The sequence below is a fragment of the Anoxybacillus sp. P3H1B genome, assembly GCF_001560855.1.
Classification (GTDB): Bacteria; Bacillota; Bacilli; order Bacillales; family Anoxybacillaceae; genus Anoxybacteroides; species Anoxybacteroides rupiense.
Genome location: NZ_LPUG01000016.1, coordinates 57,672 through 114,126, shown reverse-complemented (window position 1 = coordinate 114,126; position 56,455 = coordinate 57,672). Strand labels below are relative to the sequence as shown.

Genomic DNA, 56,455 nt, shown 5'->3' with positions numbered 1-56,455 from the left:
GGAGATACAAAGAATGCAAAGGAGGGTAATAAATTCATGAGTGCGATTGGCGAGAACATCAAAATGTACCGAGAGAGGCGCAACATGAGTCAACAAGAGTTGGCGCTAAAAGTACGTGTGGGGACAGCCACAATTCAAAAATACGAATCTGGAGAGCAAATTCCTGACGTCCCAACCATTCTTAAGCTTTCTACCGTGCTGGATGTTCCAGCTTCAGAGCTCTTAGAAAAAGGGGCAAATAATACCGCTTCGGAAATGGATCCTGAAATTGAGCATTTGATCAAAGAAATAGGATTAAAGCGGGCAAAGCTGATTTTGCGCAAAGCAAAGGAGTTCAGCGAGGAAGACTTTCTCCGTGTCATGCAAATGCTTTATGAAATCAAATACGGAGACCCTCAATAAAAGAGGGCGTTTCCGCCACCTCAAACAGTGGCGGAAACAACAAGCTTCCCGCGTTTACAGCTGAAGCAAAAATCTTCTCATTCGCTTGGTCGCCTCTTGCAGTTGCTCAAGTGATGAGGCATAGGAACAGCGTACATATCCTTCTCCATTCTCCCCAAACACACTGCCAGGGACAACTGCCACTTTTTCCTTTAACAATAGCTGTTCGGCGAATTGCTCCGATGTAAGACCTGTTTCCCGAATGGAAGGGAATGCATAAAATGCTCCACCCGGCATATGACAGCGCAGGCCTATTTCATTTAATGATTGAACAAAATAATTGCGGCGGCGGCGATAGCTTTTGCGCATTTCCTCCACGTCATGTTCACCGTTTTTTAACGCTTCAATGGCTCCATATTGAGCCATTGTCGGTGCGCACATCATCGCATATTGGTGAATTTTCAGCATCGCTTGCATGATTTCCTCAGGAGCAGCTACAAAGCCGAGGCGCCATCCCGTCATCGCGAACCCTTTTGAAAATCCAGACACTAAAATCGTGCGCTCCCGCATCCCTCCCACTGCGGCAAAGCTCGTATAATTCTCGTCATATGTTAGCTCGGCATAAATTTCATCGGAAATGACTAGCAAATCATGCATGTTCGCAATGTGAGCAATCGCGGCCAGCTCTTCTTTGTTCAATACAGTACCAGTCGGATTATTGGGCGAACAAAGGAGGATCGCTTTCGTTCGTTCCGTTAATGCTTGCAAAATTTGTTGGGGACGAAGCTTAAATTCATCTGTTCCCTCTGTCCGAACCGGTATAGGAGTTCCTCCAGCCAACGTCACAAGCGGTCCATAGGAGACAAAGCTTGGTTCAACAATGATGACCTCATCACCCGGATTGATGATCGCCCGCAAAGCCAAGTCCAGCGCTTGGCTCGCTCCAACTGTCACAAGCACTTCACCCTCCGGGCAATATTTCACTTGAAACTTCCGCAGCAAATAAGAGGAAATTTCCTCCCGCAGTTCCATTAGTCCCGCATTGGCCGTATAAGATGTATGCCCTTGTTCCAGCGATAAAATGCACGCTTCTCGCACGTTCCATGAGGTGATGAAATCAGGTTCTCCCACCCCAAGCGAAATAACGCCATCCATGCTTGCAGCCAAGTCAAAAAAACGCCGAATGCCTGATGGCTTTAATCGGCTGACCGTTTCCGATACATATGTTTTGGTTGCCCGCGTCATGGTGACACCACGATACGCCGATCTTGTTCTCCTTGCTCAAACACCGTACCATCGTGTTTATATTTTTTCAAAATAAAATGTGTTGTCGTGGAAATGACTGATTCTAGAGTCGATAATTTCTCTGAAACAAAATGAGCCACCTCCGACATCGAGCGTCCCTCAATAACAACAGATAAATCGTACGCTCCTGACATTAAATACACCGACTTAACCTCTGGAAAGCGATAAATCCGTTCCGCAACTTCGTCGAATCCAACGCCGCGCTTCGGTGTCACTTTGACATCAATCATCGCCGTTACCCCCTCATGCCCATCAATTTTCCTCCAATCAACAATAGCGGCGTATTGAACAATGACTTTTTTCTCCTCAAGCTTTTCTAAAATCGCTGCTGCTTCTTCTGTTGTTAATGAGGCCATCTTTGCCAATGTCTCCAGCGGCAAACGGGCATTTTTTTCGAGTATTTCCACGATTTCCAGTTCTTTTTCCGTCAATTTCATCATGAATCCCCCCTATAGAGAATTTTCACACAATTCATGATCATTTGCACGAAAAATTTTTGATAGAAGCAGCAAAAATAAGCAAAGCGATCCGCAGCCGTTCATCTGCGCGATCGCTTTGCCCCATTGACGTTTTTCATGGCGCTCATCCATGTTTTTATCAGCCAAAAGCGAGAATCGATTATCATGACAGCGAGCATTCTGCTCCATGCTTGACCACTAATAAAGCTTCCGCTAATTTCATGCAGTTGCTGAAAGGAATTAGCTGTTCAAAAGAGAATTCATAAATGGATTGGATTTTTTTAGCAAGCGTATAAGCATCATGGCATTCATGAACAGCTTGAATCACATCTACCGCCTCCGTTTCATAGGCTTCTACTCCGTAGCCAAACGGGTCCCAGCGCTGAATCATCTCAAGCAATGTTTGATTGGTTTTCGCCGCATTCATCGCATGATCCGCCTTTCCTTATGAGATGATAAACCAATTATAATCGATCACACGGAGCAAAATAAAGCGGTGGATGGAGCCTTTCTTTTAGCGTGGGCATCGCGGCTTTTTTGGAGGCTCTTTCTCAATCAGAAAAAAATAAGCCATGATGGTCATCCTTCGCTCAGTGATTATTTTGTAAGAAAGGGGTTATTTACCATGTATTCATTTGACGATATGATCGAGCGGCGGCACACCCACTCGGTAAAATGGGATGAAGCAGAACAAATATTCGGGGTTCCAGACGTATTGCCAATGTGGGTAGCGGATATGGATTTTCAAGCTCCTCCTCCTGTCATCAAAGCGCTCACTGACCGTTTGGAGCATGGGGTATTTGGTTACACTGCCATCCCTCACTCGTTAAAAGAAGCACTCGCAGAATGGCTGAAAAACCGACATCAATGGACGATTGAGACAAATTGGATCTCATTTTCTGCTGGTGTTGTTCCGGCGCTAGCAACATGTATCGAAGCTTTCACTTCCCCAAATGATGCGATTGTGGTTTTCACGCCAGTATATCCTCCTTTATTTCAACTTGTACAAAAAAATGGGCGAAAACTGTTCAAAAGTCCCCTTCTTCTGACTGAGGGTGGATATCAAATCAACTGGGACGATATTAAGGAAAAGTTAAAAGGGGCCAAAATGCTGCTTTTATGCAGCCCTCATAATCCTGGGGGACGAGTATGGACCAGAAAAGAATTGGAGACTCTAGGATCTCTCTGCTTAGAAAATAACGTGATCGTTGTATCCGATGAAATTCATGCGGATTTAACATTTTCGCCATTTCGTCACACTCCGTTCGCTTCCATAAACGAAGCCTTCGCCAGCATAAGCGTGACATGCTTGGCACCGACGAAAACATTCAATTTGGCTGGCTTGCAATCAGCGAGTGTGATTATTCCAAATCGCGATTTAAAAAAACAATTCGATCAAGTTCAGCATCGGCGCGGCTTTTTTACACTTAACACATTCGCCACTGTTGGAGCGGAAGCCGCCTACCGTTATGGAGGTCCGTGGCTTGATGCACTATTGGAATATTTAAAAACCAATATAGACCGTACATGCACGTTTATTCACAATTCTTTCTCAGGCGTACAAGCCGTTCGTCCAGAAGCAACATACCTTATCTGGATCGATTGTCGCGGCCTTGGAATAACAGAAACGGAGCTTAAGCAGCGGCTTCTCCATAAAGGGAGAATTGCTGTGGAAATGGGCAGCAAATTCGGTGATGAAGGACGTGGATTTATCCGTCTTAACATCGCCTGCACAAAACAAACGCTTGAAAATGCCTTCGAACGACTTCGGGACGCTTTCGAGGGACTGTAAGCCTATTTTTCTGCTTTGAAACTCAAAAACCTTGACGAGCAATAGCTTGGATTGAAAGGATGGGATATAGATGAAAACGATTGTCATAACAGAGTTTGGTCCGCCGGAGGTCATGAAGTATACGGATATACAGAAGCCAGACATTTCACCTAGCTTTTAGCAACTGGACAGCTAAAAATGAAAATCGGAAAACCATTTATGCGGAAAGAAGCGATCGAAGCGCACCATTAGCTCGAAAGCAGAAGTAGCGTCGGAAAGATTTTATGGACGATTCGATAAACCTCCCCACCTCCACTTCGCTTAGAGGTGGGAGACTTCTCGATGGATGGTGTTAGAATGCGAAAAATATGAAAAGATTAAACATAACACTTGATTTCTATAACAATGAAAAAACTTGCAAAGAAATCCTCTAATTCTTTATCGTTTGATCTCGCCACAGGCAATTCGATCTCCCGCATCTCCCGCCGGCTGAGTCATTCCATCATCTTGGCCTGCATGAATCACTAGAGCGGTGCCTGCTTTGGTTAGTAATGTCTCCTTACCTTCCTTTAGTGTCACCTGCGGGGCCATCAATTCCGTTTTTACAGTTCCGTCCTCTTTCACAATAATGTTGGGCAAATCACCGGCATGCGCTCCTTCTGGATGAAGTAAACCGTGCTTTTTCTCATCAGGATTATAATGGCTGCCAGCTGACTGAAAGTCTGGTTTTTTACAGCTGGCTTTTTCATGAATATGAATTGCATGCGTCCCCGGAGGAAGCCCCTCCAAATCTAATGAAATTTTGACCCCTCTCGGCTGCTCGGATAGCTTCGCCGTCCCCAATACTTCGCCTGCACGATTCACCATTTTGACATTGAGCTTTGTTGGTGCAGACTGCTTGCAGCCGCTGGCAAGCACAAGTATAGCCAATAACACATATAATCTTTTAAACACAAAATCCCTCCCGCCTCTTTTTTCATGCAGTATTTCCAGACGAAAGGGAATTTAAACGATTATTTGTCATCTTGAATAATATTTTCTCTTCTGAGCTGCTCTTCAAATTGCTTCGCTTTTTCTTCCTGATATTTTGAAATTTTAATAATAAGCCGCATCGTTAAAAGAGCAGCGATTAAAAATAAAGTACACGTAATAGCCGCTGGAATGTATTCACGCTTGTCTTCTGGAAAATATAAAAATAAGTTAAGGATATATGGAATCATCATTTCGTCAGCCTCTCATTCGATAAAATCTTGGCAAGATTGATTATAACAAAAACAAACAAGCCAAACCACTGCACATGGTGACTTGGCCTATTATAACGCAAATTTTTTTAGCAGCTGGCTAAAGTCTACACGCTCGCCAATCGTTGGCTGCTCTGGCTTCGCTAAATATTTTTTATCCTTCTCTACTAAATTAAAAATATTATAGGTAGTAAACGCATCATCTAGCGCACAATGCGCCTTTCCGACTCCTTCTTTTCCATACTCTTGAACCGCTTTGCGCAGCCCAGTTTGATTGCGTTCTCCAAAAAACATTTTATATTCCATCGCTAAATCACGGTGTTCACCGGTAAACGGAAAAGGGAGATTGGCTTGCAAACAATTATGCCTTAGCACTTTCATATCCATGTTTCCCCAAGTAACAACGGTATTCGGGCATAAGCGGTCATATTCCTGCAACCAATGTACGAGCTCTTCAAAAGAAATTCCTTGATCAACTTGTTCCTGCGCAATGTTCAAAAATGACTTACATCGCTCCGTCAAAGTGGGAAAATGAACTGGCTTGACATAGGAAGAAAATTGGTCATAGACTTGGCCATTGATGACCGATACAAGGCCGGCTTCAATGATTTCTGGAAAAAAACCGCGCGGCTTTGTCTTGTTTTCAGGCATCGTGAATTCAAAATCAAGAAACAAATATTGATGGTCCTTCGCCTGCATGATTGTCCCTCCTTTCTCCACACTCGTTCGCCATGATTCATCACTCGGACGATGATCGTACTTTTATTATATCATGAGATTCCATTCTTTTACTTATTTTTTCAGAAAATAAACAAAAAAGGGCGAACGTACGCCTCTAAAAATTTTTTGAGTCCCTATAAAGAAAAAGCTATAATAAACATTGGGGAATATACTGTCAAAGAAAGGGGAACCATCGTTGAAAAATGTCGTCATTCATAAAATCGTGACCTTGATTTTTACGGAGGAACAATTGAAAGCATATTGGGAAAAGAAAAAAACGGGTGTGCCATTTGTTTCGTTGACAAATGAGCAATATATGAAATTGGCTGAGGAAATGCTTCAGCATTCGTCTCATAGCCAGCTGCAGCAGCATTTGATCGACCAGGGCTGGCGAACAAAAGAAGAAGCCGAAGGACTTGTCGTGGCGGAAGACGATTCGCGCGAAGCGATTCATGTAGAGATGGTTGATACATCCATTCCGCAGCGCCCATCGCATAAGCTATTTATTGATCGCTTGACGGAAGTGCAATGCTCGAATTGCCAGTTTATGTTTTACACAAGAGACATTGAGAACTTATCCCCTTTGCTTTGCCCTTCCTGTGGACAAACTATTCAATAAAGAGGTGAAAACCATTGCATGACACAGTAGCAGCAGAAGTTTCAAATGTGCAATATTATGCAGCAATCGCTATTTTTTTAGTCACCTATGCCATCATTATTTCAGAAAAAATCAATCGCGCGGTGATTGCCCTTCTTGGAGCCGCACTCATGGTGATTTTTGGAATTGTTGATTTGCATAAAGCCTTTACTCATCACATTGAGTGGGAAACCATTACATTATTAATCGGAATGATGATTCTTGTGAACATTACCAGCAAATCCGGCTTTTTTCAGTATGTAGCCATTAAGGCCGCTAAAGCCGCTAAAGGTAATCCCGGCCGCATTTTAGTGATGTTATCTTTGCTGACAGCTGTATTATCAGCTTTTCTTGATAATGTCACAACCGTCTTGCTTATCGTCCCGGTGACGTTCTCAATTACGCGTATCCTTCGCGTGAACCCAGTTCCTTATTTAATCTCTGAGGTGCTTTCCTCAAATATCGGCGGTACCGCTACTCTGATCGGCGATCCCCCCAACATTATGATTGGCTCAGCAAATAAACATCTAGATTTTAACGATTTTTTAACGAATTTGGCTCCCATCATCGTCATTATTATGCTTGTAACGGTGGCTATCTTATTTTTGATTTATCGACGCCAGTTAAAATCCGATCAAAAATTAATTGAGCAATTAATGGAACTGAATGAGAGCGATTACATTAAAGATAGCGTCTTGTTAAAAAAGTCCGTCACCGTCTTAGTGCTAACGATTTTGGGATTTATTCTCCACTCTTCTATTCATGTCGATGCAGCGGTGATTGCAATGACTGGCGCGACGATTCTCATGGTGATTGGAGTGCAAGAGCATGAGATGGAAGATATCTTTTCTTCAGTAGAATGGGTGACGATCTTTTTCTTTGCTGGGTTATTTACATTAGTAGGAGGGCTTGTCGATATCGGTTTGATTAAAAGTCTCGCTGAAAAAGCATTGGATGTGACAGGAGGCAATATTTCAGTCGCTGCCTATTTTATTCTTTGGGTTTCAGGAATCGCCTCAGCAACTATTGATAATATCCCGTTTGTCGCCACGATGATTCCGCTGATTAAAGATATGGCAACAGGAATGGGATTGTCGCCTGATGCTCCGCAAATTGATGTTTTATGGTGGGCGTTAGCGCTCGGAGCCTGCTTAGGAGGAAACGGCACTCTCATCGGTGCCTCGGCTAATGTTATTGTCGCTGGCATCGCTTCACGAGAAGGACATGGATTCAGCTATATGGATTTTTTGAAAATCGGTGCTCCTTTAACGCTGATCACTTTGCTTCTATCACATTTGTATTTATTTTTGCGCTATCTAATGTAGTAAAAAAGAGCGAGTTCATGCTAATGACTCGCTCTTTTCTGTTTCATGCTCATGATGTATAGTGAGCCTTCCCACATACACTCGGTTAAGAGGGGGAGAGGGTCGTCTAGCATGCCCTATTGCTGCCAACTAACCATCGGACTGCGTTGGAACGTATTTTAGTTTTTGAGATACTTGAAAAGCCAAACATCTCAGATTGTAAATAAAATCCATTTTTTCTTTAACCATCACTTTAAGCATCCATTCATTTCCCTCAGATTGTCTTGAAAACACTTGTCAGATAAGGAACAAAGCTAAGAATTGAATCAAGACGTTCATAAGCGGACGAACAAAACAAGTGATGCAACATGAAAGCATTTGTCAACAGTCTGATGTTTTATTCATGATCGAGTTGCTTTCGTCCAACCTCTTGTGCATCCCGTAAATCATAATCGCTTCCTTCATCATCTGAACTTACATGGATGAGATCCTCACGAGCACCTTGTTGGCTTGCCCTCTCAATATGGCTTCTATCTTTCTCCGGTTTCACCATCAATCCCCCCATATTCTCGCTATTGAAGCATTTATAGTAACCCATGGTAATGATACTGAATCAGCATCTATACAAAAGTAAGCAAACCATGATCTCGTTGCGGCGGCACGCTTTCACGCGAGTGAGGCAAGCCACCGATTTGCATCTAACCGGTAGACTGTACAGATACTATTTGTTCCATTTTTCATTTGTATTTATATATTTTCTAAAAACGACCGCATTATTCAAAAAATTAATTGACAGTCAAGCAATTGTTCGATACGATTTTGTTAACCAAATAAACAAGGAGGTTCACATATGACATCAAAACCGTCATTCCGTGCACTTGATATGACATTAATCGCCATGTTCGCAGCCTTAATGGCCATTGGAGCCAATATTACTTCTTGGGCACCATTTTTAGTCATTGGCGGAGTACCGATTACATTGCAAACGTTTTTTTGTTTGTTTGCCGGTGCTGTTTTAGGACGGCGCCTCGGCGCCTTTGCCATGATTGTATATATGCTCGTCGGTTTAGTCGGCGCACCTGTATTCGCCCAATTTTCTGGTGGATTCAGCATGGTTGTCCGTCCGACATTCGGCTTTATTCTATCCTATATTTTAGCAGCATATATCACTGGTTGGATCGTCGAAAAAGGCAACCCGTCTCCTTCTGTCGTTCGTTTTGTTGTCGCTGCACTCATCGGAATGATCATCAATTATGTAATCGGTACAAATTGGATGTTTTTAGCGTATAAATATTGGGGACAAGCTCCAGAAGGATTCTCTTATAGCATGGCATGGGCCTGGATGCTCGTACCTCTGCCAAAGGATATTATATTATCCATCGTCGCCGGCGTAATATCGCCTCGAATTTATGCCTCTCTTCGCAAGTCGTTCGCAGCCAATCGACATGCAGCATAATTGAAAAAACCGGGCGTTGATTTTACGCCCGGTTTTTCTTATAAGAATAATTTAAATAATTGATAAACAAATCCAGAAATCAGCGCTGAAACAGGCAGAGTGATAATCCATGTGAGCACAATGCGCTGTGCGACTCCCCATTTTACACCTTTCACACGCTGTGCCGCACCAACCCCCATAACAGCAGAAGAAATGACGTGAGTCGTACTCACCGGCAATTTAAATGTCGTTGCCGCAAAAATAATAAGGGCAGAAGAAAGGTCAGCTGCCGCCCCGTTGACAGGACGAATTTTCATAATCTTTCCGCCAACGGTTTTAATGATTTTCCAGCCGCCAACGGAGGTTCCAAGCCCCATGGCAATGGCTGCTGAGAAACGCACCCACTCTGGAATGTCAGTGGAGTGATGATAATTTCCAGCAATTAATGCCATCGTAATAATCCCCATCGCTTTTTGCGCATCATTCGTCCCATGTGTATAAGCCTGCATCGCTGCCGTCAACACTTGAAACATGCGAAATCCCTTGGTCGTTTTGGAGAGGTTGGCGTTTTTAAACGTTATTCGGAATAAATTCATCATAATAAATCCTACGCCAAATGCAAGAAACGGAGAAAGGATAAGGGATTGTAAAATTTTCAAAAATCCTTCGTAGTTCAAAACGTCAAAACCGGCTGCTGAGATAGCAGCTCCGGCAACAGCCCCAATAATCGCATGAGAAGAGCTGCTTGGAATTCCGTAATACCATGTAATTAAGTTCCAAGCAATCGCTGCTGTCAGCGCTGCTAAAATAACAACGGAACCATTCTCTAAGGCAAACGGGTCAACAATATCTTTCGTAATCGTTTTAGCAACCCCTGTAAAAGTTAAAGCACCGATTAGGTTCATCGTCGCTGCTAAAATAATCGCTTGACGCGGCGTCAGCGCTCTTGTCGAAACTGATGTTGCAATCGCATTCGCTGTGTCGTGAAAGCCATTAATAAAGTCAAAAGCTAACGCAAAGATGACAACTAAAGCTGTAAGTATGAACACCGTATCCATAAAAGAGCAATCTCCTTTTACGCGTTGCGCATAATGATGGTTTCAATGGTATTGGCAACATCCTCACAGCTGTCAGCGATCTCTTCTAGCATTTCATACAATTCTTTATATTGGATCAATTTAATTGGATCTTTTTGTGTCACAAATAAGTTTTTAATAGAGGCTCTTAAAATTTCATCACATTTTGTTTCATAATCTTTGATTTTTATGGCATGTACCCGCATATCAAGCAGTTTTTTGCTTGCTAACAGTTTCAACGCTTTAGCGATTTCAATGGTACTTTGATAAATATTTTCAAAAAATTTCGCCATATGGTCATCAATATCGGTAAACGAAAACATTTCAAAACGAGCAGAGCATTGCTCAAATCCATCTAATACATCATCCATTTTCATCGCTAATTGGTGAATATCTTCCCGTTCAATCGGCGTAATAAATGTCTTATTTAAAGCAACGACAAGCTCATGAATAAACGAATCGCCTTTCTTTTCATACTCTTTCATGACACGTGCAAACTCTTTGAGATCACTAATGTTATTGATTTTGTACTCAACAAAATACTGTGCTGCCTCTTTTACATTCTCTGAAATTGTAAACAATAAATCAAAAAAGACATCTTTTTTTGGTGCAAAAACCATAAAAAAACCCCCATTTTATGTAACTAATGTTGAGCCACCCTGTCTTATTTTATCAATAACCGTCGAATTTACAACAATTTTAAAAAAAATTAACACTAAATTTACATTATCTTTACATTTGGATGAACGATTCGCTCGTATTCGTCTTAGAGTTAACATATCTACTAAAAAGCCTCCCACCTCTAAATGAAATGGAGGTGGGAGTGGTTCAGCGTAGCAGCAGCAAGCTTAACAAAAAACTTTGTCTCATTTAATCATTTTGATTTTTTCCTTCGCCGATCTGAGACACGGAACACAGCCGAGTGCGGCAAACGATGCAGGATAAAAAGGTTCTCAACAGTCTGAAGAAGCCGCTGATGAACGGCTTCTTCTCCTTACTGGAAACGCTCGACGAAAGTAGCAAGAGTTCGCACCATCACACCGGTTGCACCGGCCGGCCCTAAATCATGGTCTTTCGATGTAACGGAGGTACCGGCAATATCTAAATGTACCCAAGGAGTGTTCTCGGCAAATTCAGCGAGAAAGGCGCCGCCCATAATCGCGTGGCCTTCGCGTCCTGGAGAGTTGTTGAGATCAGCGACCGGGCTATTGCGTACACGTTCCTTATCTTTTTCTGTAATTGGCAGGCGCCAAATACATTCACCGGTTTCCACTGATGCCTCTAAAAGCTGCTCAAACATTTCCTCATGATTCGTCAGCGCGCCTGTAGTATGGACACCAAGCGCAATAATGACACCCCCTGTTAAGGTAGCTACATCGATAATGTAGTTCGCACCATGATGCTTGGCATAAGTAATGGCATCCGCTAAAATCAAGCGCCCTTCTGCATCAGTATTCTTAATTTCAATCGTTTTACCGCTCATGGATGTAATCACATCGTCCGGTCTAAACGCATCCGCGCTAATTAAATTATCGGTAGCTGGAATGACGGCGATCACATTTTGCTCCGGCCGGAGTTCACCGATAATTTCCATCGCACCAAGGACAGCGGCTGCACCGGCCATATCGGTCTTCATACCGACAATTCCATCCTTTGTTTTAATGGAATAGCCGCCTGTATCAAAGGTTACTCCTTTTCCGACAAGCGCGATGACATTCTCCCACGCTTCCTTCCCTTGGTACTTCAAAACAATCATTTTCGGCGGTTCCGACGACCCTTTATTAACAGCCAACAGCGCGCCCATTCCGAGCTTTTCCATTTCCGCTTTTTCCAGCACCTCGTATTCAAACTTATATTTTCGCGCCAATTCTACTGCATAATCGGCCAAATCTGTCGCCGTTAATAAATTACTTGGTGTATTCACCAGCGTCCGAGCTGAATTGGTAGCCCTTCCATAAACAGAACCGACCAAAAGGCTCGCTTCCACTTCTTTAGGGTCCGCCGCTGTATAGACAGTCATCTCTTCCAGCTTCTTTTCTGGTTCATTTGATTTTTGTTTATATCCGACAAATTGATATGTCGACAGCGCAAACGCCTCAGCAAAAGCGTGAGCTGCCTCGCTAGCATCAAGATTTTCGGTAATAAACGTATCGAGAGCCACTGCTGCTTCTGTGAGCTTTTCTCCTTTTAACATTTTAAACAGCCGGCCAATCGCTTCTCGTAATCCATCAAATGTCAGGTCTGATTCCTTGCCTAATCCTACAAAATAAAGGCGCTTGATATTCAATTGCCCTAGCGTATGTATTTTAGCAATTTGCTTTCGCTTTGGAGAAAGATCTCCTTCTTTCAACAATGCTGTAAGTTGTCCATTTAACTGTTCATCCCAAGCAGCCAGCACACCACCCAATGCGCTCTGCCGCTCAAATATCCCAACAATACAAGCCTCATGCTTTGTTTCATTTAGAGACTCCTGAACCACTTTAAACATGATATGAATCCTCCTTTGTCTGATTTTTCCTCTATCATCATACAATGCATCATCCCATTTCGCTAGCCAGCTAATCTTGTAGCACTAATACAAGCTCAGGAAGAGAAGGCAGACGATGAATCTGAGAAAAATCCACTCGCTCAATATCTGCTGGAATCAAGTCAAGACAGCGTTCAATAAAGCTGTATACCGCTTCTACATCCAGCCCCCAATGGATGGGCCGATAAGGCTGCAAATAGTTTTGGGCAGCTTCCATCATCATCCGTGTTCCTTTCACATTGCCATAGCTATAATGATATAAAGCTACCGTCATTTGCAGCAATCCTTTAATGAAAAAATTGCTTTTATCCTCCATCCAAATTTCTTCCAATAAATCATGGCACGTATAAAAATCTCCCTCGTTAAATTTCACAAAAAACTCATAATACGCAAGCGGATACACGCTTCTCCCTCCCCTTTTTCAGCATATCACAAGGAAACCGCACAGCAGAAGAAGAATACACCATTATGGAATAAAAAAGAGGTGATAATCATGAGAATCATTTCCATATGCCCAAGCAATACAGAACTGCTCGCTTACCTAGGAGGCTTAGAGAATTTAATCGCCGTGGACGATTATTCGGATTGGCCAAGAGCAGTACATTCCCTTCCTAAAGTGGGGCCTGATCTAAAGATCGATATGGATGCAGTCGAAGCGATGAATCCAGATCTTGTGCTTGCTTCCTTAAGCGTGCCAGGAATGGAGAGAAACATTGCTGAGTTGCAAAAACGACGTATTCCTTATATCGTCTTCCAGCCAAATTCGTTGAATGATATTGCTTCCGATTTGCTTTTATTAGGAGAAGCAATGCACAAAAAAGAACAAGCACAAAAAATCGTCACTCGTTACCAAGCATTTATCCATCACTATAAGCAACTAGCTAAAAATATCGAGGCACCGATCTCTCTCTACTGGGAATGGTGGCCAAAACCTGTATTCACTCCTGGAGGAGCAAATTGGCTTACTGAAATAAGCGTGCTAGCGGGAGGAACGAATGTTTTTGCTGATATCGAGGCAGCCAATATCCAAACAGACTGGAATGAAGTAAAAAAACGAAACCCGGAACATATTTGCCTTGTTTGGGTTGGAGTGAGAACGGAAAAAATCGATCCAACCATCGTCAACAAGCGTCCCGGATGGAGCGAAATCCAAGCAGTAAAAGCAGGGCGCATTTCCGTCCTCGAAGAATCTTTATTTTGTCGTCCTTCACCAAGGCTACTGCTCGGATTAAAAAAGCTTGCTGCTTTGCTTCACCCTGACATATTTCCAGAATATGATCATATCGATCCTTTACTTCACGAAAAAAGACAAAGTCACTGTTGACTTTGTCTACAACCATTTTAACATTCTTCATTGATGATGGCGGTCTCACACCAGACTGGCTTAAAGCCACTTGGCAGACAAGAAACATGGCCGAGTGCTTGAGACGTACGAGAACAGTGACGCAGGATGGAAGCATTTATAAACAATCTGAAGGGCTGTCATGAACAGCCCTTCTCTATTTTCATTAACTTTCCGATTTCAAATATTGTTGCCGAAACACTTGCATGGCTTCATCCTCATTTAATTTAGTTAGCTCTTGCTCGGATAATGTCCCATTTCCTTTTTTCACAATATAAACTTTCACCGTTTTCTTGCCCCAATGTTTGTACACATCATCTACTGTATGGTAGTATAAATCAATGCGGTTCCCTTTAATAGCCGCTCCTTTATCTGCCACTACCCCATATCCATATCCCGGAATAAACAAAATCGTTCCAATAGGAAACACATTTAAATCAGCAGCAATCGTTGAAAAGAGATCTCGTTTGACTCGTACACCTGAATAAGTAATGCCGTATTCCGGATGGTTCGGCGATTTCCCTGTCGATTCCACGCCTGCTGTATAGCCAGTCGCAACAACAGTAGTGGAAGGGTATTGCGACCAATCGATCGCTTCCTCTAAGTTTAGCGAGTGATTCATCGTTTGTTCGGATGAAATTTGCGGCTGCACCCGCTCTTCATATCGAGTCCATTGCTCATTTGCTAATGCATGGTTGTCTATCTCGAAGTTATCAAAAAAAGAATAACTGCGTTGAAAAAATGAAACGGATGAATTATAAAGTGAGTGAACAATTGTCTTCGCTTCTACTCCAGAAACAGATTGAAATGTAGTAAAAAGCGCGCCGATAAATAAAAGCGTCATACTCATTCTTCTAATTATATTCATTTCCTCACTCCTCCCATGGTTCTATTTATTTCCACAGGGAAAACGAAATATTCACCGGGGGAAGAATGAGAAAATAAAAAAGACTCTCGCTTATTCAGCGAAAGTCTTAAAACATTTGATATCCTTTAGCACGCAGCGCCCGAATCGCAATTCCGGCAAAAATGGCGCCGACAAGCCCGCTGCTAAGGATCATAACATCAGCAGGCGCCAGCGATAATATTTTGTGTTTGAGCGCAGTAAATGAAGCGCCTGGATGAGTAAAATATTCTGTCCATCTCACATCATCAATAATAAAAATAAAGACAATCGGACTTAAAATAGCCATAATCCATGACATTCTTAAAATCATATTCAATAAAAAGCCAATCCCAAAAAATAACACAAAAAACAATAACATGGATATTAATAAAACGGGTACGCTCATTTCCATCCCCATCACCTCCAGTACATCCTTCTTAAGTGTACTGAAACGTAGAATGGGAGTCAATGAAAGCATTCATATAAGCGCTTTTGCGTAGCAAAATGATAGAGGCAAGCATATAAACTTGCCCCTCAGTTATCATTTATTTATGATTTTTGCTATCGGTTCCTTTTCCGGAGCAGCAATAGCATGTTTCTGAACCGCCTAACAACAATTGAACGTAACCATTTCCTTCACAATATGGGCATACCGTTGATTCTGTCTTTTTCATTATGTCATCCCTCTTCCCTTTTCTTAATTTTCTGATAATATATCAAAGATCTATACAAAAAGAAAAGGAGCATTTCGGACGATTTCCCCCGATGTAAACGGATACATTGGCAAAATCCTTTCATTTCCTCTGTTTTTCTTAATTTTTTGAATTTTTGAAATAAACTCGGTATGTTGTATATCCAAATGGTTCACCCGGATCCAATCCGTTATGAAAATGGAAATAGGATAAAGGCCATGCTTTCAGCAGATGCTGCAGCAAAGTCGACGCACTTGAATCACTCAAAAGAGACTCTTTCGATAAAAACGCCGCTGTCCATAGTTCATCTTGTTGGATGACCATTTTTTTGGATAAAGCCTTCAACAAAAAAATCATCATATTGTCGCTGATTTCATCATCTATGACTCCTGTGCGCAATCCAATCAATCCGATCACTTCGGCTTGGATTCCTGTTTCTTCCTCCACTTCCCGGATCACCGCTTCATCTGCTGTTTCTCCACGCTGCACGAATCCTGCCGGCAATGACCATTGTCCTTGCAATCCGCCATACTTCTTCTTGACAACAAGCCAATCCCCTGCATCATTTAGTACGATCCCTGCTGCCGCCAGCCACACATGCCCACGCTTCTTTTTCATATAGCTCCAACCTCTTTTTCCTTCAATTTTAAAAAAAGGGCAAACAAAAGCTTGTTTGCCCATACAATTTCTTTATTAGAAGAACTTAAATTTTCCTTTTTTCATAACGAGAGATGGACCGCCGATCAAGTAGAGGGCACGATTGTCAACCATTTTTTTCATAAAGCTTGCTTTTGCCCCCCACATCTTTTTACCAAACACAACGCCAATAGCGTCGTCATGCCCAAGCGAACATACCGTTCCTTTAATGTCTGGCTTAAATGGCTGCAGTTCGCCCTGTTCGCGAATTAAAACGGCAAGGTTTTTCGCGCATAACTCGCCTTGCTGCATCGCAATTTGTGCTGTAGGCGGATATGGGCGATTCGTTTCTTCATTAATCATTAGTGAACAGTCGCCGACAATGAATACGTTATCATAACCAGGAGCGCGCAAGAACGGATCCACTTTTACACGGCCCCGCATTGCTTCAAAGCCAGATTCATCAATGACATAGCTTCCACGCACACCCGCGGCCCAAACGACTGTGCCTGCTTTGATTTCTTCAACTTCGTCACCTTTCGCAACCACAATGCCCTCTGGTGTACATTCTTTAATGGCTGTTCCGATTTTAAACTCTACTCCTTTGCGCTCCAACAAGCTAACCGCATATTCCACAAGCTCTGGATCAAAGCCAGGAAGAGCTGTCGGAGCAGCCTCAACGCAAATGATGCGCACTTTTTTCGGATCCACATCATATTCACGGCAAAGCTCTGGAATGCGGTTTGCCAGCTCGCCAAGAAATTCGATACCCGTAAATCCAGCACCGCCAACAACAATCGTTAAACGCTCATCGCGCTTTTCTTCTTCTGTATGATAGGTCGCAAATTGATATTCGATATGCTCGCGAATTTGGCGGGCGGCATTCACGTTAGCAATAGAAAATGCGTACTCTTTTAGCCCTTTAATGCCAAATGTTTCAGATTCGAAACCGAGCGCAATGACTAAATAATCGTAAGTTAATTCGCCGTTTTGTAAAATCACTCGCTTCTCTTGCGGAACTACTTTAACAACCGTATCTTGCACAAATTGCACTTTGCTGCGATCAATCACATCAGCGATTGGATAGCGCACGCGATCATGATGCAGCGTTCCAGCTGAGGCCTCATGCAACCACGTAGTTTCGTAGTGATAATTGTTTTTGTTGACAAGAGTAATGTTCGCTTCATTCACTCCAACAAACTTTTGCAAGCGCACCGCGGTCATCAAACCGCCATAGCCTGCCCCTAAAATTACAACATTTGGCTTTTTCAACTCAATCACTTCCACCTTTTTATTTTTTATTTGCAGCATTTACCACTAGCGTGCGCTTTCATGCTGCATTTTATTGAAAAAAAGTTTGTGAATAAATTCACGATAAGGGACAAAAAAATGTCGAATAATTGTCAAAAAATCTTAACAATCCACCCAAAAACATATTAGTCTTTTTTCGTATCGTTTTCAAGTGATTTTTTTCTTTTTTATAAAAGTAATGAATATGTTATGATGTAAGTGTCTGCATTTTTCATTGAGTAGGGGGGAGAAGGGGTCATGAAGGAAGACCAGAAGGTATATGATATTACGATTATTGGCGGCGGACCAACAGGGCTGTTTACAGCGTTTTATGGAGGAATGCGCCAAGCAAGCGTAAAAATTATTGAAAGCCTTCCACAATTGGGAGGACAGTTATCTGCTCTTTATCCAGAAAAATACATATACGACGTCGCTGGGTTTCCTAAAATTCGCGCACAAGAACTGATTGATAATTTAAAGGAGCAAATGGCCAAATTTAATCCGACCGTTTGCTTAGAACAATCCGTTGAAAAACTGGAAAAGCAGGATGATGGTATTTTTAAACTGACAACAAACAAAGAAATCCATTATTCGAAAGCTGTCATCATTACAGCTGGAAACGGCGCCTTCCAGCCACGACGCCTTGAGTTGGCAGATGCCGCTCAATATGAAGGGAAAAACCTGCATTACTTTATTGATGATTTAAATAAATTTGCGGGACAAAAAGTGCTTGTTTGCGGCGGCGGCGACTCGGCTGTCGATTGGGCGCTTATGCTTGAGCCAATTGCTGAAAAAGTGACCATTGTCCATCGCCGCGATAAATTCCGGGCTCATGAGCATAGTGTAGAGAATTTAATGAATTCCAAAGTTGTTGTCAAAACACCATTTGTGCCCGTTGATTTAGTCGGTGACGATGGGGGCATTCGCCAAGTGATTCTCGAAAATGCAAAAGACGGCTCAAAAGAAACGATTGATGTGGATGCCGTAGTGGTCAACTATGGATTCGTATCATCCCTTGGACCGATTAAAGAATGGGGACTTGAAATTGAAAAAAACTCCATTAAAGTAAACTCCAAAATGGAAACAAATATTCCAGGCATTTATGCAGCTGGCGATATTTGCACATATGAAGGAAAAGTAAAATTAATTGCCTGCGGCTTCGGTGAAGCGCCAACGGCAGTCAATAACGCGAAAGCCTATATTGATCCAAAAGCCAAAATACAGCCAATGCATTCTTCTTCTATGTTCTAAACCATCTGCGGCAAGGCGGTCGATTCCTAGACCTCCCTGCCGTGTTTTATTTTCTTCACAAATATGGAGCACAATGTTTATGGCAAATAGCACAAAAGAGCGCCCTTAGCATAAGGACGCCCTTTTTATAAAGAAGTTCGTCGCTAAATAGCCTTAGCACTCCTCCGGTGTTCCAGCGTTTGCCGCCGTACGGAACGACGATCCGCAGCCGCATGTGGCGATCGCGTTCGGGTTGTTGATTGTAAAACCTCCACCCATTAACGACTGTTTGTAATCGATAATCGTGCCTTTTAAAATTGGCGCGCTTTCTTTATCAATTAATATTTTAATACCATGCTGCTCCAGCTCATGATCATCTTCATGGCGGTCATGTTCAAACCCCATGCCATATGATAATCCGCTGCAGCCGCCGCCCTTTACTCCTACGCGGAGATAAGCGTTCTCTTCTCCATGCTCTTTCATCATATCTTTAATTTGAAACGCCGCTGCTTCCGTCAACTGAATGACGTCGCTCATATCATTCCCTCCTTTTTCATTAGTATATCTGTTTTCCTATCACTTGTTCAAACGATTCAAATCGTCAGCCTCCATTTTGCTACAGCTTTAGCTTTCTTTGGACAACTAACGATCATTTGGGCCAAAGATCCATTTACCGATTGAGATCAACACTTGGTCTTAGTACTCATACACACCTGTACAAATCGTTTCGGCAGGCCCTGTCATCAGCACATTTCCTTCCTCTGTCCAGGTAATAAATAAATCGCCACCTAACAGATGAACAACTGTTTCACGATTACGGGCCGTCCAACCATTCAGTACGGAGGCTACCACCGCTGCACATGCCCCTGTTCCGCACGCCTGTGTGACTCCTGAACCGCGCTCCCATACACGAAAGTGCAGTTCATGATCACTGACAACTTCTACAAATTCCACATTAACCCCCTCTGGAAACCGTTTGTCTTTTTCAACAATAGGACCAAGCGAGGTCACAGGAGCCTGGTGAATATCATTTACATAAAAAATGACATGTGGGTTCCCCATGGAAACAGCGGTCATCGTATATGTTTGATCAGCGATTCGAATCGGTTCTGCGACCACCTGCTCTGCTTCCTCTCCGATCATCGGAATTTCACTCCGCTTAAGGCGAGGGTGACCCATATCAATAGTTACGTTAGTCACAAGGCCATTTTCCACAGAAACTTCGGCTTTCACCAGCCCTGACAATGTTTCAATAAAAAATGAGCGCTCCTTCACCAACTGATGCTCATAAGCATATTTCGCTACACAGCGAAGGCCGTTGCCGCAATTTTTTCCTTCGGAGCCGTCACTATTAAAAATCCTCATGCGCACAGGAGCGACGTTTGACGGACAAATTAAAATCAGTCCATCCGATCCAATCCCTGTGTGAACATTGGATACTTTGATCGCTAGCTCTGGCAAAAGCTCTTCTGGGATCGTCTCTTCAAACAAATTGACATATATATAACTGTTTCCTAAGCCGTGCATTTTCGCAAACGAAAAATTGCCCATTGTGCATCCTCCTAAAAATTTTGTACATATAAGTATAAACGCGATATTGTTGGGAAACAATGAAAATATCCCCCGTTTTTTCATATACACCTTTAAAAGAAGATGCTCTGGCATCTTCTTTTTTTGTGCTCTTATCTGTATAATAAATTTGTAATAGGCCTTTATCCTTAAATCAATCGCGGGGGAAGCATCATGGAAATAAATGAGTTATATGATCGAAAGATTTCTTGCCTTGTTTGTCATCAGCCATACACCACGAAAAAGATTCGCTCCCGCTTTCTTCGGCCAATAAAACACGACAGCGATTTTTGTTCATACTACCAGTCTGAAGACCTAAATCCGCTGCTTTATTATGTGAGTGTTTGTCCTCATTGCGGATTTTCGGTGACAGAAGATTTTTCTGCTTATTTCCCTCCTCAAACATTTGAAGCGATTCAGCAACATATTTGTCAGCTTTGGAGCGGACACAATTATAGTGGAAAGCGAACGTTTCAAGAAGCGGTTAGCACGTATAAGCTCGGGATTTATTCAGCTACGCTGAAGCACGAAAAACACATTGTTCTTGCTGGCTTGTATATGCGTCTTGCTTGGCTTTATCGCACATACAAAGTTCCTGAACAAGAAAAGCGTTTTATGCGTCTCGCTTTACAGGAATACATGGCATCCTATAGCAACGACGATTTTCTTGGAACCCATATGTCTGAGGTGCGTATTCTTTATCTCATAGGTGAACTGCATCGAAGATTAGGTGAAACAAAACAGGCGATTTTATATTTTTCAAAAGTGATTGCGAAAAAGAAGGAAACCATTGAAACAGGGATTATTGCTATGGCTCATGAACGATGGCAGGAAATTCGCAGCGGCGAAAACTCTAACCATCAACACGGCGATGAACGGCTAAAATAAGCGCAAGTGGTCGATTTCTAGCACCAATGGCTCCCAAAAATCGATATGCATGCATTTATAAAGATTGAACGAATAAATCTTAGATTCAGAGCTTCTTGTGACTGATCTTTTCTTCATGCATTCGCATGGCAAAAATCTGACGAACTCTATGCTAACATATCAAGCGGCAACCATATAAAGAAGGATATTCAAAAAGCGGCTGTCTGCAGCCGCTTTTTTCTAAAACATTGGATTTTCCTCAAGAAATTTATAAATGTTTTCTACCAAATGCTCCGGCGTTTCCCCTGTTACTACTTCGCCGTTTACTAACGCAAAAAGCGACTGGCCGCATTTCCCGCAATAGCTTAGGCATCCATATTCAATGATATCTAGGTTCGGATCTTTTTCCAATTTTTCCAGCGCTTTTTGTGAACCATTCGCTAAGTTGCTTATACAAAATTCAATAATTGGCTGAATCAACGCTTGTCACCTCACTACCTGCTTTAAATGGTAACGATTTTTATCGTCGCCGTCAATTTATGACACTTTATTTCTTGATTCCGCCATCCTGAATAAAGAAAGTCCTTTATATATTTATCATTTTTTTCGAAAAATTATTGTGATTTTGTCACAATTTCGCTATACTTTTAATGTCATTTGGTCAACGTTTTGCGTGAAAAGACAACTACAAAAGGGGAATTCTAGCATGAGAAACCTCGTTCTGCTTGGTGGGGGCTATGGAAATATGCGAATTTTGCTTCGCCTTCTCCCAAACCATTTACCTGAGAACGTTCACATTACGCTGATTGACCGTGTTCCGTATCACTGTTTAAAAACGGAATACTATGCATTAGCTGCTGGTACCGTCAGCGACCACGATATTCGTGTACCTTTTCCAGAACACCCTCGCCTCACATATTGCTTTGGAGAAGTTGTTCGTATTGATTTGGATGCCTGTACGGTCTTATTGCATGATGGGACGACTGTAGCATATGATGATTTAGTCATCGGATTAGGCTGTGAGGATAAGTATCATAACGTCCCTGGGGCGGAACAGTTTACACATAGCATCCAGTCGATTGAAAAATCCCGTGTCACATATCAAACATTAAGCAATTTACCTCCGCAATCCACTGTCGGTATCGTTGGAGCAGGATTAAGCGGTGTCGAATTGGCAAGTGAGCTGGCCGAAAGCCGTCCTGATCTTCACGTGATGCTATTTGACCGCGGAGAACGAATTTTACCTATGTTTCCAGAGCGGCTCAGTCAATATGTCGAAAGCTGGTTTCATGAGCATGGCATCAGCATTGTCCGCCATTCCAATATCACAAAAGTTGAAGAAGGCATATTATATAATCACGATGAGCCTATTCACTGTGACGCCATTGTATGGACAGCAGGAATCCAGCCAAGCCGGGTCGTTCGTGAGTTAAATGTGGAGAAAGACGGGCAAGGCCGCGTGGTCTTAACCAACCAGCACCATATCCCTGAATATGAAAATGTCTATGTTGTCGGCGACTGTGCGAGCCTTCCTCATTCCCCAAGCGCACAGCTTGCGGAAGGACAGGCAGAGCAAATTGTTCAAGTGCTGCAAAGCCGCTGGCGCGGAGAAGAACCGCCAAACGAATTTCCGCCGATTAAGCTAAAAGGCATTCTCGGTTCTCTCGGCAAAAAGCATGGATTTGGCCTTGTCGCTGACCGTCCTTTAACCGGCAGAGTGCCGCGTCTGTTAAAATCTGGCGTTCTTTGGATGTACAAATATCATAATGGATATTGATGCAAAACGGCTCAAAATATCTCCAAACCCTTTGATCAATCAGTATTTGCTTATAAAAAATCAAAACTTGGACGGTTTTTTGATGTAAAAAAAGGCGGAGTCATTTCCGCCTTTTTGATTGAAAAAAGATATGCAACAATAATAAATCTAGCAAACGACCACTGGATTTCCCCGACTTTATTTTTTCTTCCATCCAGTACGTACTACATGGAAACTTGAAATGCCCCTTAGAAAATCGTCTCTCACTTCATAAGTGCTGAGTCGTTCACAGGTTTACAAATACGATGTTCCTCATCTAACGCGGTTCTGACACCATCTCATATGGGTGGTCAAAAGAAAGGGCTTTCCATCTTCAAGCTTGTATTTATCGATACCCCTTCTCCTCCATCTCTGCTAAAATAAGTCATATACCCCGCCCAGATCTAGTGGGTTGATGCAAATAGTGAAAGCGAGGGAAACTATTTTATCCACATGTATGTTTTAGATCATTCAATCACATGTAAGAGGTGAGCTCATTGCGTCCGATTTTCTTAGGAATTTGTGCGGCCTTCTTCTTTGCCTCCACTTTTATCCTTAATCGATCAATGGAATTATCTGGAGGGGGTTGGGTGTGGAGCGCATCACTGCGATTTATTTTTATGGTACCGTTTCTTTTTCTTATTGTCGCTTCACGAAAAAACACGCGGGCTTTGTTTCAAGAAATGAGAAAGCAGCCTAGCTCTTGGTTCGTATGGAGCTTGGTCGGATTCGGGCTGTTTTACGCCCCGCTTTGCTTTGCTGCCATGTATGCTCCAGGCTGGCTGATTGCCGGGACGTGGCAATTTACGATTATATCCGGGTCGTTGCTCGCTCCTCTTTTTTTCGAGACCATCGAAACGCCACAAGGATTGAAAAAAGTTCGGGGAAAGATTCCTATTAAAGGGCTGGCGATCTCATTGATCATTTTTTTCGGCATTATTCTTATGCAGCTTGAGCAAGCCAACCATGTATCTTGGCGCACGGTTCTGCTCGGTGTTGCGCCAGTCATTGTCGCTTCCTTCGCTTATCCGCTTGGTAATCGTAAAATGATGGAAATTTGCGGCGGCCGTTTGGATAGCTATCAGCGAACGCTTGGAATGACGTTGGCCAGCCTGCCATTTTGGCTGCTCTTATCGCTATACGGGTTGCTGACAGCAGGCGCACCAAGCAAGGAACAAATCATCCAGTCACTGCTCGTCGCTATCTTTTCAGGAATTATTGCTACGATTCTTTTTTTTCAAGCTACCGACATGGTGCGCAAAGATATGCATAAGCTGGCGGCTGTTGAAGCAACACAATCAATGGAAGTGCTTTTCGCCGTGTTCGGAGAAATCCTCCTCTTGTCGGCTCCCATGCCTTCAGCCCTTTCATGGTTCGGCATGCTAGCCATTGTCATCGGTATGATTTTGCACAGCTACTTTTCCCGAAGGCTGCATGCTTCTGCTTCCAGTCAGCAAAGCCTAAATGCATAAAAATGTCAGGTGTGTGGATGCTCCAATAAAAACCCATTGACTGGCTTGATTTCTAGCCCAATCATTCCATATGTTTAGTAAAATAATGGTTCATCAACACTTGTGTAAAAATGTAAAACACGGCCGCCAAGTTTATAGGAAAAACTTTTGACGGCCGTGTTTTATTTTTACAGTTGCTCAACTGCTTGATAACCGTATTGCTCCATTTTTTCATAAATGTCCCTTAGCTTCGGATTTCCTTCTCCCACAATTTCCCCTTCCACAACCACAACCGGGTAAAATAAATCCTCTTCAATGACCTTTTCCGCAAACGCTTTCTTAACCTGGTCATCCGGCGGATTAAAAATATCGACATATGTGATAAGAAACGGCTGATCCGGATATTTCCGTTTAATGGCGGCTTCAAGCCACTCATACGTTTCTTTTGAAGAGGGCAAATTAACACACGAAGCACATATGACCTCTGCTCCATATACGCATATTTCCACTTGCTTCAACGACATAGGCGGCCACCTTTCCTCTCTATGACAAATAAAGTTATTAGATTTTTTTCTTTATACCGATTATAATAAAGTTAAGGAAAGGAGTCGATAAGAATGAGCGATTTGGAAATTAAAGAACAAGTACAAGAAGTGTTAGATAAGTTGCGCCCATTCCTTCTTCGCGATGGCGGTGACTGCGAGCTTGTCGACGTTGAGGACGGCGTAGTTAAATTGCGCTTGCTTGGTGCTTGCGGCAGCTGCCCAAGCTCAACCATCACTTTAAAAGCCGGAATTGAACGTGCTCTTTTAGAAGAAGTGCCAGGAGTCGTTGAAGTAGAGCAAGTATTCTAAACATAAATAGAAGGGTGTCCTAAGCGGGACGCCCTTCTTTTCTTTTACCTATCCATTTCATATGCTTCTAAGGTTGTTTTATACACTTGACTTCCTTTTGGCTCGACGGTTAACGTTTCAACCTGGCAATGCCGAAAATGAGGAGCCAATCGTTCTCTTACATGTTCTCCCTTTCCAGGCTCAACAAAACAAAGGATGGTTGGCCCTGCGCCGCTCAACGCTACACCAAACGCTCCATATTCCTTCGCAAACGGCAGGACAAGCGGTAATTCTGGAATCAGCTCTTGACGATACGGCTGATGAAATAAATCGCATTCCATCATCTTTCCGGCCAGCTCCCAGTTTTTCATGAGCAGTGCAGCGACTAAAACATTGCTTATAGCGCTTGCCTCTACTGCTTCTGCCCTAGTGAACGATTGCGGCAGAACGCTGCGTGCTTTTTTTGTCTCCAATTCATAGCTGGGAATGACGGCGACCAAATCGAGATCAATATCAGAAAGATGGACAATCGTCGTTTCCTCATTACGATGACTGCCAATGACCAGTCCTCCATATAATGAAGCGCCAACATTGTCAGGGTGCCCCTCATAAGTAGCAGCCAGCCGTATTTTTTCCTCTATTGTCAAGGATAAGTCCGCAAGCTCATTAGCTAATTCAATTCCAGCGACAACAGCGGCAGCGCTGCTCCCAAGTCCGCGCGTAAATGGAATATCGCTGGATACCTTGACAACGCAAGGCGGCAGAGCACGCCCATACTGGCTGGCAAGACGTTCTGCCACTTGAAAAATCAAATTTTCCGTTCCTTGAGGGATCGTTTGAACTTCAGCCGTTTGAGGAATAAAGCGCCATTCATCGCCTTTATGCACTTCCAATTCTAAATAACGAGAAACGGCAAGACCAAGAGAATCAAATCCAGGTCCTAGATTAGCCGTACTGGCTGGAACAACGATCTTTAGCATCTCTCCTTCTTTCATTGGCGAACAGCCCCTTGAATATGCTCAAATACGACCTGCTCCTCATTTGGGAGAACAAGCGGCTTGATTTCTGCCACATCGATGGCAATCGCCGGATCTTTTAATCCATTTCCAGTAAGCACGGCAACGACTGTGCTTCCGCTGCTGATTTCCTTGTTATTTCTCTGCTTGATGACCCCTGCCAGGGATGCGCATGAAGCTGGCTCGGCAAAAATGCCTTCTTCTCTGGCAAGAAGCTTATAGGCCGTCACCATTTCCTGATCGGATACTTCATCAATTTTCCCTTTCGATTCGCTAGCGGCCTGCACCGCTTGATTCCAGCTTGCTGGATTGCCGATGCGAATCGCGGTTGCAATCGTTTCTGGTTGAGTAATGACCTGGTTGCGGACAATCGCTGCCGCCCCCTCTGCTTCAAACCCGCGCATTTCTGGAAGACCCGTGCCTTTCGCTTCATGATACTCTTTAAACCCTTTCCAGTAAGCGGTGATATTTCCTGCATTACCAACAGGAATCGCTAGTACATCCGGTGCCTTTCCCAGTTGATCGCAAATTTCAAAGGCCGCTGTTTTTTGCCCTTCGATTCGATATGGATTGACCGAGTTAACAAGGGTAATTGGCGCCATTTCACTAAGCCGGCGCACCATTTTCAAGGCTTCATCAAAATTGCCCTCAATGGCGAAAATTTCCGCTCCATAAATCGAGGCCTGAGCTAGCTTGCCCATTGCAATTTTCCCGTGCGGAATCACAACAATGCAGCGCAATCCTGCTCTCGCCGCATACGCAGCCGCTGCCGCAGAGGTGTTTCCTGTCGAAGCGCATATAATCGTATGGCTTCCTTCCTCCTTCGCCTTGGCGACAGCCATAACCATTCCCCTGTCTTTAAATGAGCCCGTTGGATTGGCCCCTTCGACCTTTACATAAAGATCGATTTCAAGCAACCTCGATAAACGCTCCAAACGAATAAGCGGAGTATTTCCTTCATTTAGTGAAAGAAGCGGGGTTTTTTCTGTAATCGGCAAAAAATGACGATATTCATGCAATAATCCCTTCCACATCATCAATTTCCATTCCCTTCTACGCGGTACGAGCTTTTGACTTGATGAACAATTTCAAGATCCCTTAAACGCTGCAAAATGTCTTCGTAAGCCTGCTGTGAAGCCCTGTGAGTAACAATGACAATCTCGGCCAGCCCTTTTTCTTTAAGCGGAAGCTGAAGAATTTTTTCAAAACTTACCCCTTGTTCAGCGAAAATCGCGGTAATTTTAGCAAATGCCCCCACCTCATCCTTCACATGGATGCGTACAAAATATTTAGAAAAGATTTCTGAACGTGATTTTAGACGCTTCTCGTATTGCGGGGCGACTGCACTTCTACCGTTGACGCCAAGCCGCATATTTTTCATCACCGCTACCAAATCCGATACGACAGCGGTCGCGGTTGGCAAGCTGCCTGCTCCGGGTCCATAAAACATCGTTTCTCCAACGGCTTCCCCGTATACATATACAGCGTTGTACTCGTCGCTCACAGAAGCAAGCGGGTGTGAATCAGGAAGCAGCGTCGGCTGCACGCTGACTTCGGCTTTATCGCCATCACGATGGGCAATGCCGATTAATTTCATCGTATAACCTAAACGTTTGCTATAATCTAAATCTTCTTCCGTAATATCCGTAATGCCTTTTACTTGTACATCTTCTAAATCGATATTCATAGAAAAACCAAGACGGGCCAAAATCGCCATTTTTCTGGCTGCATCCAATCCCTCAACATCCGCGGACGGATCGGCTTCCGCATAGCCAAGAGCCTGGGCTTCTGCAAGCACTTGCTCATAAGGCATCCCGTATTTGCACATTTTCGTTAAAATAAAATTAGTCGTTCCGTTGACAATCCCCATCATTTTTGTAATGCGGTCAGAAGCTAATCCCTCGACAAGGCTTCGCAAAATGGGAATGCCCCCTGCAACGCTGGCTTCATAAAATAAATCGCATCCGTTTTCTGTTGCTGTGGCCAGCAATTCCGAACCATATAAGGCCATTAAATCTTTATTAGCCGTCACTACGTGCTTTCCTTGCTGTAATGCTTGCAAAAGATGCCTTCTCGTTTCTTCAATTCCGCCCATTACCTCAATAATCACATCGATCTCTGGATCGTTGATCACCTCATCAGCACGGGTCGTCAGCAATGAAGTGTTCACCTGAACATCACGTTCCTTATATACATCGCGCACAAGAATCTTTTTCACGACAACAGGGCAACCCACTTGATGGATAAGCTGATCCTGATGGTTTTCAATGATTTTAACTACACCGCTCCCCACTGTTCCTAATCCTAATAAGCCTACTGCAATCGGTTTTGCCACATTTTCCACCCCTTTTGTTTCTCCTATATGTACATTTGTTCTTTTATAGTAGACATTATAAAAGATATACTTTTCTTTTACAATGATTATTTTATTATCATATATTCTGAAAACGCTTAACATCAAGTAAATTCAGATAATTTTTTATTCATAAAAATTCCCCGCATAGCGGGGAATTACGCATTGTGACGGTTGAGTAACCATTCTTTGTTTACAAGCGTTTTTGGCGTCTCGCCCTTTAAGACAGCCAGTATATTTTGGCAGCATAATTCCATCATGTTACAGCGCGTTTCAACGCTTGCACTGCCAATATGAGGCAAGGCCACGACATTTTTTAAGGAAAGCAACGGATGAGAAGGATCAATCGGTTCTTTTGTAAACACATCCAATCCTGCACCTGCAATCTCTTGTTGAACAAGCGCCTCGTACAAGGCATCTTCGTCGACAACCGCCCCTCTTGACGCATTGATAAAAATCGCGGAACGCTTCATCATTTGAAAAGCGGAACGATTAAAGAGGTGCCGGGTTTCCTTCGTTAAAGGAGTCAAGCAAACGATAAAATCAGATTGCTGCAAAAGCTCGGAAAAAGAACAATAGACTGCGCCAAGCTGCGCTTCCGCCTGCTCGTTTCTCGACCGATTGTGATATAAAATGTTCATGTCAAACCCTGCAGCGCGTTTGGCCACCGCTTGGCCGATTTTTCCCATTCCAACAATTCCAATCGTCTTATGATGAACATCCGTTCCCGCCAATAGAAAAGGGCTCCAGCTTTTCCATTCGCCGCTTTTGATAAATTCAGCAGCCTCTACCATACGACGCGCAGCAGCTAACAATAACGCAAAGGTTAAATCCGCGGTTGTATCCGTTAATACATCTGGTGTATTACAAATGGCGATTCCCTTCTCCGTTGCCAGTGAGACATCAATATTATCAAAACCGACAGCTAAGTTGGCGACAACCTTCAACGATTTCCCAACTTCCATTATTTCCCTATCGATTTGCTCTGAAAGCATCGTTAATAGCGCATCCGCTTTCGTCGCTTCCTCCAACAAAACTTCTCTTGATACAGCTACATCTTCGTAAGGCCACATCGTCACTTCCGCATATTCCTTGAGAGGTGCAATGATTTCATCTGGCAATTTTCTCGTAATAAAAACATACGGCTTCACTATTGCCCCGTCTCCTTCCTTATACGATCATCTTTCTTTTTCATCTTATCATAAACAAAACGAAAAAAAAGATTTCTCTTGATCGATTGGCCTTACAATCACAGAAGCAAGCCAATTAAATACATCACATTTTTATAAAAGCATAGGTATTGATGATTCAAAACAAATCAATGAACAGGGCTGGGGTTCTCGCTTTTCTGCTGAAGTCGGCAAGCCGATTGGCTTGCCGACCGTGCATGTCTATAGGATGCTCTTCACATATATAAAAGACTAGGCAGGCGATAGCCATTTAATGGTTGGCAACCGGAAGCGGCGAACAAGCTCAAGCCGGTCATAAAAAGTGGCTAAAAACTGCTCATAGTTTCTTGTATTGGCCAAAATGGTGCGAAGCATCTGTTCCCGTCCATGCCTTTCTTCCTCTTTATTGGCGGAATAATAGCCTTCAATGCATTCAAAATAGTGAAGCGGAAATACTAAACGGGCGTAGATAAGCCGCCAAGCAAAAGCGGACAACGGCGTCAAACGTTCGTACTCACGGAAAAAGCGGCGAATTTGCTCATCATCGCTTCTTCCTTCTTTCATATATAAGGCTCGCACCCATTCTGCCAAATCGCGCGCGCAATGATCATATACCCAATCTGTCGGTAGCTTGACTTCTCTTCCTTCAGCCCAAAGGGTGTGGGCAATTCGTTCATGGCAAATGGTAGCCGAATCAACAAAATACGGCTGTTCATCCAGTTCCGTATCCGTGATGTATTGAATAGCATTTTCCGTAAGCCCCATATAATATGGGAAGGATTCAATAAACAGCTGCTCAAACTCTGCTTCTCGTGGCATCTTTATTTTTTCCTTCCAAAAAGCCTCCATCTGATCAAGCCTTTGCCCCCACAATTCCTTCCATCGACCAATTCGCTTACAGTGGGCAACATAGGCTGGAAAATGCCGCCCCTGTTCATGCAGCTTTGCTAATTCCTTGCCCATTGGAATCGTTCGCGTATATACGTGCGGATAAATACGCAGAACAACAAAAGGCCGGTCTTGATGATAGGCTATGATCGTACCTGTTTTGGTCTGTACAAAAGAAGCGACTGATAGATCTCCTTTCGCGTGCAAGTACATTCCCATCTGATACAACTCATTAACTTCCTCACTCGTTCGCTGTTCAACAGGAACAATCATATATCGTTCATTTTTGAATAGAAATGTATCATACTCTCCCATCTTCTCTGTCTGCTCTATACTTAGCCCGTATTCATCGTTAATGACCTCACGCACAGTTCTCATCCTCCTTCAACAAAGTATATGAGGAGAGCATAAGAAAAATTTGTATAATCTGTCGAGCCAGCATAAACATAAAATATTTGCGCCCTATTTCGCTTTTTGAGTATAATACTAACAAATTCAATGGAGATGGATTTTCCTCTGTTTTGCTAAAACATTGCGACAGTATGGTATAGGCATGATCGCTATTGACAAGGCTTGATCAGGAAAAAACAAAGCGATGCTTTCATTGATCAAAATACAAGCAAAGCAGACAGCCATCGCTGTTTATTTTCAAAAAGGCAGCTAATCATCGATGTCCGGCTGGCAGACAGGCTGCAATGAAGCGGTCTAACTATCAACACCCGTGATATCATGCATAAATTAGACACGTTTACACGGCAGCAAACATATACAATACAAAACACTTTATAAAAGAAATAGGTGAAATCAATGGAAAATCTCGAACAAACAGCTCGCAATTGGTTAGAAAAACGTGGCGTCAAAATCGAAGATATTGCTGACTTAGTATACTATCTACAATCCAAATACCATCCAAACTTAAAAATGGAAGAATGCATTGAAAATGTGAATCGTGTTCTTTCCAAACGTGAAGTTCAAAATGCGATTCTTACAGGAATACAGCTGGATGTATTAGCGGAAAAAGGGATGCTGGAAGAACCTCTTCAATCCATTATCCATCGAGATGAAGGACTATACGGAGTAGATGAAATTCTCGCCTTATCGATTGTGAATGTATACGGATCGATTGGCTTTACCAATTACGGCTACATTGATAAACAAAAACCGGGGATTCTCCAATATTTGAATGATAAATCAACAGGAAAATGCCATACATTTTTAGATGACATTGTCGGAGCCATCGCAGCAGCAGCTTCAAGCCGCTTGGCACACCGTGCCGCCCATGAAAAAAAATAAAGCGAACGTTAGCGGAACATTCCATTCTTGATGTTGACGCAAAACAACAGCAAATAAGCAAAGAAAATGCCTATTATTAGGTGATCATCGTAGACGATGTTTTATCCCCCACCTCTAAACAAAGTGATGGGGACGAACCTTCATATGGGCTATCCATTGCCTATTTCTGCTTTCATCGGAAAGGGTGCCTGAATGAGCAGGCACCCTTTTTCATGGTATACTTCTTCTCTCGAACCTTGAGCTATGAATGGAGCATCGGCACATCAAAGCCTTTCCAGCCACTCTTGAAGCGAATCTGCCGTGTAAGTTGGTTGCTGATCATATTGCTTTAGCAATTCTTTTGTAGTAACGCCAGTGTGTACAAGCAATGTGTCGATTCCTGCGTTCATCCCTGCCTTAATATCCGTATCATAATAGTCACCGATCATTAATGTTTCTTCTCTTGGCACTCCTAGAACCTTTAATGCCTGTTCCATAATGATTTTTTCGGGCTTACCAATAAAAATAGGGGACACTTGCGTAGAAACGGCGACCACAGCTGTCAATGATCCATTCCCAGGCAACAGCCCGCGCTCTGTAGGAATCGCGATATCACCGTTAGTCGAAATAAATGTAGCGCCATTGCGCACAGCCAAACAAGCGATGGCCAGCTTTTCATATGTAATCGTGCGGTCAATGCCCATTACAACAAATTCAGCATCCTCTGCTGCAAATGTAAATCCTTTCTCTTTTAAGGCTTCACGAATTCCGTCCTCACCAACGATATAGACCGAAGCGTCCGGTTTTTGTTCAAAAATATAGTTCGCTGTCGCTTGGCTTGTTGTGAAAATCTGTTGTTCAGTCGCTGGAATATCAAATGACTTCAGCTTTTCAGCCACCTGCATTGGCGTGCGTGAGGAATTATTGGTAACAAATAAATAAGGAATATTTCTCCGATGCAGCTCTTTTACAAATTCTCTTGCTTCTGCAATACATTCTGTTCCACGGTACATGGTTCCGTCCAGATCAATTAAATAGCCTTTATATTTCTTCATCATATTTTTGGCGCAGGAGCCCCCCGCTCCAACGACTAAAGGGAGTAAGGGGGAGAGGAATGCGCCTTCCTCCTTTCTTTTTTGCATGATGTTCATAAGGACATGGAGAAAAACGTTGGCACTCCATTTGTGACTCCTTGATATAAGTATTGGGTTGCAGGAAACGTTACAACCGTAAAACAAGGTTATATTAACAACAAACCCGCTGGAATGACAAAATATATGCTCCTTATGAAACAGCGACACTTATACTAACATCCATTCGATCAAGAGCCTGAACGCAAAAACAAAAACGCCCTTTATTGCATAAATAGAGCGTTCTTGTTTTTTATCATTCACCTGTCTGTTCTTTTATTTGATAGTGGCACCTGTCGTCTCCTTTTGTTATACAAGTGCGTAAAACAACTTCGGAAGTGTCCAAAAGCTGGCGAAAAAGCTGCTGTTCGCACGAGCAAACAGAATGATATTCTTTAGCCACTTCAGAAATGGGACAATGATACGCAATGAGATGGTACGTTCCGTCTTCATCCCTCTTGACTTTTGCCATATATCCTTGCTCATTTTGCAGCTTTAAGAGCCGCTTCATTTTTTGTTCAAATGTTTTCTTCTGAAAATCACGCTCATATGTTGCTTTGAGCCGTTCGGTCCTCGCTCGAAAAAGCCTTTCCAGCATTTCGGCTCCCGCTACATGCTCCAGCTCCTTGAGCAAGTCCATCGTGAGCTGTTTATAATGCTGCGGAAAACGTTCTTCCCCTTTCTCCGACAGCTCATATACATTCGTTGGTCTTCCCATCGCTTGGCGAACAAGCGTTGCCTGAACAAGACCGTCGCGCTCCAATGTATGAAGGTGGCGGCGCACAGCCATCTCACTCACTTCTAGCCGCTTGGCTAGTTCACCCGCGGTCAGCCGTTTTTCTATTTTCAACAGCTGCAGCAATTGCTGTTTCGTGGAAGAGGATTGATTATTCATCTCGTTCACCGTCCTCTCCCTCATTTTACGTTATTTCTGACATTTACACAATTTTTAAACAAAAAAGTTTCAAAAATCAATGATCAATTGCGAAACGCTGAAACAGGCCCAAGTTCATTTTCTAAGTATATGCGAATCGAAGCTGGATACGACTGCAAAGCTGGCAGCGCCCGTCGGAATATTGCAAGCAGCTCGGAATGGTTTTGTTCTGTATACTGCTGCACAAGCATTTTCCGGTATTGAATAATGGCTTTTAACTCTTGAGCTTGAGCGCTTGTGATGACTTTCTCATCTGTTAAAATATCAATGATATCCTCATAACTGCCTGGATCTCGCATAATAAAGCCATCAATCATCGCATTTCCTACATCAAGCACGGCATCAATACAAAGATGGGCAATACGTTCAAATGCGAGCTGGACAATTTCTCCCTCCCATTCCGCCTGTTGTTCATAAATCCTTAATAGCCGTTCCATATAACATAAGGTTGCTTCAATTTTAGCGCGATCAACAAAATACATGTCATCCTGCCTCCCTTTTCAATTAAACCCCTTTATAGTGTATTATAACAAACGGAGACAGATCGCATAAACGTCTGGTAAGATGAATGTATCGACTTTTTTGGAGGTGCAACGCATGAGTGAACGATTTTTTTTATATGATGATGCCGTTGAATCCAAGACAAGATTTGTTAGCTTCCTTGGCCAGCGGCAGCGCTTTGACTTGGCGATCGTTCAAACCGACCGCTTTTATGGAAAATATCTCGTTCTTGATATGCAAGGCAATCGGTTTGCCATTATCGGGCAGGATGATCTTGAAGAGCCAGGCTATTTAGAGCATGCTTACCAATTAAGTGAAGAAGATGCCAACGATTTGCGTTCTTTCTTATTTGAGGTGATTTAACACCATCCACCGAGAAGTCTCCTGCCTGTAACAAAGCGGAGAGAGCCATTTTTGCTCCCGTTATTCATATCGTGTTCATTTTAGGGGCATATTATAAACATCCCCTTAGATGAAGGAGGATGAACAAAATGCCTTATACGGACTTTTCCAGTGTCGAAAAACGGAGAGACTTTCTTACATCTGAAGAATTTCCCGATGGTCCATACGGATCTCCCATCAGGAAAGAGGAACCTGTCCAAAATAAAAGTACACCTTGGCATGAAGGGCAACGCTATTACAGCAGCTTTAATTATGAATATAAAGCGTTCCATCAAAATATTCCACGCCAATATCCAGGAGCCCATCCACCTCATGATGATCCGGCGAGGGATGAACAGCCTCCGTATGATCAGCTTAATGACTAACGAAAAAACATGGCTATCTCATATCTCTTGAGATAGCCATCCTATTGACGAACGCCTTCATTCTAAGCCCCTCTTTTCACCCATCCGCTCATGAACTTCTTTATTTCATTCTTATCTTTGCTCGGTTATCTTTATCTGGCAAGCGTCTTTAAGACCGTCTGAAGCAGAAAAAGGCGCCATCACTCTATACATGAACCCCTTCCTCCCACCTTCCCTTCGTGTAAAGGTGGGAGACTTCTCCATGGAGGGTGTTAAATGATCACCTGTTAGAAAGAAGGCATCATGTAAACTGTATTTGCCTACCATCTCAGCCATGCTTATTTTTTAACTTTTCGTAATACAAAATAAGCACAGCCGAAATTGCAATATTCATACAAATATTCGGATAATGTGCTAATTTTTGTATCATATGTCGCTTTTTGATTATGATCGTCAAAAAAGCCTCGCAGCCGTAGCTGATTATATCCCCAGTCTCCAACAATATAATCGTATTTATTCAAAATGTCCGCATAGCGTGTCCGAAAGGCTTCTTCATTGAACCCGTTTTTCACATTTTCAACTAACTCATAGCATGTATTGTTAATACAAATCATTTCTTTCACCTCATCCTTTATCATAAATGATGAAGCACTCCCAATCAATTACTGTTATGAAAGTTTGCATAGAAAGGAATGATGAAAACGAGGGGGTGTTTATAGTGAAGAAAACGGTCCTTGCTTTTTCCATTGGCGCCGTCGTGTCTCTCACTGGATGTGCGCAAATGGCAGAGGATAACAACAACGGGGATTTATATAGACGAAATGGAAATACGATTAATGTCACCGATCGAAATGATTTATATAATGTCGAAGGCGTTCCAAACGGCAATGATTCAAGGCTGAATAACTTCGGTTACGTCCGCCATCAAAAAAGCCCAATTATGGGAGATCGAACATCTTATGGGGCGCTGCCAACATTAAATCGCGAACGGGTCGCCGATTTAATTAGCAAATTATGTGTACAGCTGCCAAATGTGAATGATGCGGCGACGCTGGTAACGGATGAGGAAGTGCTCATTGCTTACGATACAGATACAAAAAACCGATTGGAGACAGCCGATCAAGTGAAAAAAACCGCCCTTTCTGTCGTACCGCGCTACTATCATGTCTATGTAGCGGATGACCCGCGAATGATAAAAGAAATCGAACGCTTTGGCCGTTTAGATTCGAACAGCCAAAATATTGACCAAATTCTCGACACAACGATTAAAGACATGCTTAAATATCCGCAAGGTCGGAAGCTGAGTGACGGAGAAAATGCCAATGGCGAAATGATTCATGAAATGAACGATCGTCTCGATCGTGATTTTCGCGATGGCACACCAAAAGAAACAAAAGCAAAATAACGAAAAGGTCCTGTTTACAAAAAACAGGACCTTTTGACATTTATACTTGCTGGTTCATTTGGCGCGCAGCCGCATTCACCTGCTCGTCCGCATGGTAAGAAGAGCGCACAAGCGGTCCAGCTTCGCAATGGCTGAATCCTTTACTTAGCGCTATTTCTTTTAATTCCATAAATTCATGCGGATGATAATATTTTTGCACTTTAAGATGTTTTTTTGTCGGCTGCAAATATTGTCCAATCGTTAAAATATCAACATGATTAGCCCTTAGGTCATCCATCGCTTCAATAATTTCTTCTTTTGTTTCCCCAAGTCCAATCATAATGCTGGATTTAGTTGGAATATCCGGCTGCAATTCTTTAGCACGCCGTAAAAATTCAAGGGAGCGCTCATACGTAGCGCGGGCACGAACTCTTGGAGTGAGACGGCGGACGGTTTCGATATTATGATTTAAAATGTCAGGCCGAGCATCCATTAATGTTTTTAAATTTTCATATACTCCACCCATATCAGACGGAAGCACCTCAATGGTCGTAAACGGATTTTTGCGGCGAACCGCACGTACCGTTTCCGCAAACACAGCCGCTCCTCCGTCTTTTAAATCATCACGCGCTACAGCTGTTACAACAACATGCTTTAAGTTCATAATGCGCACGGAATCGGCCACTCTTTCCGGTTCCTTCCAATCCAACTCAGTCGGCAAACCTGTTTTGACCGCACAGAAACGGCATGCACGCGTACAAACATCCCCTAAAATCATAAAGGTGGCCGTTCTTCTTACAGCCCAGCATTCATGGATATTCGGGCATTTTGCTTCCTCACAAACGGTATGCAATTGCTTTTCGCGCATCATTTTTTTCAGGCCGATGTAATTTTCGTTCGTATTCAGCTTTATCTTCAACCAATCGGGTTTGCGAATGCGTTCTTCGTTTGTAGCCATTTTTCACACTCCAATAATTTATTTACACATTTTTATTATAAAAAAAAGCAAGGTTGAACACAAAGGAAATTGTCGTAACCGCTTGCAGCTTCCAATTTTTAATATTTATGAAAACCGCCAATCTCCTCAAACTAATGATATCAGATTTTCTGAAAGGAGTAGGAAGATGTGTATAAACTAATCTCTCTGGCATTGGCCGTTTTATGCATGGTTTCGTTTCCCCTGTCCGTCTTTGCAAAAGAAACCATGCATGATGAAGATATTTATGAACGGCGAATGGAGCTGTACAAACAAGCGGAAGCAGTCTCGCTCATTCCCTGGTATTATTTTGCCGCAATTGATCAATATGAACGAAATATCCGCCTTGTGCGCCGCGATTTACCGAAAGCGAAAGGCGTTCTTGGTATTTATATTAAACCGGAAATATGGTCTGGCCCTCTTAATAAAAATCAAAATGATACGAATCCGTTCACGATCTCACAATTTGGCGGTTTTGGAATGGATGGAAATGGAGATGGTGTAGCTGATTCGACAAATGATGAGGATATTATTTTTTCCATGGCGCGGTTTCTCCAATCATACGGCACCGATCATGAGCATTTAAAAATAGCTCTATGGCAGTATTATCATCGCAGTAAAACCGTCGATATGATTTTAGGAAAAGTGAAAATTTATAAAAAATATGGCACCCTTCGTCTTGATAGTCACGCATTTCCTCTTCCTCTTCACGCTAATTACACCTATAAAGATACGTGGGGCGATGCAAGAGGCTGGGGGGGAAGAAGAATTCATGAAGGAACAGATATTTTCGCTGATTATGGAGTTCCTGTACGCTCCACTTGTTACGGCATCGTTGAATTAAAAGGATGGAACCAGTACGGAGGATGGCGTGTTGGCATACGTGATATCAATAATACGTATCATTATTTTGCCCATTTAAACGGATTTGCTGGAAGCTTGCATCAAGGACAAATTGTTGAACCGGGAATGATTATCGGCGCTGTTGGCAGCTCAGGCTATGGCCCTCCCGGCACTGCCGGCAAATTTCCACCGCATCTTCATTATGGCATGTATAAAGATAACGGCTATGCAGAGTGGTCATTTGATCCATATCCGCATTTAAAAATATGGGAAAGAATGGAGAAAATAAAACGAAAACAAAGAGATCGGAAATGATCCGATCTCTTCTTGCCCTACATAATAGAGATACAGTAACAATATGAAATTTGATCTTTTCCGCCACACACAGTCAGGCGGCCGAACAATGCCGCGTCACAGAATGATGAATGGGCCTAAAAGCGGATGCTTGGAAAGAAGTCGGCAGCTTGCCTCCAACCATCGACAAAATGGAGATTTTGCTTTGCATCAGTTATCCATCCCAGCTTCTCATCGTACCGATTCTATAAAAAGACGGAAATCCATCTGCTTCATATTAATGAGTCGGTACTTCAAATGATGGATTCACGTTATTTCCGTTGTTATAAAAGTTCGGAACCTCTCCTTCAATGACTTGCATTGCAACCGGAAAGTCCCGAGCCACAACAATCGGTTTTGTTGAAAATGGAATAATCACTTGAACATTCACTTCGACACGGACGGAAATTTCTACAAGGGCATTATTAATTCCAAACGGCTGGATGCTTTTTTTCACTTCTGGCGTCACATCACCGATGATGTCAAACCGAACAGGAACGCGAGGCCCCAAACTTCCAAGCAACACATTATTTGTCGCTTGACCAACAGGTATATAATAGATAATTCCATCCTCATTCGATTCCGAATCTTCAACGCCAACACTAGAAATTTCAAGCTCCTGAAATTTTCCTCGAGATGCTGCTTTTAAATTCTTTTCCACGCGATCAACAAGCTTGGTAACAACCCGATTGACAATCGCATTATTATAATTAATGGAAGCGATATTACCGTTTGTATCATGCTGGATCACAATTACATCATTCATGTTTATTTCTTCTTCTTCAATTTGCTGCTTAATCGCGCTGTTGATGACCAGATTAGCGACTCGCTTCGTTTCACTCTCGGCAATATCCATTAACACCGGTTCGATTCCTTTATTAATAATCCAAAGACTGACTACTGTAGATAAAATAAAAAAAACAAAAGTGAGCAAGAATAAATAACGAAAAGGAAGAGGCCCTTTTTTTGGTAAACGTCCGGGAAATGCAGCCAATGGAAAATCCCCCCTTTACAAGCTATATGTATGCTTGAAAGAGAGGACATTTGTTATTTTTTTTATCCCAATTATAGATGTAACTCGATATTTGCCTCGATATAAAGGCTTAAACTAACGAACCTGGCAATCAAATAACGCCGCCTCCCAGAACGATGAAAGCGGCGTTAGACATCCCGACAGTCGCAATAAAACCGCCGCTTCATTGAGAAAGCGACAATGTGTTGACACCCCAAGTTGCCTCTCTATAAATCAAACGATTGTTTTTCTATTTATAGAACCTTTATTTCATTCTAAGCAAAGCTTCCCTTCCTGTCATTCCAACCATAATTCCTCTTTCTTCAGCTGCCACCGTTACCGACTCTAATGGCGCCTCTAGCAACTGTTCAATGGTGCGGACACCTACCGCCCTGCCTGCAATAATCCCTCTATCTTTCAGTTTTTCATTCAATAATCCCACATCTAGAGCTCCGCACATAATGTACCCTTGATCGCTTGCGACCGCTAATAAATTCGTTTTAGGAAGCTGCACAGAAATTGCGATAAATGGATAATTGTCAATCATAACAGGTTTAACATCGATCATACCGAACACACTCCTTTCTCTAATTCAATGTATGAAAAAGAGAAAAAAGTGTGCTTACGATGGCTGGGCTAATTTCCATGCCAGCAAATCTCGCAGAAATTCAGGCATATAATAGATTTTTTGCGGAGCGCGATGAATTTGTGGATAAAAATGCCCGAAAGTAAACATATCAATCGTAGCGACAGCATACGTTTGATCAGCCCTCAGCTCCTTACCATTAATAAAAATATGGCGAACATGTTCTGAGCCATCACTTGTCTTCTCTGTTTGCAGTTTCACGCCATCATACGCCATTTGTCCCATTATTTTGCCGCGAAATCCGAATCCTCTTATGGAGAGCCGCTTCATCGTTTCTGTATGAGCTTGTAAAATCACTTCTTTTAGTTCGTCTCCCCGTAAATACACTTTGCATGGATTAATCGGGTGAGGGCAAATTCGATGCAAATCCTTTTTTGTGACAATGCCTTTTGGCAACGGTTCGAGCAGCACTCCTGCGTTCACCATACCTATATCGCCGCTACACCATTCTTTTAAGGCTGAGGCTAGCAGCTGAGCGAAAGGTGATGGAGAAAACCATTGTAAAGGCAGTTCTTGATGGAGTTCAGCCACTGCTTCTTTGTCAAGCTGCTGTAAGCTTTCCTTCTCCAGCCCCATAAGCATCTGCTTTGTGTCTTCGCATTCCGAAAGCGCAGCTATATCTACTACTTCCGCTTCCCATTTCTTTTCCGGCATGGACAGCTTCACCACTCCAATGTGTTGTCCATACTTTCCAGCGCCACATAGAAGCGTATCGTTCACCCATTTCCCCTTTGAAAGCACATGATGCGTATGTGCACCGAGAATCAGATCAATCCCTGATACCGTTTGCGCAATGAACTCGTCATCGTTAATTCCCAAGTGTGACAGCAAAATCACGACGTCGGCCTGTTTCCGCACATCGTGTACAATGTCATTCAGCCATTCTAATGGTGGAGTAATGTTCCATCCTAGCAGCTCATAAAATTTTTTAAAATAAACGGTGACTCCAATTACGCCAATACGAAGGGTGTCAGACACGGAAATGATGCGATACGGCTGAAGCCACGGCGGACGTTTCCCATCTTTTCCAAACAAATTCGCTACTAAAACGGAAAAACGGGCGTTTTCATATAATTGACTCAGCTCCTCATAATTAAGCGTGATTCCTTCATTATTGCCAATCGTCACCGCATCATACTGCAATTGATTTAATAGCTGCACATTCGCTTTTCCCCTTGTTGCTTCTGTAATGGGATGAAATCGATCGATAAAATCACCGATGTCGAACAAAAGCATTTTTTCGTTTTGCCGTTCATGTTCGCGTCGTTTATCCTGCAAAAATTTAGCAATTCTTGGCCAATTTTCAAAATGGCTATGCACATCGTTTGTATGATAAATATAAAGATTTTGCTTCAACCAAAAACACCTCTTTTATGAAATGCCTTGAATAATAAGGCGCACTCCAAGCAGAATCAGGACAAGCCGCAGCATCAAAACAAGCGTTTGGCTTTTAAGTTTTTTATTCATCCATGCCCCTATCTTTGCGCCAATCCAAATGCCTGGGATCAAAGCAATCGCAAACAGCCATTCCATATTTCCCAGCACGATATGGGTAATAGAGCTCACAACGGAAGACACAAAGATCATAAACATGGATGTGGCCACAGCCACGTGCGGCGGAAAGAAAAACAGCAGGATCATCGCTGGAACCATCAGCGATCCTCCGCCAATCCCAAACAATCCGCCGAAGAAGCCGACGGCAAAGGCAATCGCAATCGCGATTGCCGGATGGTATCCATAGATGACCGTTTCTCCCTCATTTGTTATATATGTGCGCGTGACAACAAAATGCTTTTGTTTAGGCAAATGGGCGGAACGTTTGGTCAGCATCAACAAAAACGAAACGAAAACTAAGAACAAGCCAAAGTAAAGCGAAAAATGTTTCAAGCTTAGCATTTGATTGGTCCACGCACCAAGCATGGCCCCCGGTCCGCTTCCGATAAAAAAAAGCCATCCGCTCTGATAGTCCACCATGCGTTCTTTCATATAAGACAGCGTCGAGGAAAGACCATTAAAAATAATGACCACTAGTGATGTGCCAACTGCTACTTGCGGAGAAACGTCGGGCAAAAAGTGGATGGCTCCTAAAAACAATAATGAAGGTACAACAATAATCCCTCCGCCTAACCCTACTAAGCTGCCGATCGTACCGGCCAAAAAACCGACCAAAACCAATAATACGTACTCCATTATACCCCTCTCCGTTAAAATAAATCTAACTGTCTTGGCGCTAAATCCGTATACTCGATACCAAGCATTTGAAGCAGCTGTTTGGCGTTATCTGCCGCATCTCCGCCAGAATTATTATTAAATAATATGTAAAGCTCATTTGTTTGCTTCTGAAGACGCCGAATATGATGCACCCATTCGCGCAACTCGTCTTCACGATAGCGATACAAATAACGGACTGCACGCCAATTTTCTCCACTCGTTGCTTTATTCCATCCGTGCACGTTGCGGCCATGAAAACGAATCAGTGTTTTTTCGCGGTTTGTTGGATGTAAAACAGCCGGAATCGATCCTTCCCCTGCCTGCGGTTCATCGCATATGCTATGAATCCATCCTTCCGTCTCCATAAACTTCAATGTCTTTTCATAAAAACGGGGCCAAAACCATGACTGATGCCGAAACTCTAAGGCCACTGGAACATCCCCCATTTTCTCTCGACACCAGCGCAAGTAAGCGACATGCTCACGCCGGCAATCAAACCAAGGCGGAAATTGAAACAACACCATGGCCAGCTTCTTCGCTTCTAAAAACGGAGCAATGGACAATAAAAAAGCAGCAAACATTTCTTCCTTGCTTGAATAGGGGATTTCTCCACGTTCATGGCCTGTCATTCCTTGATACGCTTTTACAATAAAACGAAAAGCGTCAGGAGTTTCACGAATCCATTTCTCTACATTTTGCTGCGGCTGAATCGCATAAAAATAAGAATCGACCTCGACAGTTGGGAAATGAGCCGCATATTCTTGCAGTTTATCCTTAGAAGCAAGACCGGGTGGATAAAGGCTGTCGTGATCTCCCCAGCCAGTTAATCCGATATAAATCATCCGCATCACCTTAACTTCATCATAACACAATTATGTGGAAAAATAATGTAGCAAATCGGCCTGAACTTCCATGAAAACAACGCAGCTTTATTGTATACATTGGCTAGAAACAGGGATGAAGCAAAACATGTTGGCTTCTTTGTTCGTCCAAACTAGAATGTTCGACTATAAAAACACCCCACACTGCTGGATATTTAATCAACAGTGTGGGGATGAAGCTAAATCAATAGAGCTGATCAGATGCAATCATGGATCAATGGTGGGCGCAGCGTCCCCAAGGAAACACTACACCTTGATAGGATAAGGATTAACCAATACTTCCTTCCATCTCGAATTTAATGAGACGGTTCATCTCTACCGCATATTCCATCGGAAGCTCTCTTGTAAATGGCTCAATGAAGCCCATCACGATCATTTCCGTCGCTTCTTGCTCCGAAATGCCTCGGCTCATGAGATAGAACAGTTGCTCTTCTGATACCTTTGATACTTTTGCTTCGTGCTCTAATGAAATGTTGTCATTTAAAATTTCATTGTATGGGATGGTATCAGAAGTAGACTGATTATCCATAATGAGCGTGTCACATTCAATATTGGAGCGAGAGCCTGATGCTTTTCGACCAAAGTGGACGATTCCGCGATAGGTTACTTTTCCGCCCTGCTTAGAAATAGATTTAGAAACAATGGTCGAAGATGTGTTTGGCGCCAAATGGATCATTTTCGCCCCGGCATCTTGATGCTGGCCTTTTCCAGCGATCGCAATGGAAAGCGTCAAACCGCGCGCGCCCTCTCCTTTTAAAATCACAGCCGGATATTTCATCGTTAATTTAGAGCCAATATTTCCGTCAATCCACTCCATTGTTGCGTTTTCTTCGCAAACCGCACGCTTCGTTACAAGGTTAAAGACGTTGTTGGCCCAGTTTTGGATTGTTGTATAGCGGCAGTACGCACCCTTCTTCACAATAATTTCCACAACGGCGCTGTGAAGCGAGTTTGTGGTATACACCGGAGCGGTACAGCCTTCCACATAATGCACATGTGCGCCTTCATCGACAATAATCAATGTACGCTCAAATTGTCCCATGTTTTCCGAGTTAATCCGGAAATATGCTTGCAACGGAGTTTCCACTTTCACTCCTTTCGGAACATAAATGAACGAGCCGCCCGACCACACTGCCGAGTTAAGCGCTGCAAACTTGTTGTCTGTTGGCGGCACCACTTTTGCCCAATGCTCTCGGAAAATATCTTCATTTTCTTTAAGAGCGGAATCCGTATCCTTAAAAATCACACCGAGCTTTTCAAGGTCTTCTTTCATGTTGTGGTACACCACTTCGGATTCGTATTGCGCTGATACCCCTGCCAAATATTTTTGCTCCGCTTCTGGAATGCCTAATTTATCAAATGTCGCTTTAATTTCCGCAGGCACTTCATCCCATGAACGCCCTGATTTTTCTGATGGCTTTACATAATACGTAATTTCATCAAAATTTAAACTTGATAAATCGCCACCCCATTGTGGCATTGGTAAGCTATAAAAAATATCTAACGCTTTTAAGCGAAATTCCAGCATCCATTGCGGCTCATTTTTCATTCGCGAAATTTCTTCTACAATCTCTTTCGTCAATCCGCGTTTCGCACGAAACACCGAAACATCCTTATCGACGAAGCCATATTTATATTCGCCGATTTCTGGCATTTTTTTCGCCATTATGATTCGCCTCCTTTTTTACAAGCCTTTCATTGCTGTGAGCGTAAGCCTTTCTCCATCGCCTTCCATGCAAGCGTCGCACATTTAATGCGAGCAGGAAATTTAGAAACGCCCTGAAGCGCTTCAATATCTCCTAAATCAAGCGATTCATCGTATTCCTTTCCCTGCATCATATCAGAGAAGACATGGGCTAACTCTAGCGCTTCTTCGATCGTTTTTCCCTTAATTGCTTGCGTCATCATCGAAGCAGACGACATCGAAATCGAACAGCCTTCCCCTTCAAATTTCGCATCCATCACCTTTCCGTCTTCTACCTTCATCGTTAAATGGACACGATCGCCGCATGTCGGATTGTTCATATTAATATCAATATTTTCATCCTCAAGCACGCCGCGGTTTCTCGGATTTTTGTAATGATCCATGATGACTTGGCGATACAATGTATCTAAAGGGTTATTAAAAGACATGGCTGAAATACTCCTTCGTTTTCTTTAATGCCGCTACTAACCGATCAATGTCTTCCTCGGTATTATATAAATAAAAGCTTGCTCGCGCAGTCGCGGAAACATGGAGCCATTTCATTAAAGGCTGCGCGCAATGATGTCCGGCACGGACGGCAATTCCTTCCGCATCAAGCACCGTGGCCACATCATGAGGATGAACATTGTCGATATTGAATGTGACAAGACCTGCACGTTCCTTTGGTCCATAGATCGTCAAGCCTCCAATAGCGGAAAGCTGCTCTAGCGCGTATTGCGCCAATTGGTGTTCATAAGCCATGATATTTTCTAAACCGATTTGCTCAAGAAAATCAATAGCGGCTCCTAGCCCAATCGCACCAGCAATAATCGGCGTTCCCCCTTCGAATTTCCACGGGAGTTCCTTCCATGTCGATTCATACAAACCGACAAAGTCAATCATTTCTCCGCCGAACTCAACGGGTTCCATTTGCTCCAAAAGCGAACGTTTACCATATAATACGCCAATGCCTGTCGGACCGCACATCTTATGCCCAGAAAATGCAAGAAAATCACAATCCAAATCTTGCACATCGACTTTCATATGCGGTGCGCTTTGTGCAGCATCCACAACCATGACAGCACCATTTTGATGAGCAATTTGCGCAATTTGCTTAATTGGATTTATCGCACCTAAAACGTTCGATACTTGCATAACAGAAACAATTTTTGTATTCGGTGTCACCGTTTTTTTCACATCTTCTAGACTGATGGATCCGTCTTCTTGAAGCGGAATATATTTCAACGTAGCGCCTGTATATTTAGCCACCTGCTGCCAAGGAATGATATTGCTATGATGTTCCATATACGTGATGACAATTTCGTCTCCTTCGCGCAGATTGGCGCGTCCGTAACTCGCCGCCACGGTATTTAATGCGGTCGTCGTCCCGCGTGTAAATATAATTTCCTGTGTTGATTTTGCATTAATAAATTTGCGTACTTTTTCACGCGCTCCTTCATACGCATCCGTCGCTTTCGTTCCAAGCGTGTGCACGCCGCGATGAACGTTTGAGTTATATCCGCGATAATATTGATTAAGCGCTTCAATTACCGGAAGAGGCTTCTGAGAAGTAGCTGCGCTGTCAAGATATACTAATGGCTTCCCATTAACTTCTTGGTCTAAAATTGGAAACAGCTGACGAACCTCTTTTACGTTCATTATTTAACTTTCCTTTCAATGATTTCAATAAGTTGCTTTTTCACGTTCTCCAGCGGGATTTCTTTGACAACAGGTGCTAAGAATCCATGAATAATTAAACGCTCTGCCTCCACCTTTGGAACGCCTCGGCTCATTAAATAATAAAGCTGAATGGGATCCACCCGTCCAACAGAAGCAGCATGGCCCGCTATTACATCATCTTCATCAATTAAAAGGATCGGATTGGCGTCGCCGCGCGCTTTGTCGCTGAGCATAAGCACACGCGATTCTTGCTCAGCATTTGATTTCGCAGCACCGTGCTCAATTTTGCCAATACCATTAAAAATGGAAGTCGCGCTATCCTTCATGACGCCGTGCTTTAAAATGCGGCCTTCTGTATTCTTGCCGTAATGCACAACGCTTGTCGTGAAGTTTTGCGTTTGCTCGCCGCGTCCAACCACCACGGTTTTTGTGTCACCATAAGAACCGTCGCCGATTAATCGCGTAATATTTTCAGAAACGGTATTTCCATCATTCATCAATCCTAATGCCCACTCAATGCGGCCATGGCGTCCTGCGATCCCGCGGCGATTGACATATGTGGTCGTTCCCTTTGCCAAATGGTCAACCGCTGCAAAAATCACTTGAGCATTTTCATGGGCAAATACTTCAGCGACGATATTAACCACTGCATTCGCATTTTCATGGATGGAAACATAGTTTTCAACATAGGCAAGTTTACTATTCGCTTCCGCTACGACAATCACGTGATTAAACAGTGCCGCATCCTGTGTTTCATGAATATAAACAGCTTGAAGCGGGGTATTGATTTCCACATTTTTAGGAACATATACAAAAACGCCGCCATTGAGAAGCGCTGCATGAAGAGCCGTCAAGCGATGCTCATCGATTTTGACTCCATCCTGCATAAAATATTTTTTCACAAGCTCTCCATGTTCGCGCACAGCCGTGAAAATATCCGTAAAAATAACTCCTTGCTTCTTTAAGTCATCCGATAATGAAACATATGCTGGTGTCTGGTCGCGTTGAATGTATAAATTTTTTGCTTCTTCGCCTGCATCAACAAGTGTTTTTACTGATTCTGGAAGTTCTTCTAGAGATGCAAACGGCGCACTTTGTACAAAATGTTGTGTGATCTCGGTAAAATTCCATTTATCAATCTTTGTTTTATCTGGCTTTGGCAATGACAACTCTTCTGCTTTGGCAAGAGCTTGTAAGCGAAGATCTAAAAGCCAGCTTGGTTCTCCGCGCCCTTCAGAAAAAGTGCGCACATACTGTTGATCGAATGGTAGTTTCGTTTCGATTGCCATAAATAATCCTCCTAACGCTTACGCTTCTTGCTCAATCATTTCATCTTCAATGCCCAATTCTTTTTTGATCCAGTCATATCCTTCAGCTTCTAAGCGCTGCGCTAATTCTGGACCGCCGGATTTCACAATGCGTCCTTGCATCATCACATGCACATAATCTGGCGTAATGTAATTAAGCAATCGTTGATAGTGAGTGATAATTAAACAGCCAAAATCGCTGCTGCGCATTTCATTAACACCTTTTGAAACGATTTTTAAAGCATCAATATCAAGACCCGAGTCGATCTCGTCTAAAATCGCAATTTTCGGCTCTAGCATCATAAGCTGAAGAATTTCATTGCGTTTTTTCTCTCCACCGGAAAATCCTTCATTTAAGTAACGATGAGCCATATCAGAGTTCATTTCAAGGAACTCCATTTTTTCATCTAATTTGCGAATGAACTTCATTAACGAAATTTCGTTCCCTTCTCCAAGACGAGCATTAATGGCAGAACGAAGGAAATCGGCATTCGTCACACCGCTAATCTCGCTTGGATATTGCATAGCTAAAAATAAACCGGCGCGCGCGCGCTCATCTACTTCCATTTCAAGGACGTCTTGTCCATCTAGTGTAATGCTTCCTTTTGTTACTTCATATTTTGGATGGCCCATAATTGCGGAAGATAGCGTTGATTTTCCCGTTCCGTTCGGCCCCATAATGGCATGAATTTCTCCGCCTTTTACCTCCAAATTTACACCCTTTAAAATTTCTTTCCCCTCCACTGATACGTGAAGATCTTTGATTGTCAATACCGCCATAAAAATACCTCCAATTTTCTAAAAGAAGTTTGTGTATCTCATCGTTATTGTGATTCTCATTTTATTCTCATTACAATCTTATAACAAATGAAAGGTATTAGCAACCATTTAACTCCATTAGTATACTTTTTAAATAAAAAAGTTTAATAAGTAAACATATCAAAAAAGCCTCCTATTCTGGAGGCTTTTGCACTAATGTTTTGTCGTCAATTCGGCAATGCATTCTTGAACAAGCGTCACCGCTTGGCTCATCGCTGCGCCTCCCGCAAACGCTACCGCAACGCTGCAAGCTTCCAAGATTTCCTGTTCTGTCGCCCCTTGATCGATACAGCCTTTCGTATGATAAATCGTACAATATTCATCTTGTGTAGCTAGGCTAATCCCGAGAGCGATCAATTGCTTTTCTTTTTGCGACAAAGCTCCCTCCTGAAAGCATGCTTCAGTAAAGGCATTAAATTTCTCTGCCACTGCGGGGATTTTCTGTGTGAAGGCGCCCAATCCTTCTTTATAATGCTGCAATGCCGCTTCTGTTGAAGAATGTGTTGGTTGATTCATCCTCAAGCTCCTTTCAAAATCATAAGAACTGCGGTTATATTATTGACTAAAATGGGAAGATCATATAACTGAATCGAAAAGAAAAATCGGCTTGAACGATCTGGAAGAAATGGTTGCATAATCATCAAGCCCCGTGGTTTCTCATGCTGATTACACCAAAAGTAAGAGAACATTAAAAAGCGGAAGCTCCGCTATGAAGCTTCCGCTTTCTTTATAGTATTACTCAGTTGCTGGAATGACAGCACCTTTGTATTCTTTTTTGATGAAATCTTGAATTTCTTTGGATTGAAGCACTTCGACAAGCGTTTTAATGTCTTTGCGATTCTCATCGCCTTTACGTACCGCAATAATATTCACATATGGATTGTTTTTTGGCGACTCGACAGCAATTGGATCTTTCGCAGGATCCAATCCGGCATCTAAAGCGTAGTTGGCGTTAATCACGACCGCATCGCCCTCATTGTTTTGGTAAACTTGTGGCAGCAAACCGGCATCAACATCGGTTTTAAATTTTAACTTCTTCGGATTTTCTACAATATCCTTAACAGTGGCTTTTGTTTTATCAATGCCGTCTTTTAATTTAATAAGTCCTTTCTCTTGAAGCATGGACAAAATACGCCCGTGATCAGCGACAGAGTTGCTCATAATAATGGTGGCTCCCTCTGGAAGCTCCTCAAGGCTTTTGTATTTTTTAGAATAAATTCCGATTGGTTCAATATGAATACCGCCAGCATTGACAAAATCATAGCCGTTTTCTTTCATTTGTGCCTCTAAGTAAGGAATGTGCTGGAAATAGTTAGCGTCGATTTCTTTATTCTCTAACGCCTTATTCGGCAAAATATAATCCTGGAATGTGACAATCTTTAAGTTGACGCCTTTTTCTTTAAGAATTGGCTTCGCTTTTTCTAAAATCTCAGCATGCGGCACATTCGATGCGCCTACTACTAATTCCTTTTTCTCTTGGTCTCCTTGTGCGTCGTCTTTGCCGCCGCATGCCGCCAACGCGAGCACAAGCACTACCGCTAATAATGCACCCCACCATTTTTTCATCTGTTTTTCCTCCTTTATATTGTTATCTCTTATCTATTTTGGAAGTGACAAAGTCACCGATAAGCTGAATGGCAAATACAATGATTAAAATGAGCACTGTAGCAACAAAGGTCACATCGTTATGACTGCGTTGGAACCCTTCTAAATAAGCAAGATTCCCAAGGCCACCAGCGCCCACTACTCCCGCCATCGCCGTATAGCCAACTAACGCAATAGCGGTTACGGTGATCCCTGAGACAAGAGCCGGCAGCGATTCAGGAATCAATACCTTCCAGATGATTGTCGCCGTTGTCGCTCCCATGGCTTTCGCCGCTTCAATCACACCTTTGTCAATTTCACGCAAAGCGATCTCCACCATGCGCGCATAAAATGGAGCAGCGCCAATAATCAACGCCGGCAAGGCCGCGTTTGCCCCAAGAATCGTACCGACTAGCATCTTTGTAAAAGGAATAAGCAGAATAATTAAAATAATAAATGGGATAGAACGAAAAATATTAACAAAAGCAGAAACGATTGTATGAATGGCTTTGTTTTCCCAAATATTATCTTTGGATGTTAAAAACAGCAACAATCCTAGAATGAGTCCAAATACAAATGTAAACGCCACAGCAACTCCTGTCATATACAGCGTTTCCGACGCTGCCGCCCAAATCGATTCCCACTGAACGTTAGGAAACATGCTACTCATTCGTCATCACCTCCACACCGACTTGTTGCTGACGAATGTAGTCAAGCGCTCTGGCTACTTCCTCATCCGTTCCACTCATATGAACAAACAGCACTCCATACGAGCCCTGATGGGTTTGTGAAATCTTCCCTTGCAAAATATTAATGGTTATTTCAAAATTTCGGATCAGTTCTGCGATGAGCGGCCGTTCAGTCGCATGGCCAGCAAAAGTAAGCTGGACAACTTTGCCGTTAGGATATTGGTTGAACAAATGAGCAATCGTCCCTTTCGTTTCTTCAGGTTCCGTAATCTGTTGAACAAACCGTTTCGTTATCATCTGTTGCGGATTTTGAAATACATCCAATACCTTTCCTTCTTCGACAATCTTTCCGTTTTCCATTACCGCCACACGATCACATATTTTACGGATTACATGCATTTCATGAGTAATTAATACAATAGTCAATCCGAGGCGCTGATTAATATCAACTAAAAGCTCAAGAATCGAATCTGTCGTTTGCGGATCCAAAGCAGAAGTCGCTTCGTCGCATAACAGCACCTTCGGGTTGTTCGCGAGCGCCCGCGCAATACCGACACGCTGCTTTTGCCCCCCGCTGAGCTGCGATGGATAGGCATTTTCTCTTCCGTGCAGACCCACAAGCTGAATGAGTTCATCCGCCCGCTTTAACCGCTGGTCCTTTGGAACTCCAGCAATCTCTAAAGGAAACGCAATATTGTCTCGAACCGTTCTTGACCAAAGCAAATTAAAATGCTGAAAAATCATACCGATTTCTTGCCGCGCCTTGCGCAATTCTCTTCCTTTAATACTTGCGATGTCTTGACCAGCAACCATCACCCTCCCACTTGTAGGCTTTTCCAAGCCATTTAAAAGACGGATCAGCGAGCTTTTTCCAGCACCACTATATCCAATAATGCCAAAAATCTCTCCTTCTTTAATGCACAAATTTACATCATTGACAGCTGTTACCGCTCCCTGGCTTGACAAATATACTTTTGTTACATTTTCTAGCGTAATCAAACGCGATTCACCTTCCTTGTTCCAGCAACTAAAAAACCTTTCTGCTCAAGAGAACAGAAAGGTTTTAATATCTCCCATTTCTGTCTCTTATCTCTCAAAGCGAACGCTTTGTGTGAATTGGCACCATTTCAGTCGAATGCTGACGGTTGCCGGGTTTCATAGGGCACATCCCTCCACCTCTCTTGATAAGAGCAGCAACGCTCCTTTATTCAGTTAATGCTTTAATTCATCTAAGAATTATACAAATTACAAAAGTGATTCTATCATTCTATAAAGGAAGGTGTCAACAGAAAAATCATTCCTAATCATAGAATCAATACACAAGCGCCGATGATCCATTCAAAATGCTCTGGCTTAACACAACCTTTTCGGCATCTCCCTCGAACAAGAACGCCGGCGAACCCATCTTGTCCGCAAAACGTTCGTTGTATGACAAGGACATGCTGACAGTGGACAAGCAAAGGGTTTACAGATTATGACGGAAAAACGAGGAATCGGGCGGCGTTAATCGGTTTTTATTGGATCATCACCACGCCTGTTTTTAATATGTTCTAACCTCTCGTTGAAACTATTGTTTTATCAATATGAATGGACTTCATGACCGATTCAATTGTTGACGGCTATTTTCTACACCTCTGAATACAGCGAACGAATTCCTGTGGCAATGGCGATGGCTTGCTCTAAATCCTCAATTAAGTCTTCGACATTTTCGATGCCGACCGATAGACGAATCAAATCTTCCGTAACTCCCGAGGCCTGCAAATCTTCTGGGCTCAACTGCTGATGCGTGGTGCTGGCTGGATGAATAATTAAGCTTTTGGCGTCTCCTACATTGGCCAAGTGCGACCAAAGCTTCACGTTGTTAATGAGGGCCGCTCCCGCTTCTCTTCCTCCTTTAATGCCGAACACCACAACGGCTCCCGCTCCTTTCGGCAAATATTTTTCGGCCAAATTCTTGGCTGGATGCTTTTCGTGTCCAGGATACAGCACCCATTCTACTGCCGGATGGCGATCTAAATAGTCTACAATCCGACGCGTGTTAGCAATATGCTCTTTCATGCGTACATGAAGCGTCTCAAGCCCTAAATTAAATTGAAACGCATTAAATGGGCTAATCGCTGGTCCAAGATCCCGCAGCAATTGCACACGAGCCTTAATGATATAAGCAGCCGGACCTAAAGCTTCTGCATACACAAGATTGTGATAGCTTGGATCCGGAGTTGTAAATCCCGGAAATTTAGGAGAATCCCAATTAAATTTTCCTCCGTCTACAATAATGCCGCCAAGCGTTGTACCGTTTCCAAGCAGCCATTTAGTAGCTGAATGAACAACGATATCCGCTCCATACTCAATCGGACGGCATAGATATGGAGTGGCAAACGTATTATCAATAATGAGAGGAATGCCTGCCTCATGCGCAATGTTGGCTACCGCTTCAATATCTAGTACGTGCAAACTTGGATTACCAATCGTTTCTGCAAAGATCGCTTTCGTTTTTGGCGTAATGGCAGCACGGAAATTTTCCGGATTAGCGGGATCAACAAAATGTGTTTTAATTCCATATTTCGGAAGGGTAGTGGCAAAGAGGTTATAGGTACCTCCATATAGCGTTGAAGCTGACACAATCTCGTCTCCTGCTTGCGCTATATTTAAGATCGCAAGCGTGATTGCGGCCATGCCGCTTGCTACTGCAAGACTTCCAATTCCTCCTTCTAATTGTGCCACTCTTTCCTCAAAGACTGTGGCGGTCGGGTTATGAATGCGCGTATAAATGTACCCTTCTTCTTTCAATGCGAATAAGTTGGCTGCATGCTCCGTATTGGCAAATTGATAAGCGTTCGATTGATAAATCGGAACGGCTCTTGCTCCTGTCACAGGATCTGGACTTACCCCCCCATGCACCGCCAGCGTTTCTAAACGATATGATTTTTCGCCCACTGTCATCCTCTCCTTTTTATAATCAAATGAAAACCCCCTCTTCATCATAAGAAGAGGGGGAAATTTCCTTTAACTCTTCTTATCTGCCAGAGCGATACACTCTGCTGGAATTGGCACCGTGTCAAACCGGTTGCCGGGCTTCATCGGGCCAGTCCCTCCGCCACTCTTGATAAGAACTTGTTTATTATTTTATTTTTCTGAATAATAACACTGTTTTTTTATCATGTCAATAACATTTCGTGATTTCATATTCAAGAGGCATAACGATATGGTTTAGCTAAATGAAGAAGCGATTCTAATAAAAGCATGTGACGAAAGCTACCGGAAACCACTAATTCTTTTAAGCGGAGCTGCTGCTGCAATTTAAGTTCACCTTTCAACAGACTAACAAGCGCCTCTTTCGACCCTCTAATGGTTAATATCTTCCTTTCATCAGCTTCCTGCGCCAGATGAACTCCCGTTTTTGAAATGGCGAAAATCAGTGTTTCTGCATCGCATTCAAAGCGAATGTAGAGTTCCTCCTCCGGTAAAATCGGCAACAGATGGTGCAACGTCTGTACACGTTCCATAAACTTTTTAGTTAATTCATAAATCTTCATCGTTTTCCCGCCTCTCCATTATCCTTTTCTCTCATTTATTTCCATAGAAAAAGGCATAATTCCTTTATAAACTTGTCGACAAATCATCAAGAAAACGTACACGATTTTTCATATTTCCCGAGAAATATGTCAAAAAAACTCTAAATAAAAAAGCAAGCCCCCAAAGGCTTGCTTCAATCTATACGGATACCAACACTTCTGCACAATCTAAAATGGACCCATCTACTGTTTGTTCTTCTCTTATCCATAAATGCATGCATTACGGCTTTTGCAATTCTTGAATCACCTCATATAAATATGGGACAGATTGAAATGCATATAACTTCTTTTTCATTTCCCCGTTTCTAAATAACAGCAGGCAAGGTACACTTTCAATTTCCCAGCTGACCGCTCGATCCGGCATATAGTTAATATCGGACTTCCGAAAAGCTACATGAGAAGTTAGCTCTTGAACAATGCTGACCATGCGATTCGCCAGCTGGCATGTGCCGCACATCGGTGTATATACATACAAACATACAAACTCCTCCTGCTGAATGAGTTCATCTAATTGCTGTATCGTTACTTCTTCCACACTTCTTCACACCTTTTACCAATCATCTGCATGCACATCAATATTAGCGCTCAGCAGCACCGTTGCAATATGTTTTTTAGGTGCTGCGGCCACCTCTCGATACATGCGATCGATATATAAATGCTCCGCCTCAGGAAATTCACGGCGCAGCTGCTTTCGCAATCGTTCTCCCGCTTCATCCGAATCCACTAAGATAAACACTTCTTTATCATACAGCTGATCAATCCACTCATCTAATTTGGCACGGCTGATCGTCCCGTTTGTGCAAATGATTTCAACGGAATCTTTAATCATGCCCTCTATTTTCTTTTTGTCGGAGCGCCCCTCGACAATAATTACTTTTTCTTTATCCATCATGATCATCACCTAATGAAAAGAAGTTATGTATATTGTATTCCATTCGCTCTTTGTTTTCTACCTTCCTGCCTCCAAAAATAAAACAGCCTTGAGATCGGAGAAAAAATCCATGCTTGCTTTAACCATTCACTATTCATATAAAAGATATAACGCCGCGGCATTATTAGCCACGGCGTGCTAGAATCGATCTTATTCTTGGTTAATCATTTGCTCATATTGTTCAGCCGTCAATAAACGATCGATTTCGCTTAAATCAGTCGGCTCAACAACAATCATCCATGCCTTCTCATATGGAGACTCATTGACAAATTCAGGATTGTCGTTTAATTCTTCATTAATTTCAACAACTTTTCCACTGATAGGGGCATACAGCTCAGAAACCGTTTTCACTGATTCAACACTGCCAAACGGCTCGTTTGCTGTAAGTTCCGCACCTACCTCTGGAAGCTCAACAAATACGATATCTCCTAACTCGGATTGCGCA

General features: G+C 42.8%; 64 protein-coding genes, 1 pseudogene and 2 riboswitches (1 of these 67 running past the window's edge). Of the genes and pseudogenes, 16 read left to right on the top strand and 49 right to left on the bottom strand.

The features are described 5' to 3' along the window. The first annotated feature begins 36 nt into the window (after positions 1-36). A complete protein-coding gene (locus AT864_RS10540; RefSeq protein WP_044745089.1) occupies positions 37-402 on the top strand; it encodes a helix-turn-helix domain-containing protein in 366 nt (121 codons plus the stop codon). A gap of 54 nt (positions 403-456) precedes the next feature. Here AT864_RS10540 and AT864_RS10535 read toward each other — a convergent pair whose 3' ends face one another. The 3 genes from AT864_RS10535 to AT864_RS10520 form a co-directional block, all read right to left on the bottom strand. Beyond that, positions 457-1,626 (bottom strand): aminotransferase, encoded by a 1,170-nt coding sequence (locus AT864_RS10535; RefSeq protein WP_066148888.1) that lies wholly within the window; start codon positions 1,624-1,626, stop codon positions 457-459. Further along, the gene (locus tag AT864_RS10530; RefSeq protein WP_044745091.1) at positions 1,623-2,123 is read right to left on the bottom strand and encodes an Lrp/AsnC family transcriptional regulator; all 501 of its coding nucleotides are present in this window, start codon (positions 2,121-2,123) and stop codon (positions 1,623-1,625) included. The genes AT864_RS10535 and AT864_RS10530 overlap by 4 nt, the downstream gene beginning before the upstream one ends. 184 nt (positions 2,124-2,307) lie before the next feature. Continuing rightward, entirely contained in the window at positions 2,308-2,571 is a 264-nt protein-coding gene (locus AT864_RS10520) for a DUF1871 family protein (protein WP_044745093.1), read from the bottom strand. 198 nt (positions 2,572-2,769) lie between these two features. On the opposite strand from AT864_RS10520, the gene AT864_RS10515 reads away from it, so the two are divergent. After that, positions 2,770-3,936, top strand: a complete 1,167-nt coding sequence (locus AT864_RS10515) for a MalY/PatB family protein (RefSeq protein ID WP_066148884.1) — start codon at positions 2,770-2,772, stop codon at positions 3,934-3,936. 417 nt (positions 3,937-4,353) lie between these two features. Here AT864_RS10515 and AT864_RS10510 read toward each other — a convergent pair whose 3' ends face one another. The 3 genes from AT864_RS10510 to kapD all read right to left on the bottom strand — a co-directional run bounded on the left by AT864_RS10510 (position 4,354) and on the right by kapD (position 5,855). Next, positions 4,354-4,869 carry a superoxide dismutase family protein gene (locus AT864_RS10510; protein ID WP_066148882.1) on the bottom strand — a complete coding sequence of 172 codons (516 nt, stop codon included), beginning with the start codon at positions 4,867-4,869 and terminating at the stop codon, positions 4,354-4,356. Positions 4,870-4,928: 59 nt separating this feature from the next. Continuing rightward, positions 4,929-5,138, bottom strand: a complete 210-nt coding sequence (locus AT864_RS10505) for a hypothetical protein (RefSeq protein ID WP_066148880.1) — start codon at positions 5,136-5,138, stop codon at positions 4,929-4,931. 90 nt (positions 5,139-5,228) lie between these two features. Further along, complete coding sequence (gene kapD, locus AT864_RS10500; protein WP_066148879.1) at positions 5,229-5,855, bottom strand: 3'-5' exonuclease KapD; 627 nt, start codon at positions 5,853-5,855, stop codon at positions 5,229-5,231. 217 nt (positions 5,856-6,072) lie between these two features. Here kapD and AT864_RS10495 point away from each other — a divergent pair, with 217 nt between their 5' ends. Beyond that, positions 6,073-6,495 carry a hypothetical protein gene (locus AT864_RS10495; protein ID WP_066148877.1) on the top strand — a complete coding sequence of 141 codons (423 nt, stop codon included), beginning with the start codon at positions 6,073-6,075 and terminating at the stop codon, positions 6,493-6,495. A 14-nt stretch (positions 6,496-6,509) separates the two neighbouring features. After that, complete coding sequence (locus AT864_RS10490) at positions 6,510-7,838, top strand: ArsB/NhaD family transporter (protein WP_066148875.1); 1,329 nt, start codon at positions 6,510-6,512, stop codon at positions 7,836-7,838. Positions 7,839-8,214: 376 nt separating this feature from the next. Here AT864_RS10490 and AT864_RS18170 read toward each other — a convergent pair whose 3' ends face one another. Then, the gene (locus AT864_RS18170) at positions 8,215-8,367 is read right to left on the bottom strand and encodes a hypothetical protein (protein ID WP_172798626.1); all 153 of its coding nucleotides are present in this window, start codon (positions 8,365-8,367) and stop codon (positions 8,215-8,217) included. 300 nt (positions 8,368-8,667) lie between these two features. On the opposite strand from AT864_RS18170, the gene AT864_RS10485 reads away from it, so the two are divergent. Then, positions 8,668-9,273, top strand: coding sequence for a biotin transporter BioY (locus AT864_RS10485; protein ID WP_066148873.1), 606 nt, complete (start codon positions 8,668-8,670; stop codon positions 9,271-9,273). A 38-nt stretch (positions 9,274-9,311) separates the two neighbouring features. Here AT864_RS10485 and AT864_RS10480 read toward each other — a convergent pair whose 3' ends face one another. The 4 genes from AT864_RS10480 to AT864_RS10465 all read right to left on the bottom strand — a co-directional run bounded on the left by AT864_RS10480 (position 9,312) and on the right by AT864_RS10465 (position 13,258). Beyond that, complete coding sequence (locus AT864_RS10480; protein WP_066148870.1) at positions 9,312-10,310, bottom strand: inorganic phosphate transporter; 999 nt, start codon at positions 10,308-10,310, stop codon at positions 9,312-9,314. Between the two features lie 17 nt (positions 10,311-10,327). Further along, positions 10,328-10,948 carry a DUF47 domain-containing protein gene (locus tag AT864_RS10475; protein WP_044745103.1) on the bottom strand — a complete coding sequence of 207 codons (621 nt, stop codon included), beginning with the start codon at positions 10,946-10,948 and terminating at the stop codon, positions 10,328-10,330. Between the two features lie 374 nt (positions 10,949-11,322). After that, positions 11,323-12,816 (bottom strand): leucyl aminopeptidase, encoded by a 1,494-nt coding sequence (locus AT864_RS10470; RefSeq protein ID WP_066148868.1) that lies wholly within the window; start codon positions 12,814-12,816, stop codon positions 11,323-11,325. A gap of 70 nt (positions 12,817-12,886) precedes the next feature. Further along, positions 12,887-13,258: a DUF309 domain-containing protein gene (locus AT864_RS10465; RefSeq protein WP_044745105.1), complete on the bottom strand. Its 372-nt coding sequence runs from the start codon at positions 13,256-13,258 to the stop codon at positions 12,887-12,889. 90 nt (positions 13,259-13,348) lie between these two features. On the opposite strand from AT864_RS10465, the gene AT864_RS10460 reads away from it, so the two are divergent. After that, on the top strand, positions 13,349-14,179 hold the full coding sequence (locus AT864_RS10460) for a cobalamin-binding protein (RefSeq protein WP_066148866.1): 831 nt from the start codon (positions 13,349-13,351) through the stop codon (positions 14,177-14,179). A gap of 184 nt (positions 14,180-14,363) precedes the next feature. Here AT864_RS10460 and AT864_RS10455 read toward each other — a convergent pair whose 3' ends face one another. From AT864_RS10455 to AT864_RS10440, 5 genes are all read right to left on the bottom strand, one after another. Beyond that, positions 14,364-15,065: a 3D domain-containing protein gene (locus AT864_RS10455; RefSeq protein WP_066148862.1), complete on the bottom strand. Its 702-nt coding sequence runs from the start codon at positions 15,063-15,065 to the stop codon at positions 14,364-14,366. A 106-nt stretch (positions 15,066-15,171) separates the two neighbouring features. After that, a complete protein-coding gene (locus tag AT864_RS10450) occupies positions 15,172-15,495 on the bottom strand; it encodes a YuiB family protein (protein WP_044745108.1) in 324 nt (107 codons plus the stop codon). A 133-nt stretch (positions 15,496-15,628) separates the two neighbouring features. Continuing rightward, positions 15,629-15,757 carry a YuiA family protein gene (locus tag AT864_RS18165; protein WP_044745109.1) on the bottom strand — a complete coding sequence of 43 codons (129 nt, stop codon included), beginning with the start codon at positions 15,755-15,757 and terminating at the stop codon, positions 15,629-15,631. Positions 15,758-15,895: 138 nt separating this feature from the next. Next, positions 15,896-16,393: an NUDIX domain-containing protein gene (locus tag AT864_RS10445; protein WP_066148930.1), complete on the bottom strand. Its 498-nt coding sequence runs from the start codon at positions 16,391-16,393 to the stop codon at positions 15,896-15,898. A 75-nt stretch (positions 16,394-16,468) separates the two neighbouring features. After that, entirely contained in the window at positions 16,469-17,692 is a 1,224-nt protein-coding gene (locus AT864_RS10440; RefSeq protein ID WP_066148928.1) for an NAD(P)/FAD-dependent oxidoreductase, read from the bottom strand. Positions 17,693-17,959: 267 nt separating this feature from the next. Between AT864_RS10440 and AT864_RS10435 the strand changes: the two genes are divergently transcribed. Next, positions 17,960-18,952 (top strand): NAD(P)/FAD-dependent oxidoreductase, encoded by a 993-nt coding sequence (locus AT864_RS10435; RefSeq protein WP_066148859.1) that lies wholly within the window; start codon positions 17,960-17,962, stop codon positions 18,950-18,952. 153 nt (positions 18,953-19,105) lie between these two features. On the opposite strand, the gene AT864_RS10430 is transcribed toward AT864_RS10435, so the two are convergent. Then, on the bottom strand, positions 19,106-19,468 hold the full coding sequence (locus tag AT864_RS10430) for an iron-sulfur cluster assembly accessory protein (RefSeq protein WP_044745111.1): 363 nt from the start codon (positions 19,466-19,468) through the stop codon (positions 19,106-19,108). A 159-nt stretch (positions 19,469-19,627) separates the two neighbouring features. After that, positions 19,628-20,482 carry a diaminopimelate epimerase gene (gene dapF / locus AT864_RS10425; protein WP_044745112.1) on the bottom strand — a complete coding sequence of 285 codons (855 nt, stop codon included), beginning with the start codon at positions 20,480-20,482 and terminating at the stop codon, positions 19,628-19,630. Between the two features lie 192 nt (positions 20,483-20,674). Between dapF and AT864_RS10420 the strand changes: the two genes are divergently transcribed. Further along, positions 20,675-21,388 carry a DUF2225 domain-containing protein gene (locus AT864_RS10420; protein WP_221212154.1) on the top strand — a complete coding sequence of 238 codons (714 nt, stop codon included), beginning with the start codon at positions 20,675-20,677 and terminating at the stop codon, positions 21,386-21,388. A 219-nt stretch (positions 21,389-21,607) separates the two neighbouring features. Here AT864_RS10420 and AT864_RS10415 read toward each other — a convergent pair whose 3' ends face one another. Continuing rightward, positions 21,608-21,847, bottom strand: a complete 240-nt coding sequence (locus tag AT864_RS10415) for a YuzB family protein (protein WP_044745114.1) — start codon at positions 21,845-21,847, stop codon at positions 21,608-21,610. Between the two features lie 226 nt (positions 21,848-22,073). Here AT864_RS10415 and AT864_RS10410 point away from each other — a divergent pair, with 226 nt between their 5' ends. Both AT864_RS10410 and AT864_RS10405 read left to right on the top strand, forming a co-directional pair. Then, complete coding sequence (locus AT864_RS10410; protein WP_044745115.1) at positions 22,074-23,144, top strand: NAD(P)/FAD-dependent oxidoreductase; 1,071 nt, start codon at positions 22,074-22,076, stop codon at positions 23,142-23,144. Between the two features lie 515 nt (positions 23,145-23,659). Continuing rightward, positions 23,660-24,634 carry a multidrug resistance efflux transporter family protein gene (locus tag AT864_RS10405; RefSeq protein ID WP_066148857.1) on the top strand — a complete coding sequence of 325 codons (975 nt, stop codon included), beginning with the start codon at positions 23,660-23,662 and terminating at the stop codon, positions 24,632-24,634. A gap of 167 nt (positions 24,635-24,801) precedes the next feature. Here the strand turns inward: AT864_RS10405 and AT864_RS10400 are convergent, their stop codons facing one another. Continuing rightward, complete coding sequence (locus AT864_RS10400) at positions 24,802-25,137, bottom strand: YuzD family protein (protein ID WP_066148855.1); 336 nt, start codon at positions 25,135-25,137, stop codon at positions 24,802-24,804. Between the two features lie 28 nt (positions 25,138-25,165). On the opposite strand from AT864_RS10400, the pseudogene AT864_RS10395 reads away from it, so the two are divergent. Continuing rightward, a pseudogene (locus AT864_RS10395) lies at positions 25,166-25,467 on the top strand (NifU family protein). A 44-nt stretch (positions 25,468-25,511) separates the two neighbouring features. On the opposite strand, the gene thrB reads toward AT864_RS10395, so the two are convergent. The 5 genes from thrB to yutH all read right to left on the bottom strand — a co-directional run bounded on the left by thrB (position 25,512) and on the right by yutH (position 31,241). Then, entirely contained in the window at positions 25,512-26,441 is a 930-nt protein-coding gene (gene thrB, locus AT864_RS10390; protein ID WP_066148853.1) for a homoserine kinase, read from the bottom strand. Next, entirely contained in the window at positions 26,438-27,499 is a 1,062-nt protein-coding gene (gene thrC / locus AT864_RS10385) for a threonine synthase (RefSeq protein WP_066148851.1), read from the bottom strand. The genes thrB and thrC overlap by 4 nt, the downstream gene beginning before the upstream one ends. After that, positions 27,499-28,797 carry a homoserine dehydrogenase gene (locus AT864_RS10380; protein WP_066148924.1) on the bottom strand — a complete coding sequence of 433 codons (1,299 nt, stop codon included), beginning with the start codon at positions 28,795-28,797 and terminating at the stop codon, positions 27,499-27,501. Before AT864_RS10380 ends, thrC begins: the two co-directional genes overlap by 1 nt. A 176-nt stretch (positions 28,798-28,973) precedes the next feature. Then, the gene (locus AT864_RS10375; protein ID WP_066148848.1) at positions 28,974-29,969 is read right to left on the bottom strand and encodes a D-glycerate dehydrogenase; all 996 of its coding nucleotides are present in this window, start codon (positions 29,967-29,969) and stop codon (positions 28,974-28,976) included. 267 nt (positions 29,970-30,236) lie between these two features. After that, entirely contained in the window at positions 30,237-31,241 is a 1,005-nt protein-coding gene (gene yutH / locus AT864_RS10370; RefSeq protein WP_066148847.1) for a spore coat putative kinase YutH, read from the bottom strand. A gap of 438 nt (positions 31,242-31,679) precedes the next feature. On the opposite strand from yutH, the gene AT864_RS10365 reads away from it, so the two are divergent. Further along, positions 31,680-32,165 carry a phosphatidylglycerophosphatase A gene (locus AT864_RS10365; RefSeq protein ID WP_066148845.1) on the top strand — a complete coding sequence of 162 codons (486 nt, stop codon included), beginning with the start codon at positions 31,680-31,682 and terminating at the stop codon, positions 32,163-32,165. Between the two features lie 263 nt (positions 32,166-32,428). Here the strand turns inward: AT864_RS10365 and AT864_RS10360 are convergent, their stop codons facing one another. From AT864_RS10360 to AT864_RS10350, 3 genes are all read right to left on the bottom strand, one after another. Next, a complete protein-coding gene (locus tag AT864_RS10360) occupies positions 32,429-33,199 on the bottom strand; it encodes a TIGR01457 family HAD-type hydrolase (RefSeq protein WP_066148922.1) in 771 nt (256 codons plus the stop codon). Between the two features lie 331 nt (positions 33,200-33,530). Beyond that, positions 33,531-34,169: a metalloregulator ArsR/SmtB family transcription factor gene (locus AT864_RS10355; protein ID WP_044742342.1), complete on the bottom strand. Its 639-nt coding sequence runs from the start codon at positions 34,167-34,169 to the stop codon at positions 33,531-33,533. Positions 34,170-34,252: 83 nt separating this feature from the next. Then, positions 34,253-34,690 carry a DUF86 domain-containing protein gene (locus tag AT864_RS10350; RefSeq protein ID WP_066148843.1) on the bottom strand — a complete coding sequence of 146 codons (438 nt, stop codon included), beginning with the start codon at positions 34,688-34,690 and terminating at the stop codon, positions 34,253-34,255. 115 nt (positions 34,691-34,805) lie between these two features. Between AT864_RS10350 and AT864_RS10345 the strand changes: the two genes are divergently transcribed. Together AT864_RS10345 and AT864_RS10340 are read left to right on the top strand one after the other, a co-directional pair. Then, complete coding sequence (locus AT864_RS10345; RefSeq protein ID WP_066148842.1) at positions 34,806-35,072, top strand: DUF3055 domain-containing protein; 267 nt, start codon at positions 34,806-34,808, stop codon at positions 35,070-35,072. 128 nt (positions 35,073-35,200) lie between these two features. Next, complete coding sequence (locus AT864_RS10340) at positions 35,201-35,476, top strand: cytosolic protein (RefSeq protein WP_369815525.1); 276 nt, start codon at positions 35,201-35,203, stop codon at positions 35,474-35,476. A 317-nt stretch (positions 35,477-35,793) separates the two neighbouring features. Here the strand turns inward: AT864_RS10340 and AT864_RS10335 are convergent, their stop codons facing one another. Beyond that, positions 35,794-36,069: a YutD family protein gene (locus AT864_RS10335; protein WP_044742343.1), complete on the bottom strand. Its 276-nt coding sequence runs from the start codon at positions 36,067-36,069 to the stop codon at positions 35,794-35,796. A 167-nt stretch (positions 36,070-36,236) separates the two neighbouring features. On the opposite strand from AT864_RS10335, the gene AT864_RS10330 reads away from it, so the two are divergent. Then, on the top strand, positions 36,237-36,860 hold the full coding sequence (locus AT864_RS10330) for a YhcN/YlaJ family sporulation lipoprotein (protein ID WP_369815528.1): 624 nt from the start codon (positions 36,237-36,239) through the stop codon (positions 36,858-36,860). 40 nt (positions 36,861-36,900) lie between these two features. On the opposite strand, the gene lipA is transcribed toward AT864_RS10330, so the two are convergent. Further along, positions 36,901-37,797 (bottom strand): lipoyl synthase, encoded by an 897-nt coding sequence (lipA, locus tag AT864_RS10325; protein WP_066148836.1) that lies wholly within the window; start codon positions 37,795-37,797, stop codon positions 36,901-36,903. 207 nt (positions 37,798-38,004) lie between these two features. Here lipA and AT864_RS10320 point away from each other — a divergent pair, with 207 nt between their 5' ends. Further along, entirely contained in the window at positions 38,005-38,973 is a 969-nt protein-coding gene (locus AT864_RS10320; RefSeq protein ID WP_183187151.1) for a M23 family metallopeptidase, read from the top strand. 256 nt (positions 38,974-39,229) lie between these two features. Here AT864_RS10320 and yunB read toward each other — a convergent pair whose 3' ends face one another. The 19 genes from yunB to gcvH form a co-directional block, all read right to left on the bottom strand. Then, positions 39,230-39,985 (bottom strand): sporulation protein YunB, encoded by a 756-nt coding sequence (yunB, locus tag AT864_RS10315; RefSeq protein WP_066148832.1) that lies wholly within the window; start codon positions 39,983-39,985, stop codon positions 39,230-39,232. Positions 39,986-40,268: 283 nt separating this feature from the next. Beyond that, positions 40,269-40,571: a YunC family protein gene (locus tag AT864_RS10310; protein ID WP_066148830.1), complete on the bottom strand. Its 303-nt coding sequence runs from the start codon at positions 40,569-40,571 to the stop codon at positions 40,269-40,271. 54 nt (positions 40,572-40,625) lie between these two features. Next, positions 40,626-42,005 (bottom strand): bifunctional UDP-sugar hydrolase/5'-nucleotidase, encoded by a 1,380-nt coding sequence (locus AT864_RS10305; RefSeq protein WP_066148828.1) that lies wholly within the window; start codon positions 42,003-42,005, stop codon positions 40,626-40,628. A gap of 15 nt (positions 42,006-42,020) precedes the next feature. Further along, a complete protein-coding gene (locus tag AT864_RS10300; RefSeq protein ID WP_066148826.1) occupies positions 42,021-42,839 on the bottom strand; it encodes a sulfite exporter TauE/SafE family protein in 819 nt (272 codons plus the stop codon). Between the two features lie 14 nt (positions 42,840-42,853). After that, positions 42,854-43,702: a DUF72 domain-containing protein gene (locus AT864_RS10295; protein WP_066148824.1), complete on the bottom strand. Its 849-nt coding sequence runs from the start codon at positions 43,700-43,702 to the stop codon at positions 42,854-42,856. Between the two features lie 307 nt (positions 43,703-44,009). Continuing rightward, on the bottom strand, positions 44,010-45,407 hold the full coding sequence (gene sufB, locus AT864_RS10290; RefSeq protein ID WP_044742747.1) for a Fe-S cluster assembly protein SufB: 1,398 nt from the start codon (positions 45,405-45,407) through the stop codon (positions 44,010-44,012). A gap of 29 nt (positions 45,408-45,436) precedes the next feature. Next, positions 45,437-45,874, bottom strand: coding sequence for a Fe-S cluster assembly sulfur transfer protein SufU (sufU, locus tag AT864_RS10285; protein WP_066148822.1), 438 nt, complete (start codon positions 45,872-45,874; stop codon positions 45,437-45,439). Further along, positions 45,864-47,084: a cysteine desulfurase gene (locus AT864_RS10280; protein WP_066148820.1), complete on the bottom strand. Its 1,221-nt coding sequence runs from the start codon at positions 47,082-47,084 to the stop codon at positions 45,864-45,866. Before AT864_RS10280 ends, sufU begins: the two co-directional genes overlap by 11 nt. Continuing rightward, positions 47,084-48,394 (bottom strand): Fe-S cluster assembly protein SufD, encoded by a 1,311-nt coding sequence (sufD, locus tag AT864_RS10275; RefSeq protein WP_066148819.1) that lies wholly within the window; start codon positions 48,392-48,394, stop codon positions 47,084-47,086. Before sufD ends, AT864_RS10280 begins: the two co-directional genes overlap by 1 nt. An 18-nt stretch (positions 48,395-48,412) precedes the next feature. Continuing rightward, positions 48,413-49,192, bottom strand: coding sequence for a Fe-S cluster assembly ATPase SufC (sufC, locus tag AT864_RS10270; protein WP_066148818.1), 780 nt, complete (start codon positions 49,190-49,192; stop codon positions 48,413-48,415). Positions 49,193-49,384: 192 nt separating this feature from the next. Next, positions 49,385-49,747, bottom strand: a complete 363-nt coding sequence (locus AT864_RS10265) for a carboxymuconolactone decarboxylase family protein (RefSeq protein ID WP_066148816.1) — start codon at positions 49,745-49,747, stop codon at positions 49,385-49,387. A gap of 219 nt (positions 49,748-49,966) precedes the next feature. Next, the gene (locus AT864_RS10260; RefSeq protein WP_066148814.1) at positions 49,967-50,797 is read right to left on the bottom strand and encodes a MetQ/NlpA family ABC transporter substrate-binding protein; all 831 of its coding nucleotides are present in this window, start codon (positions 50,795-50,797) and stop codon (positions 49,967-49,969) included. Between the two features lie 22 nt (positions 50,798-50,819). After that, positions 50,820-51,485 carry a methionine ABC transporter permease gene (locus AT864_RS10255; RefSeq protein WP_066148813.1) on the bottom strand — a complete coding sequence of 222 codons (666 nt, stop codon included), beginning with the start codon at positions 51,483-51,485 and terminating at the stop codon, positions 50,820-50,822. Further along, positions 51,478-52,503: a methionine ABC transporter ATP-binding protein gene (locus AT864_RS10250; protein ID WP_066148811.1), complete on the bottom strand. Its 1,026-nt coding sequence runs from the start codon at positions 52,501-52,503 to the stop codon at positions 51,478-51,480. The genes AT864_RS10255 and AT864_RS10250 overlap by 8 nt, the downstream gene beginning before the upstream one ends. Before the next feature lie 84 nt (positions 52,504-52,587). Beyond that, a riboswitch (SAM riboswitch) is annotated at positions 52,588-52,695 on the bottom strand. Between the two features lie 435 nt (positions 52,696-53,130). Further along, the gene (locus AT864_RS10245; RefSeq protein ID WP_066148810.1) at positions 53,131-54,447 is read right to left on the bottom strand and encodes an O-acetylhomoserine aminocarboxypropyltransferase/cysteine synthase family protein; all 1,317 of its coding nucleotides are present in this window, start codon (positions 54,445-54,447) and stop codon (positions 53,131-53,133) included. A 70-nt stretch (positions 54,448-54,517) separates the two neighbouring features. Continuing rightward, positions 54,518-54,617, bottom strand: a riboswitch (SAM riboswitch). 75 nt (positions 54,618-54,692) lie between these two features. After that, entirely contained in the window at positions 54,693-55,040 is a 348-nt protein-coding gene (locus AT864_RS10240; protein WP_066148808.1) for an SCP2 sterol-binding domain-containing protein, read from the bottom strand. Positions 55,041-55,299: 259 nt separating this feature from the next. After that, a complete protein-coding gene (locus AT864_RS10235; RefSeq protein ID WP_066148806.1) occupies positions 55,300-55,614 on the bottom strand; it encodes a thioredoxin family protein in 315 nt (104 codons plus the stop codon). Positions 55,615-55,629: 15 nt separating this feature from the next. Then, positions 55,630-55,971 (bottom strand): toprim domain-containing protein, encoded by a 342-nt coding sequence (locus tag AT864_RS10230; protein WP_369815524.1) that lies wholly within the window; start codon positions 55,969-55,971, stop codon positions 55,630-55,632. A 189-nt stretch (positions 55,972-56,160) separates the two neighbouring features. Continuing rightward, positions 56,161-56,455 carry the 3' portion of a glycine cleavage system protein GcvH gene (gene gcvH, locus AT864_RS10225; protein ID WP_044742760.1) on the bottom strand. It continues 89 nt past the right edge of the window, so 295 of the gene's 384 nt are visible here — the last part of the coding sequence; its start codon lies beyond the right edge, outside the window; it ends in the stop codon at positions 56,161-56,163.

Excerpts from the sequence above, each read along its gene's own strand:
- AT864_RS10240 (WP_066148808.1), bottom strand. The coding sequence starts at position 55,040 with ATGAAGATTTATGAATTAACTAAAAAGTTTATGGAACGTGTACAGACG.
- AT864_RS10530 (WP_044745091.1), bottom strand. The coding sequence starts at position 2,123 with ATGAAATTGACGGAAAAAGAACTGGAAATCGTGGAAATACTCGAAAAA.
- AT864_RS10350 (WP_066148843.1), bottom strand. The coding sequence starts at position 34,690 with ATGTATTTTGTTGATCGCGCTAAAATTGAAGCAACCTTATGTTATATG.
- AT864_RS10400 (WP_066148855.1), bottom strand. The coding sequence starts at position 25,137 with ATGTCGTTGAAGCAAGTGGAAATATGCGTATATGGAGCAGAGGTCATA.
- thrB (WP_066148853.1), bottom strand. The coding sequence starts at position 26,441 with ATGAAAGAAGGAGAGATGCTAAAGATCGTTGTTCCAGCCAGTACGGCT.
- AT864_RS10470 (WP_066148868.1), bottom strand. The coding sequence starts at position 12,816 with ATGTTTAAAGTGGTTCAGGAGTCTCTAAATGAAACAAAGCATGAGGCT.
- dapF (WP_044745112.1), bottom strand. The coding sequence starts at position 20,482 with ATGGGCAATTTTTCGTTTGCGAAAATGCACGGCTTAGGAAACAGTTAT.
- AT864_RS10475 (WP_044745103.1), bottom strand. The coding sequence starts at position 10,948 with ATGGTTTTTGCACCAAAAAAAGATGTCTTTTTTGATTTATTGTTTACA.
- AT864_RS10460 (WP_066148866.1), top strand. The coding sequence starts at position 13,349 with ATGAGAATCATTTCCATATGCCCAAGCAATACAGAACTGCTCGCTTAC.
- AT864_RS10230 (WP_369815524.1), bottom strand. The coding sequence starts at position 55,971 with ATGATGGATAAAGAAAAAGTAATTATTGTCGAGGGGCGCTCCGACAAA.
- AT864_RS10420 (WP_221212154.1), top strand. The coding sequence starts at position 20,675 with ATGGAAATAAATGAGTTATATGATCGAAAGATTTCTTGCCTTGTTTGT.
- AT864_RS10310 (WP_066148830.1), bottom strand. The coding sequence starts at position 40,571 with ATGATCGATGTTAAACCTGTTATGATTGACAATTATCCATTTATCGCA.
- AT864_RS10410 (WP_044745115.1), top strand. The coding sequence starts at position 22,074 with ATGAGAAACCTCGTTCTGCTTGGTGGGGGCTATGGAAATATGCGAATT.
- AT864_RS10540 (WP_044745089.1), top strand. The coding sequence starts at position 37 with ATGAGTGCGATTGGCGAGAACATCAAAATGTACCGAGAGAGGCGCAAC.
- kapD (WP_066148879.1), bottom strand. The coding sequence starts at position 5,855 with ATGCAGGCGAAGGACCATCAATATTTGTTTCTTGATTTTGAATTCACG.
- AT864_RS10260 (WP_066148814.1), bottom strand. The coding sequence starts at position 50,797 with ATGAAAAAATGGTGGGGTGCATTATTAGCGGTAGTGCTTGTGCTCGCG.
- AT864_RS10515 (WP_066148884.1), top strand. The coding sequence starts at position 2,770 with ATGTATTCATTTGACGATATGATCGAGCGGCGGCACACCCACTCGGTA.
- AT864_RS10430 (WP_044745111.1), bottom strand. The coding sequence starts at position 19,468 with ATGAGCGACGTCATTCAGTTGACGGAAGCAGCGGCGTTTCAAATTAAA.
- AT864_RS10300 (WP_066148826.1), bottom strand. The coding sequence starts at position 42,839 with ATGGAGTACGTATTATTGGTTTTGGTCGGTTTTTTGGCCGGTACGATC.
- AT864_RS10340 (WP_369815525.1), top strand. The coding sequence starts at position 35,201 with ATGCCTTATACGGACTTTTCCAGTGTCGAAAAACGGAGAGACTTTCTT.
- AT864_RS18165 (WP_044745109.1), bottom strand. The coding sequence starts at position 15,757 with ATGAAAAAGACAGAATCAACGGTATGCCCATATTGTGAAGGAAATGGT.
- AT864_RS10345 (WP_066148842.1), top strand. The coding sequence starts at position 34,806 with ATGAGTGAACGATTTTTTTTATATGATGATGCCGTTGAATCCAAGACA.
- AT864_RS10355 (WP_044742342.1), bottom strand. The coding sequence starts at position 34,169 with ATGAATAATCAATCCTCTTCCACGAAACAGCAATTGCTGCAGCTGTTG.
- AT864_RS10245 (WP_066148810.1), bottom strand. The coding sequence starts at position 54,447 with ATGACAGTGGGCGAAAAATCATATCGTTTAGAAACGCTGGCGGTGCAT.
- thrC (WP_066148851.1), bottom strand. The coding sequence starts at position 27,499 with ATGATGTGGAAGGGATTATTGCATGAATATCGTCATTTTTTGCCGATT.
- AT864_RS10480 (WP_066148870.1), bottom strand. The coding sequence starts at position 10,310 with ATGGATACGGTGTTCATACTTACAGCTTTAGTTGTCATCTTTGCGTTA.
- AT864_RS10320 (WP_183187151.1), top strand. The coding sequence starts at position 38,005 with ATGGTTTCGTTTCCCCTGTCCGTCTTTGCAAAAGAAACCATGCATGAT.
- AT864_RS10435 (WP_066148859.1), top strand. The coding sequence starts at position 17,960 with ATGAAGGAAGACCAGAAGGTATATGATATTACGATTATTGGCGGCGGA.
- AT864_RS10360 (WP_066148922.1), bottom strand. The coding sequence starts at position 33,199 with ATGAAGAAATATAAAGGCTATTTAATTGATCTGGACGGAACCATGTAC.
- AT864_RS10280 (WP_066148820.1), bottom strand. The coding sequence starts at position 47,084 with ATGAACGTAAAAGAGGTTCGTCAGCTGTTTCCAATTTTAGACCAAGAA.
- AT864_RS10450 (WP_044745108.1), bottom strand. The coding sequence starts at position 15,495 with ATGGAAATGAGCGTACCCGTTTTATTAATATCCATGTTATTGTTTTTT.
- sufC (WP_066148818.1), bottom strand. The coding sequence starts at position 49,192 with ATGGCGGTATTGACAATCAAAGATCTTCACGTATCAGTGGAGGGGAAA.
- sufD (WP_066148819.1), bottom strand. The coding sequence starts at position 48,394 with ATGGCAATCGAAACGAAACTACCATTCGATCAACAGTATGTGCGCACT.
- lipA (WP_066148836.1), bottom strand. The coding sequence starts at position 37,797 with ATGGCTACAAACGAAGAACGCATTCGCAAACCCGATTGGTTGAAGATA.
- AT864_RS10535 (WP_066148888.1), bottom strand. The coding sequence starts at position 1,626 with ATGACGCGGGCAACCAAAACATATGTATCGGAAACGGTCAGCCGATTA.
- AT864_RS10330 (WP_369815528.1), top strand. The coding sequence starts at position 36,237 with ATGGCAGAGGATAACAACAACGGGGATTTATATAGACGAAATGGAAAT.
- AT864_RS10485 (WP_066148873.1), top strand. The coding sequence starts at position 8,668 with ATGACATCAAAACCGTCATTCCGTGCACTTGATATGACATTAATCGCC.
- AT864_RS10365 (WP_066148845.1), top strand. The coding sequence starts at position 31,680 with ATGGAAAATCTCGAACAAACAGCTCGCAATTGGTTAGAAAAACGTGGC.
- AT864_RS10255 (WP_066148813.1), bottom strand. The coding sequence starts at position 51,485 with ATGAGTAGCATGTTTCCTAACGTTCAGTGGGAATCGATTTGGGCGGCA.
- AT864_RS10505 (WP_066148880.1), bottom strand. The coding sequence starts at position 5,138 with ATGATGATTCCATATATCCTTAACTTATTTTTATATTTTCCAGAAGAC.
- AT864_RS10455 (WP_066148862.1), bottom strand. The coding sequence starts at position 15,065 with ATGAATATAATTAGAAGAATGAGTATGACGCTTTTATTTATCGGCGCG.
- AT864_RS10335 (WP_044742343.1), bottom strand. The coding sequence starts at position 36,069 with ATGATTTGTATTAACAATACATGCTATGAGTTAGTTGAAAATGTGAAA.
- sufU (WP_066148822.1), bottom strand. The coding sequence starts at position 45,874 with ATGTCTTTTAATAACCCTTTAGATACATTGTATCGCCAAGTCATCATG.
- AT864_RS10445 (WP_066148930.1), bottom strand. The coding sequence starts at position 16,393 with ATGAAAAAGAAGCGTGGGCATGTGTGGCTGGCGGCAGCAGGGATCGTA.
- AT864_RS10265 (WP_066148816.1), bottom strand. The coding sequence starts at position 49,747 with ATGAATCAACCAACACATTCTTCAACAGAAGCGGCATTGCAGCATTAT.
- sufB (WP_044742747.1), bottom strand. The coding sequence starts at position 45,407 with ATGGCGAAAAAAATGCCAGAAATCGGCGAATATAAATATGGCTTCGTC.
- AT864_RS10520 (WP_044745093.1), bottom strand. The coding sequence starts at position 2,571 with ATGAATGCGGCGAAAACCAATCAAACATTGCTTGAGATGATTCAGCGC.
- AT864_RS10295 (WP_066148824.1), bottom strand. The coding sequence starts at position 43,702 with ATGATTTATATCGGATTAACTGGCTGGGGAGATCACGACAGCCTTTAT.